37 protein-coding genes and 1 rRNA gene (2 of these 38 only partly in view) are annotated in these 49012 nt (G+C 34.3%); 26 read left to right on the forward strand and 12 right to left on the reverse strand.

Annotated features, from left to right (window positions below):
• Positions 1-571, reverse strand: the 5' portion of a protein-coding gene (locus V4D31_RS04960; protein WP_353685359.1) for a hypothetical protein. The gene continues 272 nt to the left of window position 1, outside the view; only the first 571 of its 843 coding nucleotides appear in the window; its start codon is at positions 569-571; its stop codon lies beyond the left edge, outside the window.
• A gap of 15 nt (positions 572-586) precedes the next feature.
• Positions 587-3307, reverse strand: a complete 2721-nt coding sequence (ppdK, locus tag V4D31_RS04965) for a pyruvate, phosphate dikinase (protein ID WP_353685360.1) — start codon at positions 3305-3307, stop codon at positions 587-589.
• Between the two features lie 119 nt (positions 3308-3426).
• Between ppdK and V4D31_RS04970 the strand changes: the two genes are divergently transcribed.
• The 6 genes from V4D31_RS04970 to argS all read left to right on the forward strand — a co-directional run bounded on the left by V4D31_RS04970 (position 3427) and on the right by argS (position 14524).
• A complete protein-coding gene (locus V4D31_RS04970; protein ID WP_353685361.1) occupies positions 3427-4599 on the forward strand; it encodes a class I SAM-dependent rRNA methyltransferase in 1173 nt (390 codons plus the stop codon).
• A gap of 192 nt (positions 4600-4791) precedes the next feature.
• Positions 4792-7209: a phosphoenolpyruvate synthase gene (gene ppsA / locus V4D31_RS04975; protein ID WP_353685362.1), complete on the forward strand. Its 2418-nt coding sequence runs from the start codon at positions 4792-4794 to the stop codon at positions 7207-7209.
• 134 nt (positions 7210-7343) lie between these two features.
• Positions 7344-8594, forward strand: a complete 1251-nt coding sequence (gene rho / locus V4D31_RS04980) for a transcription termination factor Rho (RefSeq protein ID WP_353687089.1) — start codon at positions 7344-7346, stop codon at positions 8592-8594.
• Complete coding sequence (locus tag V4D31_RS04985; RefSeq protein WP_353685363.1) at positions 8591-8989, forward strand: PaaI family thioesterase; 399 nt, start codon at positions 8591-8593, stop codon at positions 8987-8989. The genes rho and V4D31_RS04985 overlap by 4 nt, the downstream gene beginning before the upstream one ends.
• Positions 8986-12915, forward strand: a complete 3930-nt coding sequence (gene purL, locus V4D31_RS04990) for a phosphoribosylformylglycinamidine synthase (RefSeq protein WP_353685364.1) — start codon at positions 8986-8988, stop codon at positions 12913-12915. The genes V4D31_RS04985 and purL overlap by 4 nt, the downstream gene beginning before the upstream one ends.
• Positions 12908-14524: an arginine--tRNA ligase gene (gene argS, locus V4D31_RS04995; protein ID WP_353685365.1), complete on the forward strand. Its 1617-nt coding sequence runs from the start codon at positions 12908-12910 to the stop codon at positions 14522-14524. Before purL ends, argS begins: the two co-directional genes overlap by 8 nt.
• Positions 14525-14526: 2 nt before the next feature.
• Here the strand turns inward: argS and folP are convergent, their stop codons facing one another.
• Positions 14527-15363, reverse strand: coding sequence for a dihydropteroate synthase (folP, locus tag V4D31_RS05000; RefSeq protein ID WP_353685366.1), 837 nt, complete (start codon positions 15361-15363; stop codon positions 14527-14529).
• Positions 15344-17158 carry an ATP-dependent zinc metalloprotease FtsH gene (gene ftsH, locus V4D31_RS05005; RefSeq protein WP_353685367.1) on the reverse strand — a complete coding sequence of 605 codons (1815 nt, stop codon included), beginning with the start codon at positions 17156-17158 and terminating at the stop codon, positions 15344-15346. The genes folP and ftsH overlap by 20 nt, the downstream gene beginning before the upstream one ends.
• A gap of 92 nt (positions 17159-17250) precedes the next feature.
• Between ftsH and aroC the strand changes: the two genes are divergently transcribed.
• From aroC to V4D31_RS05025, 4 genes are read left to right on the forward strand one after another with little or no spacing between them, the layout of a single operon-like run.
• The gene (gene aroC, locus V4D31_RS05010; RefSeq protein WP_353685368.1) at positions 17251-18426 is read left to right on the forward strand and encodes a chorismate synthase; all 1176 of its coding nucleotides are present in this window, start codon (positions 17251-17253) and stop codon (positions 18424-18426) included.
• On the forward strand, positions 18423-20330 hold the full coding sequence (locus V4D31_RS05015; RefSeq protein ID WP_353685369.1) for a transglycosylase SLT domain-containing protein: 1908 nt from the start codon (positions 18423-18425) through the stop codon (positions 20328-20330). Before aroC ends, V4D31_RS05015 begins: the two co-directional genes overlap by 4 nt.
• Positions 20327-20533: a cell division protein ZapB gene (zapB, locus tag V4D31_RS05020; protein ID WP_353685370.1), complete on the forward strand. Its 207-nt coding sequence runs from the start codon at positions 20327-20329 to the stop codon at positions 20531-20533. The genes V4D31_RS05015 and zapB overlap by 4 nt, the downstream gene beginning before the upstream one ends.
• A complete protein-coding gene (locus tag V4D31_RS05025; protein WP_353685371.1) occupies positions 20526-20801 on the forward strand; it encodes a cell division protein ZapA in 276 nt (91 codons plus the stop codon). The genes zapB and V4D31_RS05025 overlap by 8 nt, the downstream gene beginning before the upstream one ends.
• Here the strand turns inward: V4D31_RS05025 and V4D31_RS05030 are convergent.
• Genes V4D31_RS05030 through aspS form a run of 4 tightly spaced genes read right to left on the reverse strand, consistent with a single transcriptional unit; the run spans position 20798 to position 24641 of the window.
• Positions 20798-21724, reverse strand: a complete 927-nt coding sequence (locus tag V4D31_RS05030; protein WP_353685372.1) for a GGDEF domain-containing protein — start codon at positions 21722-21724, stop codon at positions 20798-20800. The genes V4D31_RS05025 and V4D31_RS05030 overlap by 4 nt on opposite strands.
• Positions 21717-22553, reverse strand: a complete 837-nt coding sequence (locus V4D31_RS05035) for an HDOD domain-containing protein (RefSeq protein WP_353685373.1) — start codon at positions 22551-22553, stop codon at positions 21717-21719. Before V4D31_RS05035 ends, V4D31_RS05030 begins: the two co-directional genes overlap by 8 nt.
• Positions 22550-22840, reverse strand: a complete 291-nt coding sequence (locus tag V4D31_RS05040) for a hypothetical protein (RefSeq protein ID WP_353685374.1) — start codon at positions 22838-22840, stop codon at positions 22550-22552. Before V4D31_RS05040 ends, V4D31_RS05035 begins: the two co-directional genes overlap by 4 nt.
• Positions 22841-22856: 16 nt before the next feature.
• Complete coding sequence (gene aspS / locus V4D31_RS05045) at positions 22857-24641, reverse strand: aspartate--tRNA ligase (protein ID WP_353685375.1); 1785 nt, start codon at positions 24639-24641, stop codon at positions 22857-22859.
• Between the two features lie 375 nt (positions 24642-25016).
• On the opposite strand from aspS, the gene tpiA reads away from it, so the two are divergent.
• From tpiA to V4D31_RS05090, 9 genes are read left to right on the forward strand one after another with little or no spacing between them, the layout of a single operon-like run.
• Entirely contained in the window at positions 25017-25778 is a 762-nt protein-coding gene (tpiA, locus tag V4D31_RS05050; RefSeq protein ID WP_353685376.1) for a triose-phosphate isomerase, read from the forward strand.
• Positions 25775-26089, forward strand: coding sequence for a preprotein translocase subunit SecG (gene secG / locus V4D31_RS05055; RefSeq protein WP_353685377.1), 315 nt, complete (start codon positions 25775-25777; stop codon positions 26087-26089). Before tpiA ends, secG begins: the two co-directional genes overlap by 4 nt.
• A gap of 39 nt (positions 26090-26128) precedes the next feature.
• Positions 26129-27679 (forward strand): peptide-binding protein, encoded by a 1551-nt coding sequence (locus tag V4D31_RS05060; protein ID WP_353685378.1) that lies wholly within the window; start codon positions 26129-26131, stop codon positions 27677-27679.
• Between the two features lie 4 nt (positions 27680-27683).
• Positions 27684-28310 (forward strand): outer membrane lipoprotein carrier protein LolA, encoded by a 627-nt coding sequence (locus tag V4D31_RS05065; protein WP_353685379.1) that lies wholly within the window; start codon positions 27684-27686, stop codon positions 28308-28310.
• 27 nt (positions 28311-28337) lie between these two features.
• Complete coding sequence (pdxA, locus tag V4D31_RS05070; protein ID WP_353685380.1) at positions 28338-29291, forward strand: 4-hydroxythreonine-4-phosphate dehydrogenase PdxA; 954 nt, start codon at positions 28338-28340, stop codon at positions 29289-29291.
• On the forward strand, positions 29288-30388 hold the full coding sequence (locus V4D31_RS05075) for an NADH:flavin oxidoreductase (protein WP_353685381.1): 1101 nt from the start codon (positions 29288-29290) through the stop codon (positions 30386-30388). Before pdxA ends, V4D31_RS05075 begins: the two co-directional genes overlap by 4 nt.
• Positions 30389-30435: 47 nt before the next feature.
• Positions 30436-31890 carry an Asp-tRNA(Asn)/Glu-tRNA(Gln) amidotransferase subunit GatA gene (gene gatA / locus V4D31_RS05080; RefSeq protein WP_353685382.1) on the forward strand — a complete coding sequence of 485 codons (1455 nt, stop codon included), beginning with the start codon at positions 30436-30438 and terminating at the stop codon, positions 31888-31890.
• A 10-nt stretch (positions 31891-31900) separates the two neighbouring features.
• The gene (gene gatB, locus V4D31_RS05085; RefSeq protein WP_353685383.1) at positions 31901-33331 is read left to right on the forward strand and encodes an Asp-tRNA(Asn)/Glu-tRNA(Gln) amidotransferase subunit GatB; all 1431 of its coding nucleotides are present in this window, start codon (positions 31901-31903) and stop codon (positions 33329-33331) included.
• Between the two features lie 40 nt (positions 33332-33371).
• On the forward strand, positions 33372-33572 hold the full coding sequence (locus tag V4D31_RS05090; RefSeq protein ID WP_353685384.1) for a hypothetical protein: 201 nt from the start codon (positions 33372-33374) through the stop codon (positions 33570-33572).
• A 2-nt stretch (positions 33573-33574) separates the two neighbouring features.
• Here V4D31_RS05090 and V4D31_RS05095 read toward each other — a convergent pair whose 3' ends face one another.
• The gene (locus tag V4D31_RS05095) at positions 33575-34489 is read right to left on the reverse strand and encodes a branched-chain amino acid transaminase (protein ID WP_353685385.1); all 915 of its coding nucleotides are present in this window, start codon (positions 34487-34489) and stop codon (positions 33575-33577) included.
• Between the two features lie 414 nt (positions 34490-34903).
• Between V4D31_RS05095 and mfd the strand changes: the two genes are divergently transcribed.
• Genes mfd through V4D31_RS05130 form a run of 7 tightly spaced genes read left to right on the forward strand, consistent with a single transcriptional unit; the run spans position 34904 to position 45467 of the window.
• Positions 34904-38023, forward strand: a complete 3120-nt coding sequence (gene mfd / locus V4D31_RS05100) for a transcription-repair coupling factor (protein WP_353685386.1) — start codon at positions 34904-34906, stop codon at positions 38021-38023.
• A gap of 14 nt (positions 38024-38037) precedes the next feature.
• On the forward strand, positions 38038-38745 hold the full coding sequence (locus V4D31_RS05105; protein WP_353685387.1) for a tetratricopeptide repeat protein: 708 nt from the start codon (positions 38038-38040) through the stop codon (positions 38743-38745).
• A 1-nt stretch (position 38746) separates the two neighbouring features.
• On the forward strand, positions 38747-40303 hold the full coding sequence (murJ, locus tag V4D31_RS05110) for a murein biosynthesis integral membrane protein MurJ (RefSeq protein WP_353685388.1): 1557 nt from the start codon (positions 38747-38749) through the stop codon (positions 40301-40303).
• The gene (locus V4D31_RS05115; protein WP_353685389.1) at positions 40300-40929 is read left to right on the forward strand and encodes an MBL fold metallo-hydrolase; all 630 of its coding nucleotides are present in this window, start codon (positions 40300-40302) and stop codon (positions 40927-40929) included. The genes murJ and V4D31_RS05115 overlap by 4 nt, the downstream gene beginning before the upstream one ends.
• Positions 40916-42550: a phosphate/phosphite/phosphonate ABC transporter substrate-binding protein gene (gene phnD, locus V4D31_RS05120; protein WP_353685390.1), complete on the forward strand. Its 1635-nt coding sequence runs from the start codon at positions 40916-40918 to the stop codon at positions 42548-42550. The genes V4D31_RS05115 and phnD overlap by 14 nt, the downstream gene beginning before the upstream one ends.
• On the forward strand, positions 42510-44117 hold the full coding sequence (locus V4D31_RS05125; RefSeq protein WP_353685391.1) for an ATP-binding protein: 1608 nt from the start codon (positions 42510-42512) through the stop codon (positions 44115-44117). The genes phnD and V4D31_RS05125 overlap by 41 nt, the downstream gene beginning before the upstream one ends.
• A gap of 3 nt (positions 44118-44120) precedes the next feature.
• Positions 44121-45467 carry a sigma-54 dependent transcriptional regulator gene (locus tag V4D31_RS05130; RefSeq protein WP_353685392.1) on the forward strand — a complete coding sequence of 449 codons (1347 nt, stop codon included), beginning with the start codon at positions 44121-44123 and terminating at the stop codon, positions 45465-45467.
• Between the two features lie 19 nt (positions 45468-45486).
• Here the strand turns inward: V4D31_RS05130 and V4D31_RS05135 are convergent, their stop codons facing one another.
• The 3 genes from V4D31_RS05135 to V4D31_RS05145 all read right to left on the reverse strand — a co-directional run.
• Positions 45487-47325: a transketolase gene (locus V4D31_RS05135; protein WP_353685393.1), complete on the reverse strand. Its 1839-nt coding sequence runs from the start codon at positions 47323-47325 to the stop codon at positions 45487-45489.
• The gene (locus V4D31_RS05140; RefSeq protein WP_353685394.1) at positions 47322-48761 is read right to left on the reverse strand and encodes a sigma-70 family RNA polymerase sigma factor; all 1440 of its coding nucleotides are present in this window, start codon (positions 48759-48761) and stop codon (positions 47322-47324) included. Before V4D31_RS05140 ends, V4D31_RS05135 begins: the two co-directional genes overlap by 4 nt.
• A 146-nt stretch (positions 48762-48907) precedes the next feature.
• Positions 48908-49012: ribosomal RNA gene (locus V4D31_RS05145) — 23S ribosomal RNA — on the reverse strand (it continues 2850 nt past the right edge of the window).

A 49012-nucleotide genomic window follows, 5' to 3' on the forward strand; every position in this document is an offset into this window, starting at 1 on the left:
TTTCTGCCCTTATGAGTTTCTCTTTAATTTCAATTCCATAATTTTCCTTTAAAAATTTTGGTAACATTCTATAAGATTCATTTTCAAAGGCATAACTCATTGTAAGACTAAGTCCACCAACTTCTTTCCTTAATTGTGTTAAGCCTTTTGCCAAGATTGCAACTTCCTCTTCTGTTCTTTTCTGTGCCTCTGCAAGCTCTTCTACTCTTTGCTCTGTCCTCTTCTGTGCTTCTGCAAGCTCCTCTAATCTTTGCTCTGTCCTTTTCTGCGCCTCTGCAAGCTCTTCTACTCTTTGCTCTGTCCTCTTCTGCGCCTCTGCAAGCTCTTCTACTCTTTGCTCTGTCCTCTTCTGCGCCTCTGCAAGCTCTTCTACTCTTTGCTCTGTCCTCTTCTGCGCCTCTGCAAGCTCCTTTTGAGTGTGTGCAAGCTCTCTTACTATCTCTTTGAGTTCATTAAAATCACTTACTTTTACTGTTTCATTTACAATATCAACCACTTCAAAAAGAACAGAAGCTTGCTTGACTGGAAAGACCTTTTTTATTTTATCCTTTATGTTAGAGATAGTAGCCATAGTTTATTATACGTTTTATACTGTAGCTCTTATCAACTCTCCTCCTTTTTCTTTTAGTTTTGCATGAGCAGCAGCAAGCTTTGCTATTGGAACCCTATATGGAGAGCAGCTCACATAATCAAGTCCAATTTTATGGCAAAACTCTATTGATTTTGGATCTCCACCGTGCTCACCACATATTCCAAGTTTAAGATTTTTATTTACTTTTCTTCCTTTTTTAACTGCTATTTCCATGATCTGCCCTACCCCTTCAGTATCAATTGATATAAATGGATCCTCTTCAATTATTTTGTGGTCAATGTAAAATGGTAAAAACTTTCCTGCATCATCTCTTGAGAGTCCATACACAGATTGAGTTAAATCATTTGTTCCAAATGAGAAAAATTCTGCTTCCTGAGCAATCTGATCTGCTGTTATTGCAGCACGTGCAAGCTCTATCATTGTGCCAACTTTGTAATCAATTTTCACTTTATACTGTTTCGTGATATCTTCAGCTGTTTTAACAGTTAAATCTTTCATTATTTTTAATTCATTTACATGGGCAACAAGAGGAATCATTATCTCTGGAATAACCTTAATCTTTTTCTTTGCCAGTTCACAGGCTGCTTCCATAATGGCTCTTACCTGCATCTCATAAACCTCTGGATAGGTTATTCCAAGACGACAGCCTCTATGACCGAGCATTGGATTAAACTCTTCAAGAGCTTTAATTTTACTCTTAATTTTCTTGACCGAGACTTCCATTTCTTTTGAGAGAATCTCTATTTCTTCATCTGTTTTTGGTAAAAATTCATGAAGTGGAGGATCAAGCAGCCTTATGGTAACTGGCAATCCTTTCATTTCTTTAAATATACCAATAAAATCTTCTTTCTGATATGGTTTAATTTTTTCAAGAGCTTTTCGTCTTTGTTCAACTGAATCTGAAAGAATCATCTCTCTGAATGCCTTAATTCTTTCTTGATCAAAGAACATATGCTCAGTTCTGCAAAGACCAATTCCTGCTGCACCAAAATCTCTTGCAACACGAGCATCCTTTGGAGTATCAGCATTTGCTCTTACCTGAAGTTTGCTGAATTCTTCAGCCCACTGCATTATTGTATAAAACTCCTCTGGAAGTGCAGGCATAACAAGAGGAGCCTCACCGAGAATAACTTCTCCTGTAGTTCCATTTAATGTAATAGAGTCTCCTTGTCTTACTGTAATGTCACCAACAGTAAAATATTTATCCTCTTCATGAATATTTATTGCGCCACATCCCACAACACAGCATTTACCCATTCCTCTTCCAACAACTGCAGCATGAGAAGTCATTCCTCCTCGAGCTGTAAGAATTCCTTGAGCAACTGCCATTCCACCAATGTCCTCAGGAGATGTTTCATTTCTTACAAGAATAACTTTTTGTCCTTTTGCTGCCCATTCTTCAGCATCCTGAGCAGAAAATACAACTTTACCAACAGCTGCACCTGGACTTGCGGGAAGCCCTTTTGCAATTACTTTAACTTTTGCCTTAGGATCAATAGTGGGATGAAGAAGTTGATTGAGCTGTTCTGGTTCTATTCTTAAAAGAGCAGTTTTTTTATCAATCAATTTTTCCTTTACCATGTCAACAGCAATCTTTATTGCAGCTCTGGCTGTTCTTTTGCCTACTCTTGTTTGAAGCATATAAAGTTTGCCTTCTTGAATTGTAAATTCTATATCAAGCATGTCTTTGTAATGTCTTTCAAGTTTATTACATATTTTTTCAAGTTGAGAATATATCTTGGGCATCCTTTTCTTCAATTCTTCAATCTTTAAAGGTGTTCTGATTCCTGCTACAACATCCTCGCCCTGCGCATTTGGTAAAAACTCTGCAAAAAATCTTTTCTCTCCAGTTGATGGATCTCTTGTAAATCCCACACCTGTTCCAGAGTTTTCACCCATATTTCCAAATACCATCGCAACAATGTTACATGCAGTACCAAGATCATCGGGTATTCCATGAAGCCTTCTGTATGTTACTGCTCGGTCTCCATACCAGGAGTCAAACACTGCTTTGATTGCCATTTTAAGCTGTTCATAGGGATCTTGAGGAAAATCATGTCCTGTTTCTTTTTTATAAAGCTCTTTATATTTTTTAACGAGGAGTTTAAAGTCTTTTGCATCAAGTTCTGTATCTAAGTTTACTCCTTTTTTCTTCTTTACTTCATCCAATAAATCTTCAAATTTTTTTCTATCTATATCAGTAACAATGCTTCCAAACATTGTAATAAATCTTCTGTATGTATCATAGGCAAATCTCTCATTTTTTGTTTTATCTATTAATCCTTGTAAGGTGTCATCATTTAATCCAAGATTTAAAACAGTGTCCATCATTCCAGGCATAGAAAACTTTGCACCTGACCTTACTGAAACAAGCAAAGGATTTTTTGAGTCTCCAAACTTACAACCCATTGATCTTTCAACTTTTTTAAGATTGTTTAAAACTTCATCCCACATTCCTTTCGGAAAATTTTTGCCCAGTTTAAAATACTCTCTACAAGCCTCCGTAGTAATAGTAAATCCTGAAGGAACAGGAATTCCAAGATTGGTCATTTCAGCAAGTCCTGCACCTTTTCCTCCAAGAAGATCTTTCATCTGTCCTGTGCCTTCTGCTTTTCCATCACCAAAGTAGTAAACATACTTTTTCTTAAGTGGTGCTTTTTTAGTGTTTGATGCTACCTTAACAGCTTTCTTTTGATTTTTAGATTTAGATGCCATATTACAGGCTCCTCCTGACGATAAAATTATTTAATTGCTGTTTATATTAATATGAGACAGTAGTTTTTTTCAAGAAATTGACTTGACTTTTCAACTTAACTGCCTTCAAACTAAGCTTCATGGAGAAGATTTATGTTAAACCATCTAAAAGATATGGACGACTTTGGATTTACAAAAATGAAATAGTCTCTGATGTATCTGAGCTTTCTCCTGGAACTTTAGTGAGAGTGTATGAATTAAAAACAAATAAAATTATTGGAACAGGATATATAAATCCAGAATCTACAATTTCTGTAAGACTTCTCAGTTTTAAAGAAGAAACAATTGATAATGAATTTTTCAAACTTAGAATTCTACAAAGCAAACGATATAGGGAAGAATTTTTGGGATTTGGAGAAACCTACAGAGTGATTTTCAGTGAATCAGATTTTCTTCCGGGATTGATTGTTGATAAATATAACAAATGCCTGGTAATTCAGATATTGACTGCAGGAATGGAAAAGTTTAAAGAAATTATAATTAAAATACTCGATGAAGTTTTTTGTCCAGAAATAATAATTCTAAAAAATGATTCCCCATCAAGATTGAAGGAAGGACTCCCGATTGAAAAACAAATAATTAAAGGAGAATTAAAAAAACTTCCCATGATCACCGAGGATAATGTTAATTTTTTATTTGATCCTCTTCATGGACAGAAAACAGGTTTTTTCCTTGACCAGAGAGAAAACAGAATTTTTCTAAAAAAACTGATTACATCCGGCACAGGACTTGACCTTTTCTGTTATGTTGGCGCATGGAGTATACATATTGCTCAGAATGGAGCAATGGTTATAGGAGTTGACAACTCTCAAAATGCAATAGATTTAGCTAAAGAAAACGCAAAGATAAATAATGTTACTGAAAAATGCAAATTTGTTAAAGCTGATGTATTTGACTACCTAAAATGGGAGATAAAGAAAAATAAAAAATACGATTTTATAGTGGTTGATCCTCCAGCCTTTGTAAAATCAAGGGCTGAGAAAACAGATGCTATTGAAGGCTATATAAATCTAAACACATTAGCATTAAAACTATTAAAAAAAGATGGTGTAATCGCTACATCTTCATGTTCTCATCACATTTCTGAATACGAATTCTATGAAATCATTAAAGAAGCTTTTTTAAAAAATAAAAAATCAGGAAAAATAATTTACAAGGGGACACAAAGCAAAGACCATCCAATTCTGCTTAGTATGCCAGAAACAGCATATTTAAAGTGCTTCATCATTAAAGTACCTTATTGCCTCACATAAAAATCTATTCAAAAGGAGTTTTTACCTTTTTCTTGACACCGTGTTGTCCTTGCATCCCTTGTGGGTGCGAAAAGGAATCGGCAACGAATGGTATTTCAAGTAGATTTTAAATGAGGCAATTCGAGCTATTGTCATAAATAAAAAATTTTGATATACTTATTAAAAAATTTCAAAACAAAAGGAGGTAAAAAAATGTTATTAATTTTATGGTTCAACCAGATAGGAATAAAGGATATTCCAATTGTAGGCGGTAAAAATGCATCTTTAGGAGAAATGTTAAGAAATCTTACACCAAAAGGCATTAATATTCCAGATGGATTCGCAGTCACTGCAGAAGCCTATAAATACTTTATAAAATCAAATAATCTTGAAGAACCTTTGAAAGAAATTCTTTCTACTTTGGACAAATCAAATCTTGAAGAACTTAAAAATAAAGGTAAAAAAATAAGAAAACTCATTCTTCAGGGTAAAATGCCTGAAGATTTGAAGCAGGCAATTATTAAAGCTTACAAGGAAATGGAGGAAAAATATGGAAAAGATGTTGATGTGGCAGTTCGTTCAAGCGCAACAGCTGAAGACCTTCCTGATGCATCCTTTGCAGGACAACAGGAGACCTATTTAAACATTAGAGGTGCTCAAAATGTGGTAGAAGCAGTGCAAAAATGTTTCGCTTCACTTTTTACAGACAGAGCAATTTCATACAGAATTGACAAGGGTTTTGATCATTTTTCAGTATACCTTTCAGCAGCTGTTCAAAAAATGGTTCGTTCTGACAAAGCCTCCTCTGGAGTAATGTTTACTCTTGATACAGAAACAGGATTTAAGGATGTGGTATATATTACAGGCTCATGGGGATTAGGTGAGTACGTTGTTCAGGGTATAGTAAACCCAGATGAATTTTATGTTTTTAAACCCACATTAAAAGAAGGATACAGAGCAATAATATCGAAAAAAATTGGAGCAAAGCAGCAAAAACTAATATATGGAGAAAATTCTAAAAAACCTACAAAAGGTGTAAAAACAACTCTTGAAGAAAGACAAAATTTTGTATTAAACGATGATGAAATTTTAACCCTTGCTAAATGGGCAGTAATGATAGAAGAACACTATGGAAAACCAATGGATATAGAATGGGCAAAAGACGGAGATGGAATCTCAGCGGGAACTGGACAGCTTTTTATTGTTCAGGCAAGACCAGAAACAGTTCATTCTTTAAAGAGAGAAAACTTTTACGAAGTTTATGAACTTAAAGGACAAGGAACTGTGCTTTGCACAGGACTCGCTATAGGAAACAAGATAGGTCAGGGTAACGCCTGTATAATAAAAGAACCTTCCCAGATTCATCTCTTTAAACAAGGTCAGGTTCTTGTTACAGATATGACAGATCCGGACTGGGAACCAATAATGAAGGCTGCTGGCGCAATTGTTACAAATCGTGGAGGAAGAACATGTCATGCTGCCATAGTATCCCGTGAACTTGGCATTCCATGCGTTGTAGGTACAGGAAATGCTACAGAAGTGATAAAGAATAATGAACCAATAACCATTGATTGTTCCAAGGGCGAGGAAGGAAAGGTCCTTCAGGGGATTATTCCCTATAAAGTAAAAAGAATTGACCTTACAATTTTACCAAACACTAAAACGAAGATCATGATGAATGTAGGAATTCCTGAGCAGGCTTTTACTCAAGGTCAAATTCCCTGTGATGGTGTAGGACTCGCAAGAATTGAATTTATAATAAGCTCTCATATAGGAGTCCATCCCTTGGCATTAATTGAGTATCCAAAACTAAAAGAATCCACAGATGCTAAAATTTTAAAAGTTGTTAAAGAAATAGAAAAAAGAACACCAATGTATGAAAACAAGCCAGATTTTTATGTTGACAAACTTGCCCAGGGAATTGCAATGATTGGCGCAGCATTTTATCCAAAGGACGTTATTGTTAGATTTTCAGATTTTAAAACAAATGAATACGCTGGTCTTATTGGTGGTTGGCTTTATGAACCTGTTGAATCAAATCCTATGATTGGATGGCGCGGAGCAAGTAGATACTATGATCCAAAATTTGAACCTGCCTTTGCTCTTGAATGCCTTGCAATCAAAAAAGTTAGAGAGGAAATGGGATTAAAAAATGTAAAGGTAATGATTCCTTTTTGTAGAACTGTTGAGGAAGGCAAAAAAGTTATTGAAGTAATGAGAAAACACGGACTTACTCAGGGACAAGAGGGGCTGGAAGTATATGTAATGTGTGAGATTCCAAGTAATGTAATTCTTGCAGAGGAGTTTGCAAAAATATTTGATGGATTTTCAATTGGTTCAAATGATTTGACCCAGCTCACACTTGGACTTGACAGAGACAGTGCATTAGTTTCTCATATTTATGATGAAAGAAATGAAGCTGTAAAAAGACTTGTAAAACAGGTAATTGAAACAGCGAAAAAATACGGTAGAAAAATTGGAATATGTGGACAGGCACCAAGCGATTTTCCAGAGTTTGCCGAGTTTTTAGTTGAATGTGGAATAGACTCTATAAGTCTAATTCCAGACACGGTTCTTAAAACAAAGCTTCTTGTAGCAGAAAAAGAAAAACAGTTAAAAAATAAATATTGACAAAATTTTTCAGATTTTGTATGCTTAATTTATCAATAGTTACCCTCCTGAAGGGTTGAGTATTTTATAAAAGTGAAAAAAATCCTTAAAAAATCCATAATTGAGGTAATGTAATGGAAAACAATAATATTCCGATTTCTATTTCTGAACTAAAACAGAAAAAAATTTCTGAACTTATGGAGATGGCAACTGCTCTTCACATTGAAAATGCCACCTCTATGAAAAAACAGGACCTTATTTTCGCAATACTTCAGAGTCAGATTGAAAAAATTGGAACTGTTTATGGTTCAGGGGTGCTTGAAATTCTTCCTGATGGATTTGGTTTTTTAAGAAGTCCTGATTACAGTTATCTGCCAAGTCCTGATGACATTTATGTATCTCCATCACAGATTAGAAAATTTGGCTTAAGAACAGGAGACCTCATTACAGGCCAGATAAGACCTCCAAAGGAAAATGAAAGATACTTTGCTCTCCTTAAGGTTGAAACAATTAATGGTAAGCAGGTTGAAGAAATCATTAACAGACCTCTTTTTGATAACCTAACTCCATATTATCCCACTAAAAAAATTAATCTTGAATATGATCCAGCGGATTATTCTACAAGAGTTATGGATTTACTCACCCCTGTTGGAAAAGGTCAGCGCGGATTAATTGTTGCTGCTCCAAGAACAGGTAAAACAATGCTACTTCAGTCAATTGCAAAGGCAATAAAGAAGAATCATCCTGAGATATATTTAATTATCTTGCTTATTGATGAAAGACCAGAAGAAGTTACTGACTGGCGCAGACAGGTTACAGGCGCAGAAATAATAAGCTCTACTTTTGATGAGCCTGCTCAGAGACACTGTCAGGTTTCAGAAATGGTTATAGAAAGAGCAAAAAGACTTGTAGAAGAAGGGATTGATGTTGTAATATTACTTGATAGTTTGACAAGACTTGCAAGGGCATACAATGCTATTACCCCAGCTTCTGGAAAAGTTCTCTCTGGAGGGCTGGAGGCAACCGCTCTTCAGAAGCCAAAAAGATTTTTTGGTACAGCAAGAAATATTGAAGAAGGCGGTTCTTTAACAGTAATTGCCACAGCACTTGTTGAAACCGGAAGCAGAATGGATGATGTTATTTTCGAAGAATTTAAAGGCACTGGCAATATGGAAGTTCACCTTGACAGAAAACTTGCTGATAAAAGAATTTTCCCGAGCATTGATATTGGTGCTTCTGGTACAAGAAAGGAAGAACTTCTTGTGCCTCCTGATGTTTTAAATAAAGTGTGGATTTTAAGAAAGGTATTAAGTACGTTAAGTCCTATTGAAGCAATGGAGTTTTTACTGAGCAAACTCAAAGGAACAAAATCCAATAAAGAATTTCTTGAGATGATGAACAAATGATGAAAACAGAAAACTACTGTTTTGTCTGTGGAAAGCAAAATCCGAAAGGTTTGAAAGCGGTTTTTAACCATGTTAATGGAAAATCTTACACAGAAATTATTCTTGAACAAGAGTATCAGGGTTACAGTGGAATAATTCATGGTGGGATTATTGCAGCGCTTCTTGATGAAGCCTGTGTTTATGCTGCAAATTCTTTAGGATTTAATACAGTTACAGCAGAGTTAAAAATAAGATTTAAAAATCCTGCAGCACCAAAAGAAAAATTGATTGTACAGGCAGAGGCAAATCATGTAAAATCAAAACTAATTGAAGCAAAAGCATGGATAAAAGATAAGCAAAATAAAATTATAGCAGAAGCAGAAGGAAAGTTAATAATAAAGGAAAAGACAAAGTGATTATAAGATTTTACAGAAAAAGTGCTTTATCAACCTATCAAACAATCCAACTTCTTAATCGTATACACTCAGAAATCTCTACTGAGATTAAAAATATTGAAACAGAATTTTGTTATAATCTTCTGATAACTGAAGAGCTTTCGAAGGATGAATTAGCTATCCTTAGATGGCTTTTATCTGAGACCTTTGAGCCAGAGAATTTTTCAGAAAAAAGCTTCCTCAGTCCAGACAATGGGATGATATTTGAAGTAGGACCCAGACTTAATTTTTCAACTGCCTGGTCAACATGTGCTGTTTCTGTGTGTCACAGCATCGGAATAAAAAAAATTCAGAGAATAGAGCGTTCACGAAGATATAAACTTACTCCTACAGTTCCGAATTTTTCTGAAGAGGCTTTTTTAAACATGATTCATGATAGAATGGTTGAATGTCCATATCCAGAACCCTTGAAAGACTTCTGTCACGGAATAACTACAAAACCTGTAAGAGAAGTGCCTGTCTTAGAAAAGGGAAGAAAAGCACTTGAAGAAATAAATAACGAACTTGGTTTTGGCTGGGATGAATGGGATATAGAGTTTTATTTAAAACTTTTTAGAGATAAATTAAAAAGAAATCCAACTGATGTAGAATGTTTTGATCTTGCCCAATCAAATAGTGAACATTCAAGACACTGGTTTTTTAGAGGAATTTTAATTATTGATGGTAAACCCGTAGAACGCTCACTTTTTGATATAGTTAAAGAGCCCTTACAGAGAAATCCAAAAAATTCTGTAATAGCCTTTAAAGACAACTCAAGCGCTATATATGGAGCAAAAATAAGTTATCTAAAGCCTGAAAAACCTATAAAACCTTCAAAATTCAAAATAGAAAAAAATCTTTATCATTTAATTTTTACTGCAGAAACCCACAATTTTCCAACTGGAGTGGCTCCATTTCCAGGTGCTGAAACAGGAACTGGTGGCAGAATCCGTGATGTTCATGCAACTGGTAAAGGTGCTTTGCCGATTGCAGGAACTGCTGCTTATTGTGTAGGAAATCTTCAAATTCCAGGATATGAGCTTCCCTGGGAGGATAAAACTTTTCAGTATCCCGTAAATCTTGCAAAACCTCTTCAGATTGAAATTGAAGCAAGTAATGGTGCTTCTGACTACGGGAATAAATTTGGTGAACCTGTGATTGCTGGATTTACTCGTTCTTTTGGGATGAGAATGCCTCATGGAGAAAGAATTGAATGGATAAAACCAATAATGTTCACTGGTGGAATTGGTCAGATAATGGATATACATAAAGAAAAGGACCCACCTCAAAAGGGAATGTATGTTGTAAAAATTGGTGGTCCTGCATACAGAATTGGGATAGGTGGTGGAGCTGCTTCTTCTGTTTTATCAGGACAACTTAGTGAAGATCTTGACTTCAATGCTGTTCAGCGTGGGGATGCTGAAATGGAAAATAAACTCAACAGAGTTGTCCGTGCCTGTGTTGAACTTGGAAGCAAAAATCCTATTGTAAGCATTCATGATCAGGGTGCTGGTGGAAACTGTAATGTTGTAAAGGAACTCGTTTATCCTGAAGGAGCAAAGATTGATATAAGAAAAGTTATTCTTGGAGATGAAACTCTTTCAGTTCTTGAAATATGGGGAGCTGAATATCAGGAAAATGATGCATTGTTAATAAAAAAAGAAAATGCTAACCTTTTTAAAACTCTTTGTGAAAGGGAAAGGCTTCCCTGGTCAATTATTGGAGAAGTAACAGGAGATGGGAAACTTATTGTTTATGACAGCAAGGATGGTCAGATTGCTGTAAACTTTGACCTTAAAGATGTTCTTGGAGAAATTCCAAAAAAAGAATTTAAACTTACCCGAGTTGAAAGAAAACTTGAACCCTTAATACTCCCTGAAAATTTAACAATTCATGAAGCTCTGGATAGGGTTTTGAGAGTTCTTTCTGTTGGTTCAAAAAGATTTTTAACAAATAAAGTGGACCGCTCAGTTACAGGCCTTATTGTGAGACAGCAGTGTGCTGGTCCTGTTCAGCTCACTGTTTCTGATGTATGCGTAGTTGCTCAAAGTTATTTTGATAAAACAGGGATAGCCCATGCAATTGGAGAGCAACCTATAAAAGGACTTATAAATCCAGAGGCAATGGCAAGACTTTCAGTAACTGAGGCACTTACAAATATTGTATGGGCAAAAATTACAAGCCTTGAAGACATAAAATGTTCAGCTAACTGGATGTGGGCAGCAAAACTTCCTGGTGAAGGGGTGCGTCTCTACAGAGCTGCTCAGGCAATGGCAGAACTAATGATAAAACTCGGCATTGCTATTGATGGAGGCAAAGATTCTCTTTCAATGGCTGCAAAGATAAAAACAAATGAGACAGTTGAAGTCGTCAAATCTCCTGGATCTCTTGTAATTTCAGCATATGCTCCCTGTCCTGATATAAACAAGGTAATAACTCCTGATATAAAACATCCAGGGGAAAGCGTAATTCTTTTTATTGACCTGAGTCCTGGCAAAAAAAGACTGGGTGGTAGTGCTTTAGCTCAATGTTTTAACCAGATTGGCAGTGAATGTCCTGATCTTGAAGATCCTGCGCTTTTAAAAAGAGCTTTTCAAGTAGTCCAGAATTTAATTGATAAAAACCTGATACTTTCAGGCCACGACCGCTCAGATGGAGGTCTGATTGTAACTTTGCTTGAGATGGCTTTTTCAGGCAGTGCAGGTTTATTAATAGAAGTAAATTCTTCTGAGCTTGAAATTGAAAAAAATCTGTTTCTTATTTCAGAACTTTTCAATGAAGAACCAGGGGTTGCTATAGAAGTTGATCTTAAAAAACTCAAAAAAGTAAAAGAAATACTTGCTGAACAAAATCTTCCCCATTATGAGATTGCAAAAACCATAAAAGAAGACAGAATCATTATCAAGCAAGAAAACAAAATTGTCTTTGATAAGCCCATGACCAAACTAAGAGATCTCTGGGAAGAAACAAGTCATAGAATTGATATGCTCCAGGCAAATCCTGAATGTGTAAAAGAAGAAAAAAGAGTAATTTATTCAAGAACTGCACCAAGATATACAATAAGCTTCAAACCAGAAAGCACTCCAGTACTGCTGCTTAAAAAAAAGGTAAAGCCTCCTGTTGCTATAATTCGTGAAGAAGGAAGCAATGGAGACAGAGAAATGGCAGCAGCTTTTTATATGGCAGGATTTGAACCATGGGATGTGTGTATGCAGGATTTGATAGATAGAAAGATTTCACTTAGGCAATTTAAGGGAGTTGCTTTTGTTGGAGGATTTAGCTTTGCTGATGTTCTTGACTCTGCTAAAGGATGGGCAGGCTGTATCAAGTTCTCTCATCTTAGAAAAGAGTTTGAAGAATTTTATATGCGTCCTGATACATTTAGCCTGGGAGTTTGCAATGGATGTCAGCTTATGGCACTTCTTGGATGGGTTCCATGGTATGGAATTGAACAAAATCAACAACCCCGTTTTATATGGAATAAATCTGGAAGATTTGAATCCAGATGGGTGAGCATTAAAATCCTGCCTTCTCCATCAATTATGCTCAGTGGCATGGAAGACTCAGTGCTTGGAGTATGGATAGCTCATGGAGAAGGAAGAGCCTATTTCCCTGATGAAAAAATTCTGAATAAAGTAATTGAGAAAAATCTTGCCCCTCTTCGTTATGTTGATGATGATGGAAATATTACAGAAACCTATCCATTTAATCCAAATGGTTCCCCTTTAGGAATAACCGCATTATGCACTGAAGATGGTAGGCATCTTGCGATGATGCCTCATCCAGAGAGAGCTTTTTTACTGTGGCAATGGCCATGGATACCGGAGAAATGGAAAAAATCTATAAAAGCATCTCCGTGGTTAAAAATTTTCCAGAATGCAAGAAGGTGGTGTGATGGGAATGCATAAATTGTTAAAAAACAAAATTACTGAAGCAATTAAAAAACTTGGCTTGTCAGAAATTGATCCTGAAATAGAAATTCCTAAAAATGAAGAATTTGGTGATTTAAGCAGTCCTGTAGCGATGGAGCTTGCAAAACAGTTGAAAAGACCTCCAAAAGAAATTGCTGAAAAATTAATCTCTTTAATAGATAAAGCTTTATTTGAAAACATTGAAATTGCAGGAGCTGGGTTTATAAATTTCAGATTTAAAAAGGATTTTATTTTTTCTGAGCTTGAAAGTCTCTTGAATGAAGGTGAAAGATTTTTAACTCAGGATATAGGAAAAGGGAAAAAAGTTCAAATAGAATTTGTCAGCGCAAATCCCACAGGACCTCTTCATCTTGGACATGGAAGAGGAGCAGCACTGGGCAGTGCTCTGGCAAATATTCTCAGAGAAGCTGGATATAATGTTTCCACTGAATACTACATTAATGACGCTGGCAGACAGGTAGAACTTCTTGGTTTGAGTGTTTATGTTGCTTTGCAAAAATTTTTTGGAAAACAAATGCCCATGCCTGAAGAATGTTATAAAGGCGATTACATAAATGAGATTGCAAAAGAAATCTACGAACTTTACGGTAATAGCTTAAAAAATAAAAGCTTTGAAGAAGTTGGTGATTTTTTAATTGATTTTTCCTATAAAAAAATACTCAATGAAATCAAAAAAGACCTTGAAGACTTTGGAATAAATTTTAACAACTGGGTTAGTGAAAGAAAACTTTATCATACAGGTGAGGTTCAAAGAGCAATCCTCAAGCTTAAAGAACTTGGATTTATTTATGAAAAAGATGGAGCTCTGTGGTTTCGCTCAACAGCTTTTGGTGATGACAAAGACAGAGTTGTTGTAAAAAGTGATGGAACATATACATATTTTGCCTCTGACATTGCCTATCATAAAAACAAAATTGAAAGAGGATTTGATGAGCTTATAAACATCTGGGGTGCTGACCATCATGGATATATATCAAGAGTAAAGGCTGCTGTGCAGGCATTGGGAATGAGTGCCTCTCAAATTAAAATACTTCTTGTTCAGATGGTAAACTTGCTCAGGCAAGGAAAGCCTGTTCAGATGTCAAAAAGAGCAGGAACATTTGTTACTTTAAGAGAAGTTATGGATGAAATTGGAGCTGATACCACACGCTTCATATTTCTTACACGTAAATCTGACAGTCACCTGGAGTTTGATATAGAAGTTGCAAAAAAACAATCACAGGAAAATCCTGTTTACTATGTTCAATATGCTCATGCAAGAATTAACAGCATTTTTGAAAAAGCTCAACTCAACCCTCAAAAGTTTTATCCAGAATTGTTCAATGAAGATGAGCTTAGAATCATAAAAAAATTGCTTCTTTATCCGATGATTTTTGAACTATCTGTTCAAATGAGAGAGCCTCATAGAATAACCTTTTATTTACAGGAGCTTGCTGCACTGTTTCACAGTTATTATCATAAATACAGAGTTATTTCTGAAGATGCAAAACTAACAGAAACAAGGCTTAGTCTTTGTAAAGCTGTAATGCTTGTTTTAAAACACGGATTGAGAATGCTTGGAGTGAAAGCTCCTCAGAAGATGTAAAATTAGCTGAATTTAATAGCATCAGCCAGTTTTACAATCTTAGCCATAAATCCAACATCGTGAACTCTCACAATATTCGCTCCATTTATAACTGATACTGCCACAGCTGAGGCTGTTCCTTCAAGTCTTTTTTCAGGGGAGCTTTCATTTAAAACATACCCAATAAAACTTTTTCTTGATACTCCTATAAGTATTGGTTTGCCTAATTTAGAAAATTCTTTGAGATTTTTTAATATTTGAAGATTGTGCTGAGGTAATTTGCCAAATCCAATACCAGGATCAATAATTATCATATTTTCATCAACTCCTGCCTGTTTTGCGATTACTATGGAGTTTCTCAGATATTCTATAATTTCTGGTATTAAAGCCTCATAATGAGGATTCTTTTGCATATCTCTTGGAGTTCCTTTTATATGCATAATGACCACTGGAACTTTGTATCTGCTGACAACTTTTGCCATTTCTGGATCAAATCTTAAACCACTTATATCATTCACAATTGTTGCTCCTGCCTCGATTGCTTTCTCTGCAACCTTAGCTTTGTATGTATCAATTGAAATAGGGATAGAGATTTTCTTTGAAAGAGCCTCTATTATTGGAATAACTCTTTTTAATTCTTCATCAATACTTACAGGTTCTGCTCCAGGACGGGTTGATTCTCCGCCAATATCAATTATATCAGCACCTTCTTCAACCATTCTTAGAGCATGATCAATAGCATTTTGAAAGCTCAGATATCTACCCCCATCAAAAAAAGAATCAGGAGTAACATTGAGAATTCCCATTATGTAAGTTTTTTTGAGGAAATCAAACTCAAAATTATGAAACTTGAGCTTCATTGAGCTTTATAATTTCGTCTATTTCTGAAGCTTCCAGAGTTTCTCTTTCAAGCAAAGCTTGAGCAATTGCATCAAGAAGTTTTCTGTTTTTTTCAATTAATTGTTTGGTTTCACTATAAGCCTCTGTTACAATTCTTTTGGTTTCCTCATCTATCTCCTCAGCAGTTTTGTCAGAGTAGTCTCTGTGTTTTGCAATTTCTCTTCCAAGAAATACATGTTCTTCTCTTTTACCAAAGGTAAGAGGTCCCATTCTATCACTCATTCCCCACTCTGTAACCATCTTTCGAGCAAGTTCTGTAGCTCTTTCAAGGTCATTCCCAGCTCCTGTTGTCATTGTTTGAAGAGCTATCTCTTCTGCAACTCTTCCTCCAAGAAGAACCTTAAGCGTGCCATAAAGATATTCTTTTGAATAGGTATAGCGGTCATCAAGTGGAAGCTGTTGAGTGACTCCCAGTGCTCTTCCTCTTGGAATTATACTAACCTTATGAATTGGATCAGTCTGAGGAGTAAGTTTTGCTACAAGAGCATGTCCTGCTTCATGATAGGCTGTAATTTTTCGCTCCTGTTCACTTAAAACCATACTCTTTCTTTCCACACCCATTAAAACTTTGTCCTTAGCTGACTCAAAATCATTCATGCTGACAGCGTCACTATTTTTTCTTGCTGCTAATAAAGCCGCTTCATTCACTAAATTTGCAAGGTCTGCACCAGAGAATCCTGGAGTTCCTCTTGCAATTTTTTCAAGATCCACATCCTGTGCAAGTGGAATTTTTTTTGTGTGAACTTTCAGTATCTCAAGCCTTCCCTTTACATCTGGAAGAGGCACAACAATTTGACGGTCAAATCTTCCTGGCCGCAAAAGTGCTGGATCTAAAACATCAGGTCTGTTTGTTGCTGCAAGCACAATTATTCCTTCATTGCTCTCAAATCCATCCATCTCTACAAGAAGTTGATTGAGTGTTTGTTCTCTTTCGTCATGCCCACCGCCAAGACCTGCTCCTCTCTGTCTTCCAACTGCATCAATTTCATCAATAAATACAATGCATGGAGAATTTTTCTTTGCCTGATCAAAAAGATCACGAACTCTACTTGCTCCAACTCCAACAAACATCTCTACAAAATCTGAGCCTGAAATTGAGAAAAAGGGAACTCCAGCTTCTCCTGCAATTGCCTTTGCAAGAAGAGTTTTTCCTGTTCCTGGAGAACCAACAAGAAGAATACCCTTGGGAATTTTTGCTCCAAGTTTAATATATTTTTGAGGATTGGTAAGAAAATCAACAATTTCTTTTACCTCTTCTTTTACTTCTTCAATTCCTGCAACATCTGAAAAGGTCACCTTAACTGATTTATTGGAGATCATTTTTGCTCTTGCCTTACCAAAGGACATGGCACGAGAGCTTCCAGCCTGCATCTGCTTCATAAACATAATCCATAAAAATACGAGGAAAATTACAGGACCCCATGAAAGCAAAAAATTAATATACCAGGGGGTTTGTTCTGGTGGCTTTACAGAAATTTTTACACTGTGAGAAGAAAGTTCTTTTATAAGATCAGGATAATTTATGTAATAAGTTTTAAACTGAGAGCCATCTTTAAGTTTTCCTGTTATAGTATTGTCCTTGATTAAAACTTCATCTACTTCAGAATTCTGCAGTTTCATAAGAAACTCAGAAAATATTATTTCTTTTTCATTTTTTTGAGGGACATTGAAAAAATTAAAAAGCGCAATAATAGAAATACCTATTATCAACCAAATCAGAAAAGTTTTTAGTGATCCCTTTGTCTGTCCATTCATAAATTAATTTTAACTTAAAATAAATACAAAAGTAAAAACTTAAGTTAAAAATGAAGATGAAAAAATAGGCTGATATTTTTTAAAATATGCTTATGCTTAGATTTCTCACAGCTGGAGAATCACACGGTAAAGGACTTATAGGCATTGTTGAGGGAATGCCTGCAGGAGTATACATTTCAAAAGAAGAAATTGATATGGAACTTAAGCGAAGACAAATGGGCTACGGTAGAGGTGGAAGAATGAAAATAGAATCTGATGAAGTTGAAATCTTGTCTGGAATAAGATGGGGGAAAACACTTGGTTCACCAATTGCATTTTTCATTAAAAATCGTGATTGGGAAAACTGGAAAGAAGCAATGAATCCTGATAAAGCTTTTGAAAACTCTCATCCTTGTGTTACAAAACCAAGACCAGGTCATGCTGATCTGGCAGGTTTTATTAAGTATCAACATAGTGATATCAGAAATGTTCTGGAACGCTCCTCTGCAAGAGAAACTGCTATGAGAGTTGCTGTTGGCGCGTTAGCAAAACAGTTTCTGAAAATTTTCGATATAAAAATAGGTAGTTTTGTTACAGGAATTGGACCAGTTTGTCAAGAACTACAAACAGCTTATTTAAATGAAAAGCAATTGTTAGAGCTTTCAGTCTTATCAGAGGACTCTCCAGTTAGATGTCCCTGGAAAGACACAGAAGAAAAATTTATAAATGTCATTGATCAGGCAATAAAAAATGGAGACAGTGTTGGTGGTTGTTTTGTTGTATTTGCTACAGGTGTTCCAGTAGGACTTGGAAGTTATGTGCACTGGGATAGGAAACTTGACTCAAGAATAGCTATGGGAATTATGAGTATTCAGGCTATAAAAGCAGTTGAGATTGGCGATGGAGTAATAGTGGGTAAAAAATTTGGCTCAGAAGTTATGGACGAAATTTTTTTTGATGATTTTTTTTACAGAAAAACAAATCACATGGGTGGGATTGAAGGAGGAGTTTCAAATGGAATGCCTGTAATTGTAAAGGCTACTATGAAACCGATCCCTACTTTAAGAAAACCTTTAAAATCTGTTGATGTCTTTACTAAGGAGGTTTCTTTAGCATCATATGAAAGAAGTGACATATGTGCTGTGCCTGCTGCAGCTGTTATTGGAGAGGCTGTTTTAGCATGGCACATTGCAGAAGCTTTCCTGGAAAAATTTGGTGGTGACAGTCTTCAGGAAATAGAAAGCAATTTTTATTACTATCAAAAACAAATAAAGGAAATTAAAAGATGAAGCTGATAGGGTTATTAATAGGTTTGATATTATTTATTTTTCTTCCAAGTGACAGTCTCTCTCAGCTTTCCTCCTTAGAGTATCTCATTGAAGGTAAGAAATCTCTTAATTCAGGACAGTTTCAAAAAGCAGAGCAGTATCTGACAAAAGCCATTCCTGAATTTAAAGAAATAGGCGATTATATATTGCTGTGGCGTGCAAAGGCTTATAAAAATATGAATAAATATGAAGAAGCATTGAAAGATCTGGAAGAATTAAAGAAAAATTATCCCCAATCACCTCTTATTAAAGAAACGATGAAAGAGGAGATTGAAATTGCAAAAATTCTTAATTTACCAGAACTTGAAAAACTCTATCAGTCCTTTATCAATGAATATCCTGAGGAAATAAAAATTAAATTTGAATATGGAATTTATCTTAAAAATCATAAAAAAGTTGAACAGGCAAAAAGGATATTTAAAGAAATTTTCACAACTGCTTCAGCTTTTGCTGATCAGGCAGAGAGAGAGCTTTCTGATGAAGATATAACTGTAGATGATTTGATAAAGAAAGCTAAGGCTTTAAATAACGCATATCAATTTAAAAATGCAGAAAAATATCTTAAAAAAGCTCTTTTTAAAGCAAATTATCAAAAATCAGAGATTCTTTCATTGTTTGGATACTGTCTTTTTATGCAGAAAAGATATTCTGAAGCAGCAGATATCTTTAAAAACTCTGGCGAGCTTTACTGGAGAGCAAGAGCACTGCTCAGAGCAAGAGATTATAATACTTTTGAAAGAGAGCTGGCAAATTACATAAAATCAGCAGATCAGAGATTTGTAGATGTTCTTATAAATTATGCAAACATTAAAAGAAGAGCTGGTGAATATGATAAAGCAATAAAAATTCTCAATATGGCTATTAACAAATATCCTGCTCAAAAAGAAAATGCCATGTGGTTTTTAGCCTGGAATTACTATCTTATGGAAGAATATGATAAAGCAAAAAAAATTCTTCAGCAACTTTGCTCTTCTTATGGTAAGCTCAAGTATATTTACTGGCTTGAAAAAATAAATGAAATAAATGGGACTGTACCTGTAAAACATTATGTTGTGCCCTTTCAGCCTGGAGATATTTATTCATATTTTTTTTATATGAAAGGGAAAGTATCCTCCATCTCTGAATCCAAATCAGTTAATTATCAATTAATCCTTCCAAAAAGAGTTGACCTATTGCTTAAAGCAGGATTTAAAGATGAAGCCTTAAAAGAAGTTAAAGCGCTATTAAAGAACAACAGAGATATTGAAAACATTCCTTTGTTCTGTAAAATTCTTTATGAATTAGGAGATTATTCCACATCAGTAAGGCTTATCTCAAAGATTTCAGACAAATTTAATTTTCCTGAACTTTTATATCCGCAGGCTTACAAAGATATTGTTTTAAAAGTTACAGAGAGATTGGATATTAATCCTTATTTGATATTTGCAATAATGAGAGAAGAATCACGTTTTGACAGTTTTGCTCACTCGCCTGCTGGAGCTCTTGGATTGATGCAACTTATGCCAGAGACTGCAAAAAAACATGGTAAAAAAATAGGTATCATGCTAAAAAAAGATTCTGAACTATTTGAACCTGAAAAAAACATATTAATCGGTAGCTTTTATTTTAAAAATCTAATTGAAGAATTTAAAAATCCAGTGCTGGCTATTGCTGCATACAATGCAGGAGAGAATGCTGTGCAGGCATGGCTAAAAGATAACTCTTATAAGGATATTGATGAATTCTTAGAAGATATCCCATATGCTGAAACAAAAGCTTATGTTCAGAGAGTTGTTGTTTCATATTTTGAATATCTTAGAATTAACAAGGCTTTGACACAAGAAAGTGTTTTAAAAATAATAAAAATAAAAGGAGGCACTCCATGATTGAAGAAAAGATTGTATCAGCCCTTGAAAAAATTAGAATTCTTAAACAGGAAAAAGAAGATTTGCAGAAAAAAGTAAACACATTGGAAGAAGTTTTAAAAACAAAAAATCAGGAAATTGAAAATTTACTTTCAGAAAGAGAAGCAATAAAAAAACAAATAGAAGAGCTTCTTAAAGAGCTTGACTTAGAAGCAGATGCATAAAACAGAAGTTTATATACTGGGACAGAAATATACAATAAAAGGAGAAAAACCGCCTGAATATATTCAAACACTGGCTAAGTATGTTGATGAAAAATTGAGAAAAGTTTATGAGCAAAACTCTAACATGCCTCCTTTGAGGGCAGCCATCCTTGCCTGTCTTTATATTGCTGATGAACTTTATGAAACAAAAAAACAATGTGAGGAAACAAAACAACAGCTAAAAAAACTTGAGGAAAAAACCAATGAATTACTTCTTCTTCTTGGCTAAATGCTTCTTCTTCGATCAATTGCATATCTTTTTTCTTTTTGTTTTTTTGCAATAGATTTCATTGTGGAGGCAACTTCAGCCATCTCACTGAAATGCCTGAAGTTTCTGTATTTATTAGAAGTTATCCCAACAGAAATTGTCATAATAGGATAAAATCGTGTTTTCCCTTCTCTGTCAACTGATTCAATATAACCTTTTTTAAGGTCTTCTTCATCATAAAAGTTTTTAACAACGCTGTCAAAGATTTCTATTATTTTTTGTGTTGTTTCTTCAATTTTTTCAGGATCCATTATATAAATAAAATCATCACCTCCTATATGTCCAACAAAACTTCCATTTGGTTGTTCAGCTCTAACAATATTAAGAATAAGTCTTCCAAGAAGTTTTATTACTTCATCACCCCTTGAGAAACCGTATTTATCATTGAAAGGCTTGAAATTGTCTAAATCTGCATAGGCGAGAGCAAAAACATCTCCTCTATTAAGCCTCTTTTGAATCTCCTTTTGTATAACAAGATTACCTGGAAGCTTTGTCAGAGGATTTGTAGCTATAACTTTTTCTATTCTTTCAAAACAAAGTTTAATTCTCATGATTAAATCTATTTTTAGGTTGTCAACTCTTATATAGTCATCTACAAGAAAATTTTGCCAGTCTTCAATGTAAAAATCAGGTGGAACTATTGCTATCACATTCATTGATACAAAAATAGGATCATCCTTTAAATTATTTATTATTGAAATTTCTATTTTTGGGTCATTAACTGCTTCTATAACAACCAGATCAGGAATTTCATCATATATTATCTGAAGAGCCTCGTTTATATCTTGAAAGTAATAAATTTCATCTGGTAAAGGAAAAAAGATTTTTTCTACAACTTTTTTGATTTCCTTATTTTTTAAAATAACAATGATTTTTCTACTCATCAGAAAGGAAAATTTCTCCTGAAGTAGTAATAGGCTCCTCAGCTTCTTTAAATATTTCTAAAATTTCATCTGATTTAAAATTTAAAATTTCCCATGCAAAAGGATGAACAGAAGGCACAAAAATTTCTCCTGAATATCCCACTCCTCTTGCCAGAGCAAGTATGTTTGATATATGAACAATAGCAGTTTCCACCTGAAACTTTTCAGCCAGTTGAGGTCTGTGATGATACATTATTGGTTCTATCAATTTTTGGGGAAATTTCCATTTTTTAGCAATAATTCCTCCAACTTCTGCATGAGTTAAGCCAAAGTATTGTCTTTCAATTTCGTATAAAAAACTCGCTTTTTCCTGAGCAGAATTAATTATTTTCATGTATTCATCTTTAAATGCCATTATAAATATAACCTTGCCAATGTCGTGCAAAAGTGCTCCTATTGAGATTTCCTCTGGAGCTTGTAATTGTCTTTTCATTGCGATAATTCTTGCAAATATGGCTGTTGAAAGGGAGTGTTCCCATAGTCCTATCATGTTTTTTTGCATTATCTCAAAGACTGAAACTCCAAGAAGAAGCCCTTTTACAGCATTCAATCCAAGAATTACCATTGCATGACTTACGGAAGATATTCTTCCAGGAAACCCATAAACTGGAGAATTAACCATCTTAAGAACTCTTGCAGTTAGAGTTGGATCAGAAGAAACAAAATCAGTTATTTTTTGCAGTGATACTCTTGGGTCTTCTATAACTGATAAAATCTTTTTCAAAATTGGAGGGATTGTGGGAAGGCTTTCTATTTTTTCAATTTTTGCAATTACATCTTGAGTATTCATTTATAAAGTTCCTCAATGTGACTCTTCAGAATTGTTTTTATCAACAGAGTATACGAATCAGTCGCCTTTTTAAATCTTTCTTCAATTTCTTTAAAAACTTCTTCTTTAGGTGGCATTTCTTTTTTGCCTTCAACATATAAAAAATCTATATTCATCATAAAGAGCCTATCTATGAGAGCCTCAGTTAACTCTTTACCAGCAGGCACTACAACCATACCTGCTTCATTAACTATGTCTTTTAAAATTTTCATCCCTGGCTTTGCTTTATTAATAGAAATTTTTATCATTGTGTTTAATTATAACTTAAATATCCAGCTTTATGTGTAATTCCTTCAATTGCCTTATATCAACCTCTGAAGGTGCTTCACTCAGTGGACAGAAAGCTTTCTGAGTTTTTGGAAAAGCTATAACATCTCTCAAAGAACTCGCTCCTGTCATAAGCATAACAAGTCTATCAAGCCCTAAAGCTATTCCTCCGTGTGGAGGTGCTCCATATCGTAAAGCTTCTACAAAAAATCCAAATCTCTTTTTAACTTCTTCATCTGAGATACCAAGTATCTTGAATATGTGCTGCTGAAGCTCTGATTTATGAATTCTAATACTTCCACCACCAAGCTCATAGCCATTAAGAACAATATCATAGGCTTTTGCTTTTATATCTTTTACAGAACTCCGGGGGTCACAAAAAGCCTCATAAGACATTTTTAAAAGTTTTTCAATATCTTCATCCTTAGGAGATGTAAAGGGATGATGCATGCTTACAAATCTTTTTTCCTCCTCACTCCATTCAAACAAAGGAAAATCAACTATCCACGCAAAGCAAAATCCTTCTCTTTTTATTTGAGCTTTATCAGCAATTTCAAGCCTGAGTCTTCCTAAGACCTCATTAGCTACTGAATTTGTATCAGCGACAAAAAGCATCAGGTCTCCCTGGTCTGCACCTACTTTTTTAGCAATTTCTTTAAGAGTTTCCTCGGAGAAAAATTTGACAATTGGAGATTCAAATCCCTGTTTAACCTTAATCCATGCAAGTCCTTTTGCACCAAAAGACTGAGCCAAAGCTACGAGTTTATCTATTTCACTACGAGAGGCTGACGCAAATCCCTTTGCACATATCGCCTTTACAGCTCCACCTTTTAAAGCTGCATCAAGAAAGACTTTAAATTGACAGTCTTTTACAAGCTCCTTTACATCGTAAATTTCCATACCAAATCTTAAGTCCGGTTTATCTGTGCCATATCTATTCATTGCTTCTTCATAAGTAAGTCTTCTGAAAGGTATTTCAATTTCAACAGATAGAACTTCTTTAAAACATTTAAAAAGCATTTCTTCAACGATATTTAAAATATCCTCGATCTCAACAAAAGACATCTCAAGGTCAATCTGAGTAAATTCTGGCTGACGGTCTGCTCTCAAGTCTTCATCTCTAAAGCAACGGACAATTTGAAAGTATCTGTCAAATCCTGACATCATAAGAATCTGTTTAAAAAGCTGAGGTGATTGAGGAAGAGCATAAAATGTTCCTGGATTAAGTCTGCTTGGAACAAGAAAATCTCTTGCCCCCTCTGGTGTAGACTTTGTAAGCATTGGTGTTTCTATCTCAAGAAATCCCTGAGCATCAAGAAAATTTCTTATTGACATTGTTACTTTGTGTCTTATAAAAAAGTTTCTCTGCATTTCTGCTCTGCGAAGGTCAAGATAACGATATTTTAATCTTAGAAGTTCTGTTGTCTCCGATGCCTCATCAAGCTGAAATGGTAAAGGCTTTGAAGTAGATAAAATCTCAAACTCTGAAGCCCAGAGCTCCACATTGCCTGTAATAAGATCTGGATTTTCAGTTCCTTCTGGTCTTCTTCTCAGAATACCTTTTACAGAGATAACATACTCAGTTCTTAAATTATGAGCTTTTTTATGTGTTTGCGGGGAAATTTCAGGACTGAACACTACTTGGATGATTCCTGTTCTATCACGAAGATCAATAAAAATTAATCCACCGTGATCTCTTCTCCGAAAAACCCATCCGCATAGTCTCAATTCACTGCCAATTTCTTCTTCTTTAACTTCAGCACAGTATTTATCGCGAAACATTTCTCCTCCTCGGAATTGATTTCATAAATTTTTATTATAGCAAAACAAATATATCCAATAAAAATCGGATACTGCTATTTAAAATTGCCATTTGAAAATTACTGTCTTGAGCGACTGCAGCGTTTTTTAGTAACAGTTCTTAACGAAGCTAAGTGTGCACATCCGCCTTTCGTTCAAGAACTCTCTCAAAAGGAGTTTTTACCTTTTTCTTGACACCGTGTTGTCCTTGCATCCCTTGTGGGTGCGAAAAGGAATCTGTTTAGGAGAAAGCACGCATATGAGCGGTTACTAAGATATCCCATTTTGAATAGATTTTTATATGAGGCAATTCGAGTATTTGACTAAAATGAACTAATTTAATTATACTTTTAAATTATGCGAACGAAATTTTGCGTTGCCAACTGGAAAATGCATAAAACTGTTAAGGAAGCATTAGCATTTCTTCAAGATTTTATTCCATTAGTTGATGAAATAAATGATAGAGAAATCGGCATTGCTCCTACATTTGTATGCCTTGAAAGTATTGGAAATGCATTAAAAGATACAAATATAAAGCTCTGTGCACAAAATGTCTTTTATGAAAAAAAAGGAGCTTATACAGGCGAGATTTCTCCAATTATGCTTAAGGATTTAAATGTTGAATATGTTATTATTGGTCACTCTGAAAGAAGAAAGTATTTTTATGAAACAGATGAAATAATAAATCGTAAAATTAAAGCTTGCATTGATGAAAAATTAAATGTAATTTTCTGTATTGGTGAAACAATTGAAGAAAGACAATCAAATAAAACCTTTGATGTTTTAAAAAGACAGATAGAAAAAGGTCTTGAAAATATTAACAATCCTGATGCTCTGGTTTTAGCCTATGAGCCTGTATGGGCAATTGGCACAGGTATGGTAGCTTCTCAGGCTCAGATTGAAGAAGCCCATGCATTTATTCGCTCTCAATTAAAGGAACTTTATTATGAAAAGGCTGATATGATTAGAATACTTTATGGTGGAAGTGTGACTCCTGAGAATATTTACTCTATAATGAATACAGAAAATGTTGATGGTGTTTTAGTTGGTGGAGCAAGCCTTGATCCTGTAAAATTTGCCAGAATTGTAAGATATGAAGAACAAAGGAGGAATGAATGAAAACACTACTTTTAACTTTTCATATAATATTGTGTATTGTTATGATTGCTGTTGTATTGCTTCACAGAGGCAAAGGGGCAGAACTAGGACCTGCTTTTGGAGGAGGTTCATCTCAAACGCTTTTTGGACCAAGAGGTGCAACTACATTTCTCAATAAAATAGCAACAATTGTAGCTGTGTTGTTTATGCTTTCATCATTCTTTCTGACTTATATTACTACAAAATCAAAGTCTATTGTGTCGGATGTAAAGGTTCCAGTTCAAACTCAGCCAGCACAACCGCCTTCAGGAGAACAACCTCAACAAAAATAAATGATAAAAAAATATTGTAACGTTGTTGTCTTTATAATATTGCTTTTTATTTTTTCTTGTGAAAAAGCTCCTAATATAAAAGAACCCTTTTCATTAACCTCTGCTTCATCAGCAGATGCAAAAAGACTTCTTCCTCTTTTTGCCTCAGATTCTGCAAGCGCTGACATAAGTGGAAAGATTTTTAATGGACTTACAAAGTATGATAAAAATTTAAACATAGTTGGAGACCTTGCTGAAAGCTGGACAATATCAAAGGATGGTAAAGAAATAATTTTCCATTTACGAAAAGGAATTAAATGGCATGATGGAGTAGAATTTTCAGCAGATGATGTTGTTTTTACATACAAAGCTATCACTGACCCCAAAAATCCTACACCTTACAGCAGCACTTACGGTCCTGTAAAAGAAGTTAAAGCTCTTGATAAATATACTGTAAAAGTAGTTTATGAAAAACCATTTGCACCTGCACTGGAATCCTGGGGAATGGGAATACTGCCAAAACATTTACTTGAAGGCAAAAACTTATTTAATTCACCATTAAACAGAATGCCTATTGGAACAGGACCATACAAAATGAAAGAATGGATAACAGGACAAATAGTAGTTCTTGAAAGAAACAACAGTTATTATGAAGGCAAACCTTTCTTTGAAAAATTTATCACAAGAATAATCCCAGATCCTTCCACAATGTTTCTTGAATTAAGATTTGGTGGCATAGATTTTATGGGACTTAATCCTGCTCAGTATAAATATTATGGAGAAACCTCCTATTTTAAAAAATATTTCAATGTATACAGATATCCATCTTTTGGGTATACTTACATAGGCTACAATCTAAAAGATCCTTTATTTTCAAATAAAGGAGTGCGACAGGCAATTGCCTATGCAATAAATAAAAAAGAAATAATTGAAGGAGTTCTGCTGGGATTTGGCACGCCTTGTACAGGACCTTTTCCACCCTCATCCTGGGCATTCAATCCAAATGTAAAGGATTTTGAATACAATCCTGAAAAAGCAAGAAAAATTCTTTATGAAATTGGCTGGCGAACAGGCAGTGATGGAATTTTAATAAAAGATGGAAAAAGGTTCTCCTTTGTTTTACTCGTAAATCAGGGCAATGAAGCCAGGCTTAAGACTGCTCAAATACTAAAGGAACAACTTAAAAAAATAGGAATTGAGCTAAACATAAGAGTGCTTGAATGGCAAAGTTTTCTTGAACTTGTTACAAAAAGACAGTTTCAGGCAGTTCTGCTTGGCTGGTCTCTTTCCCGAGACCCTGATTTATATGATATTTTTCACTCCTCCAAAACAAAACCAGGAGAATTTAATTTCGTAAGTTATAGCAATAAAGAAGTAGATCACCTTATTGAGAAAGCAAGAGAAACTCTGGACAGACAAGAAAGAAAAAAACTTTACTGGAGAATTCATGAATTAATCACAGATGATCAACCTTATACATTTCTCTATGTACCTGATACGATAATTGCAGTAAACAAAAGAATAAAAGGAATTGAGCCAGCTCCTGCAGGAATATGGCATAATTATATTTTCTGGTATGTGCCAAAAAATCGCATGGATTGGTATAATTAAAATTATGAAACTTTTTAAAATGACAGTTTCAGTTATAATTTTTTTAGCTTTACTCTTAATTCCCTATATATCAAATGCTCAAAATGCTCTAACAAAGCTTGAAAATGCCTATAAAAATATAAATGATGCAAGAGGAAATTTCACTCAAACAAGCCATATCAAAGAACTGAATAAAACCCAGCAATTCAGAGGCAAATTTTTTATAAAGGGAGATAAAGTAAGATGGCAATATACTGGAGATTTCTCACAAACTATCTATCTCAATAACAAAACTCTCATTATCTATGACAAAAAAAGAAAACAGGCAATAATGAGTGAGTTTAGCGAAGAAAAATATGGTCAACTTCCACTGGCACTTCTTAGCAGAATGGCAAACTTAAAGAAAGATTTTGAAGTTAACGAAAAATCAGAAACCACTGTGATACTCATCCCAAAAAGCAAAATGGGCAATATAAAAAGCATTGAGATAACAATTGCAGAGGGCGATTTTCCGATAAAATCAATGAAACTAATAGATATGCTGTCTAATACAGTAAAAATTGATTTCAGCGATGTTAAAATAAATACCTCTCTCAAAAACTCTCTATTCAAATTTAGACCAAATAAAGATGATACAGTTTTAAAATATTAAAAAGTCCTATTCATCAGGAGGCATAAAATGGCAAAAAAAAGAGTTGCTATAACAATGGGAGATCCAGCTGGAGTGGGTCCAGAGATTATTGTAAAAGCATTTGCTCAAGAAGACATTTATAAAATTTGTAATCCTCTTGTTATAGGAGACAGAAGCATTATAAAAGAGGTAATCAAAGTCATTGGCATGGATTTCGATCCTGACAATATAGAAATATTAAATCTCAATGAAATACAAAATCCAAAAAAACTTATAAAAGGAGCACCTTCTCAGGAATCTGGCAGAGCCTCATTCTCTTACATACGGAAAGCTGTTGAGCTTTACAGGCTCGGAATAATTGATGCAATTGTTACATGCCCGATTACAAAGATAGCCCTGCGAATGGCTGGGCTGCCATGGCTTGGACACACAGACATGCTTGCAGAGCTTACTGAAACAGAAGATTATGCAATGGCTTTTTACAGTGAATCCCTGAAAGTAATCCTTACAACAATACATGTTCCGCTGAAAGATGTTCCACACTTAATAAAAAAAGAAAGAGTAATAAAAACAATATTTTTTGCAAAAAAAGCCTGCAATATGCTTCAAATAGAGAATCCTCGTATTGCAGTATGTGGACTTAATCCTCATGCAGGAGAAGAAGGAATTATGGGAAGAGAAGAAATTGATGAAATTACTCCTGCAATAAAAGAAGCAAAAGCTCTGGAAATAAATGTTTTTGGTCCTTATCCAGCAGACTCTGTTTTCTGGCGGGCATACAATGGCGAATTTGACATAGTTGTTGCCATGTATCATGATCAGGCATTAGCACCATTTAAACTCATTGCTTTTGACAAAGGAGTGAACTTTACAGTAGGGCTTCCATTTATAAGAACCTCTCCTGACCATGGAACAGCCTATGATATAGCATGGCAGGGAAAAGCTACGCCTACAAGCCTCATTGAGGCTATTAAATTGGCTACAAGGATGGTGATAAAGTGAAACTCTTCAGTCCATTTGAAATTAAAACAATTAAAATGCCCAACAGGATTGTTCGTTCTGCAACATATGAAAAAATGGCAGATGAGGACGGGTTTGTTACAGAACAATTGATAAATTTATACGTAACGCTTGCTAAAGGTGGTGCTGGGCTAATAATTACTGGAAATGCTCTGGTCCATTTCTCTGGAAGAAGTGCTCCGAAAATGCTTTGTATTCACAATGACTTTTACATTGACGGATTAAAAAAGTTAACCACAGCTGTTCATGAAGCAGGCGGAAGAGTTGTAATTCAACTTAATCATGGAGGAAGGCAGTGTGCTCCGCTTTTTCTTGGAGGAGCTCAGCCAGTAGCACCATCAGAAGTTTATGAGCCAGTTTATAAAGTAATGCCAAGACAGCTTACTCAGGAAGAAATATGGGAAATAATAGACTCCTTTGGTAAAGCAGCTTGCAGAGCCAAGGAAGCAGGATTTGATGGTGTGCAGATTCATGGTGCTCATGGATATCTTGTAAATCAGTTCCTCTCTCCCTATACAAATAGAAGAACTGACTACTGGGGTGGAGATGAAGAAAGAAGATTTCATTTTCTTGAAGAAGTTTACCTGAGTATAAGAGACAATGTAGGATATGATTGGCCAGTGCTGATAAAACTCAATGCCTGCGATTTTGTAGAAGGAGGACTAACCGTAGAGGAAAGTCTCAGAGTAGCAAAAAAACTTGAAAATATTGGAATTGATGCAATAGAAATTAGTGGTGGAATTGTACAGTCAAAACCCGAGGAAAGACCTGTTAGAACAGGAATTGACTCCCCTCAGAAAGAAGCCTATTTCAGAGAATTCTCAAGAGAATTCAAAAAAGAGCTCAAAGTTCCAATAATGCTTGTGGGCGGAATTCGCTCTCGCTCAGTAGCAGAAGAAATTTTACAGAAAAAAGAAGCAGACCTTATCAGTCTTTCAAGGCCTTTGATCCGAGAGCCTGATCTACCTAAAAAATGGATGGAAGGAAAAGAAACATCTGATTGTATCTCCTGTAACGGATGCATGAGATTTATAAAACTTGATTATGTTAAATGCACTCAACTTGAAAAAAAGAGGTAATTTGCTTTAATTTAATTGATAAAAATTTTTTTAAAAGGAGGTTTGGTTTGGAGCTTCATAAATTAACAGTTGCTGAGCTTGCAGAAATGATTAATCGTGGAGAAGTAAGGCCCCACGAGATTTTAATAGATGTTTTTAAACGAATTCAGGAGGTTGAAGGAAAAGTTAAGGCATTTATTACATTAACTGTTGAGAAAGCCTATAACATGGCAAAAGATGCTGAAGATGCTATATTTTCAGGAAAAAGGAACATTTTAACAGGCATTCCCATAGCAGTCAAAGACAACATCTGCACAAAGGGAATTCTTACAACCTGTGCTTCAAAAATTCTTTATAACTTTCATCCACCCTATGAAAGTACAGTAACCTCAAGACTTCTTCAGCAAAGATATATACTTGTTGGTAAAACTAATATGGATGAGTTTGCAATGGGCTCATCTACTGAAAACTCAGGCTTTCACATAACAAAAAATCCATGGGATCTGGAAAGAGTTCCTGGTGGAAGCTCTGGTGGAAGTGCTGCAGCAGTTGCTGCTGATGAATGTATTGCAGCACTGGGTTCTGACACAGGTGGAAGTATCAGACAACCAGCCTCATTCTGCGGAGTTGTTGGATTAAAACCTACTTATGGAAGAGTGTCTCGTTTTGGACTCGTTGCCTTTGCTTCTTCATTAGATCAAATAGGTCCCATTACAAAATGTGTTGCCGATGCTGCAATACTTATGAATGTTATATCAGGATATGATGCTATGGATTCCACCTCTGTTCCAATTGAAACACCAAATTTCACAGAATACCTCAATAAGGACATTAAAGGATTTAAAATAGGCATTCCTAAGGAATATTTCATAGAAGGAATGGACAAAGAAGTTGAAGAAAGAGTAATGGATGCAATAAAACATCTTGAATCTCTTGGTTGTATTCCTGTTGAGATTTCTCTTCCCAATACTGAATACACTGTTGCCACCTATTATTTGATTGCTACTTCAGAGGCTTCTTCAAATCTTGCAAGATATGATGGTGTAAAATACGGCTTGAGAGTGGAAGGCAGTGATTTACTTGACATGTACATGAAGACAAGATCAAGAGGATTTGGTTCTGAAGTAAAAAGAAGAATAATGCTTGGAACATACTCTCTTTCAGCTGGATACTATGAAGCATATTATAAAAAAGCCTTGCAGGTAAGAACCCTTATAAAACAAGACTTTGAAAAAGCCTTTGAAAAAGTTGATTTTATTATCACACCCACTGCACCAACGCCTGCGTTTAAAATCGGAGAGAAAATAGATGATCCTCTTCAGATGTATCTGTCTGATATTTTTACAATTTCTGTTAATCTTGCAGGACTTCCTGCAATTTCAATACCCTGTGGATTCAGCATAAACGGACTTCCTGTAGGACTTCAGATTATTGGTAAACCTTTTGATGAAGCAGGAATACTTCAACTTGCCTATGCATATGAACAATCAACTCCATGGCATAAAATGAAACCAATTTTATAAAGGAGTGAAAATGCAATACGAAGCAGTAATAGGGTTAGAAGTTCATGCTCAGCTTTTAACTGAAAGTAAAATATTCTGTGGTTGCTCCACTAAGTTTGGAGCAGAACCTAATACACAAGTCTGTCCTGTTTGTCTTGGAATGCCTGGTGTGCTTCCTGTACTTAATAAGAAAGCTGTTGAATATACAATTAAAACAGGGCTTGCCATGAACTGCAGGATTGCTTCATACAGTAGATTTGCAAGAAAAAATTACTTCTATCCAGACCTTCCAAAGGGATATCAAATAAGTCAATATGAGCTTCCTTTATGTGAAGATGGATATCTTGAGATAATAGTTGATGGTGAAAAAAGAAAAATCCGAATAAAAAGAATTCATCTTGAAGAAGATGCAGGTAAAAACATCCATGACCCTTCAGGATACAGCTTTGTTGACTTTAATAGAACTGGAGTTCCTCTTATGGAGATTGTTTCAGAACCTGACATAAGATCACCAAAAGAGGCTGCTTTGTATATGAAAAAATTAAGAGCAATTCTAAGATATCTTGGTGTCTGCGATGGCAACCTTGAACAGGGCTCACTTCGCTGTGATGCCAATGTTTCTGTAAGACCCTCAGGCTCTTCTGAATTTGGAGTGAAGACAGAGATAAAAAATATAAATTCATTTAAATTTGTTGAAAAAGCTCTTGAGTATGAAATAAAAAGACAGATAAAACTGCTGTCAATGGGTGAAAAAATTATTCAAGAGACAAGACTCTGGGATGCACAAACCGGGACAACCCAGTCAATGCGTTCAAAAGAAGAAGCCCATGACTACAGATATTTTCCTGAGCCAGACCTTGTTCCTTTAATTGTTTCAGAAGAATGGATTGAAGCTATTAAAAAACAGATGCCTGAACTACCAGATCAAAAATTTGAAAGATTTGTAAAAGAATATGGTTTACCTCAGTATGATGCAGAAATCTTAACAGAAGAGAAAGCTCTGGCAGAATGGTTTGAAGAAGCTGTAAACTCAGGAGGAAACCCAAAGGAAGTAGCAAACTGGATTATGGTAGAACTTTTAAGATTGTTAAATGAAGACGGGAAAGATATTACAGAATGCAGTTTAACTCCTTCTAAACTGGTAGAACTTCTCGCATTAATTGAAAAAGGAATAATAAACAGAAACACAGCCAAAGATGTATTTGAAGAAATTTATAAAACTGGAAAATCAGCAGAAACAATAGTTAAGGAAAAGGGACTTACACAGATTTCTGACAGTTCTGTTATAATTGAAACAATTCGTGAAGTTATGGCAAAAAATCCAAAAGAAGTGGAAAGATTTCGTGCTGGAGAAGAAAAACTTATTGGATTCTTCGTGGGTCAGGTAATGAAGCTTACCAAAGGTAAAGCTAATCCAAAGTTAGTAAATGAACTTATTTTAAAAATCTTGAAAGAAGAATAATATGCGTATCATAACTGTAATTTTAATATCTTTTTTCATTATGTCTGGTAATGTCTTTGCATTAAAATGTGATAAATGCCATAAAGATGATAAATCTCTTAATAAAATATTTCAAGAACGACAAGTAAAAACTAAACAGGAACTCTTTGACAAATTAAGAAAAGGACAAAAAGCAAAATTGCATCAACATTTAACTGACAAAGATATTAATGAAGCAGCAGAGCAGATGAAATTAAGATAAAATCAAACAAAGTCAAGCCAGTGTTGATATTTTGGAACTCTTCCATTAACTATATCAAAAAACAGTTCCTGTATCTTCTCAGTAACCGGACCACGACTACCTGTGCCAATTGTTCTGCCATCAACTTCTCTTATGGGAGTTATCTCAGCTGCTGTGCCTGTAAAGAAAGCCTCATCAGAAATATAAAGCTCATCACGGGTAAATCTCTCTTCTTTTACCTCAATCCCCAGATCCTTTGCAATGGTGATAACAGTATCTCTTGTTATTCCTTCAAGAATTGAAGTCAAAGGTGTTGTTTTAAGAACTCCTTTGCGGACTATAAAAATATTTTCTCCGCTTCCTTCAGAAACATATCCTTCTGTATCAAGCAAAACAGCTTCATCATATCCGCAGGAAATTGCTTCAATTTTTGCCAGTTGACTGTTAACATAGTATCCGGCAACTTTTCCTCTTGACATATTGGAATTAACATGATTTCTAATAAAAGATGATGTTTTAACTCTTATCCCTTTATGAAGTCCTTCTTCTCCAAGATAGGCACCCCAACTCCAAACTGCAATTGCAACCTGAATTGGATTGTTTTTAGGATAAACACCCATATTGCCATAACCTACAAAAACTATTGGTCTTATGTAGCAAGAACTAATTTTATTAACTCTTATAGTTTCTTTTATTGCTTCAAAAATTTGTTCTTCTGTAAAGGGAATTCTTAAAGTAAATATATGAGCAGACTTAAAAAGTCTTTCCACATGATCTTTTAATCTAAATACTGCCGATCCTTTCTCAGTATTGTAACACCTTATTCCTTCAAATACTGCTAAGCCATAATGAAGGGAATGAGTGAGAACATGAACCTTCGCATCATCCCAATCTACAAATTTACCATCCATCCATATCTTTTCTGTCTTAGGAACCATGACATATATTAAACACTATTTATAATTTCTAAGTCAAGTAGCTTTAAAAAGGAGTTTAGAGGAAAATTTTTTAAAGAGAGGTAATTTCAGAAGCTTTTTTCTTAGAAGAAAGCAAGCATATGAGCGGTTGTAAAGATATCCCATTTTGAGTAGATTTTTATATGAGGCAACGAATAGAATTTCGTATAGATTTTTAATGAGGCAATTCGTGGTCTTGACATAAAAAATTTTTTTAGATAAAATTTATATATCCAACAGAAGTTGGATTCACAAAATTAAAGCCATGAAGGTAAAGGGATGAACCCTTTGAACTTCATGGCTTTTCTTTTTTAGGCTCCCATACATGCCCCGCACCCCTTAGCCTGCCCCCTAAGGGGTGCCCCCTCCTTTAAAAAGTATATGATAAAATAATTAATGAACCATACTGAATCCATTCACAAAGCTTTAACAAAAGAGATAGAACAAATATCTTCGATAATTCAAAAAAACAATGAAATTTACAATCTTTCAATAACCTCTTTTGCACTTTTTCTTTGTTTTTATGAAAACTACATAGTTTTTGAAGAAAATGAAGAGCAGGCTTATAAACTTTATTCAACTATAAAAACTTTCTCTGAATTTTTTAATAATCATAATGAAGTTGTTTTCTTGCCATCTCAGGGCAGTGAAAGATTGGTAGCAATATTTAAAATTCTCTACGAAAAAAATAAAAAAATAATCACAACAGTTGAATCTGGAAAAATTCCATCTCAGATTGAAACTATTCACCTGAAAAAAGGAATCAGTATTGAAAGAGAAGTGTTAAGACAAAATCTTATTGCATCAGGATATACTCAAGCTGAATTAGTGACGCAAGAGAGAGAATTCTCACAACATGGATGGGTTTTTGATATATGGGGAATTGGAGAAGAATATCCAGTTAGAGTTGAATTTTTTGGTGATGAAATAGAGGAAATAAAAATTTTTAATCCTGATACACAACTCACATTTAAAGATAAAAACGAAATATGGATAATACCAGCAACAGAGAATAATGTTACAACGGAATTACTTGATTTATTTGAATTTGATAAGATTTTTACAGTTTTTAACAAAGTTGAAGATTTAAACATTGAGGCTGAGGATAGAATAATTAAAATCTCCCATTTACCTTTTAAATTTTCTTCTCAGTCAATTGATGGAGAAGACAAAACATTTTATGGACTTGGTATTTTACCAAATGATAGAAAATCTCTTTTTGATTTTCCGAAAAATCTAAAGCAACTTGGAATTCCTATAATTTTTTCTTTAAGCTCTCGCGGAAAAGCTGAAACAGTAAAAGAAATTCTCTTTAATCATGGTATTATTGCACCATTGATTAACAAAGCTGAGATTGGGAATTATTCTGGTAAATTTGCCATTACCATCTCTGATCTTCAGGAAGGATTTTATAGAGAAAACTTGATGATTATTACAGATTTTGAACTGTTTAGAGAAAAAGCAATCAAAAAGAAAAAGCTGAGTTTACAGAAAATTCCTGTTGATGGAGAGGAAATAAATGAAGGTGACTATGTAGTTCATAAAGATCATGGAATTGGAATATTTCGTGGTATAAAAAGGCAAAAATATGAAGGTACTGAAGAAGATGTGCTTGTAATTGAATACAAAGACGGAGACATTCTTTATGTGCCCACATGGAACATAGGAAAAATTTATAGATATTCTGCTCGAGAGGGCTTTATTCCACCTCTTGATAAACTTGGAAGTAATCGCTGGCAGAAAGCAAAAGAAATAGAGAGAAAAAAAATACAGGAGATTGCCGATAAACTTTTAAAACTTTATGCTCAAAGAAAAACTCCGCGAGGCTTTATTTACTCTGAGGATACAGAAATTCATAAAAATTTTGATGAATTTTTTCCTTATGAAGAAACCGAAGACCAGCAAGCAGCCATAGATGCTATTTTAAGAAAAATGAGAGAAACTCTGCCAATGGAAGTCCTTCTATGTGGAGATGCAGGATATGGAAAAACAGAAGTAGCAATGAGAGCAGCTTTCAGGGCAGTTTATGATGGTAAACAGGTTGCAGTTCTTGTTCCAACAACTCTTCTTTGTGAACAACATTATAGAACTTTCAGAAAAAGATTTGAAGCCTTTCCTGTAACCATTGAATATCTAAGTAGATTTCGTTCAGCAAAAGAAATTAAAGAAGTTATTGAAAATGTAAAATCCGGAAAGGTTGATATTTTAATCGGAACTCATATGCTTATTTTGAAAGAAGTAGAATTTTTTGATCTCGGTCTTTTGATCATTGACGAAGAGCAAAAATTTGGTGTAATTCATAAAGAGAAAATAAAGGAAAAATATCCAAAAGTTGACCTTCTCACTATAACAGCTACTCCCATACCCCGAACTTTACAGATAGGACTGAGCGGATTGTGGGATATATTTATAATACAAACTCCTCCAAAGGAAAGACTTGCAGTTAAAACATTTATTATCCATGAAAATGATTCAATAATTAAAGAAGCAATTGAAAAAGAAATTCAGAGAGGGGGACAAATTTATTTTCTTCATAATAGAATTCATGATATTGAACTGGTTAAATCAAAGCTTCAAACACTTGTTCCTTTTGCAAAAATAGCAGTTGCTCATGGAAGAATGAAAGAAAAAATGTTTGATAAAGTCATGATTGATTTTCTTGATGGAAAAATAGATATTTTACTCTGTACTTCCATTATAGCCTCAGGACTTGATATCCCAAATGTAAACACAATAATAATTGACCAGGCTCACACCTTTGGATTAAGTGATCTTTATCAAATAAGGGGAAGAGTTGGTAGAGCATCCATGCAAGCCAGTGCTTATTTAATAGTTCCTTCAGACGGTCTCAGTGAAAATGCTAAAAAAAGAATAAAGGCTATTCAGGAAATGAGTTATCTTGGAGCAGGCTTTCACGTTGCCCTGAAAGATCTTGAAATAAGAGGTGCTGGAGAGCTTCTTGGAGTTGAGCAATCAGGTATAAATAGATTGGGATTTGATTTATATATAGAAATGCTTAATGATGCAGTGAAAGAATTAAAAGGTGAAGTTTTACCAAGTTTAAAGTTACCTGAAATTAAATTGTCTTTACCTGCCTTTATCCCGGAGGAATACATAAAAGAAACTTCTATGAGAATAAGAATTTATAGAAAACTGAGCCAAATTCTGGAAGAAGATGAAATACAGAAACTCAAAAATGAACTTTACGACAGATTTGGAAAACTGCCTCAAGAGGTAGAAAATCTTTTTAAAACAGCACAAATAAGAATTATTGCATCAAAAATTAAAATTTCTCAGATGAAACAAAATAAAGATAAATTTAGATTTACAATGGAAGAAAATCTTGAAACAGATTTTGTAACGAAACTTATAGATGTATTAACAGGATTTAAAAATAAGGGCATAGTAAAACATTTAAAATTTTTTCCGGATGGTTTTGAAGCACAAATGAAAGGACTGGATGAGCTGATTTTCTTTCTTAAACGATTAATTGGAAAGCTTGTTGTGAAAAAATGATATACTATAAAACTATGAGGATAATTTTAAGCTTATTGATTTTTCTTCTTATTATTGCTTGCGCATCAGAAGAAAGAATAAGGCAAACAAATGAGTCATATTTTTATACTGCAATGGGATATGTCTATTATATTGAAAAAAATTATCAACTTGCCTTTGTGGAATTTCATAAGGCTCTGCAAATTGACCCTAATAATGAAAACGCACTTCATGGATTAGCCCTTGTTCATATGGAATTTCAGGAATATGAAACAGCAAAGGACTTATTTCTAAAAATTCTCTCAATGGCTCCTGATTATGCCGATGCTTGGTTTAATTTTGGAATTTGTTATCAAAGATTAAACATGCATAAGCAGGCAATAGAAGCTTTCCAGAAAGCCTTAGATAATCCTTTATTTATAACTCAGGATAAAGCCTTTTTTGGACAGGGACTATCCTATTATAGAACTGGACAGTATAAAGAAGCCAGGGATGCTTTCGATAAAGCAATAAAAAGAAATTTTCTTCTTATTCCAGCACATTTTTACATGGCGCTTACCTATCAAAAACTTAATCAGTACTCAGAAGCAGTTAAAACTTTAAAAAATGCTATAAGATTAGATTCGTCTTTTAAGGGTGATGTAGATAAGTTTGCCAAAACTCTTGAAGAGGAATTAAAAACAGGCCATTCAAATATGTCAAAAGAAGACATCCTTGATCTTCTTGAAATATTAAAATACTAAAATGGCAAAAGGTAAAATAGTTAAAGCAGCAGGAGCTATTTCCTTAGCAACTTCCTTTAGTAGAGTTCTTGGATACATAAAAGACATGATTCTTGCTAAGTATTTTGGTGCAACAGGACTGAGCGATGTTTTTTTTGTAGCCTTTAGAATACCTAATTTACTTAGAGAACTCTTTGCTGAAGGCTCCATGTCATCTGCAGTAATTCCTGTTTTAAAAGAATCTCAGATAAAAAATGGAGAAGAAGAAACAAAAAAAATTGTAAAGAGTCTTTTTACTTTTATACTCATTGTTGTAGGCATAATAGTCCTTACAGGCATTGTATTTAGCCCATTTATTGTAAAAATCATTGCTCCAGGATTTACCACCAATCCGGAAAAATTCAACTTAACTGTTTTACTTACAAGAATAATGTTTCCCTTTTTACTTTTTATAAGTCTTGCCGCACTCACAATGGGAACTCTTAATACGAATAATGTATTTTTTATTCCAGCCCTTGCTCCTTGTTTTTTAAATATTATGATTATCATAGTTGTAGTAGGCTTTAGCTCATTTTTCTTTAATCCAATAATCTCTGTTGCAGTAGGCGTTACTCTTGGAGGAATTGTCCAGTGGCTCATTCAGATTCCTTCTTTTTACAAAAATGGCTTTAGATTTGGTATAGCTCCCTATCATCCTGCTTTAAAAAAAATCGCTATTCTTGTAATTCCTACCACCTTATCAATGACAGTAAATCAAATAAATATCTTTGTAAGCACCATAATAGCAAGTTTTCTTCCAGAAGGAAGCGTTACATATCTTTATTACTCCATGAGACTTATACAGCTACCTATTGGAATTTTTGGAGTTGCTGTAGGTATGGCAGTTTTACCAACACTTTCAGGACATATTGCAGAGGGCAGAAGAGATCTACTTACGAAGGATTTTATTTTTGCTTTAAAATTTCTTTTTTTTCTAACTATACCGTCAACAATCGGACTTATTATACTTAAAAAACCTATTGTAAACACTCTCTTTCAAAGAGGTGCCTTTGATTTAAATGCCACAATTAATACTGCCAGTGCCTTATTCTTTTACAGTCTTGGAATTCTTGGAACAGTTGGTTCAAGAACAATAACAGCTACATTTTATTCTCTTCAGGATACAAAGACTCCTGTGATATGTGCAATCACAGGAATGTTAACAAATATTGGCATTTCTCTTATCCTGATGAAAACCATGAAACACAATGGATTAGCTCTTGCTTATTCTGTGGCTGCAATTGTGCAATTTTTAATGCTTGCAAGCTTCATAAAAAGAAAAATACCGGAGATTGCCTTTTCATCTATTGTTAAATCTTTTATAAAAAGCACTATTGCTTCTTTCCTTAGCATAGGAATTGCTAAATTAATTTGTGACATTAATCCCCACTTCTGGCTTTATAGTGGAAAAATGCTTTTAAAATTCCTCTGGCTTGGGTCTGCAATTGCTGTAGCCATAGTTCTATATTTTGTCTTTTGCTATTTGATGAAACATGAAGAACTAAGTTATATTTTAAAAAAGCTTAGGAGGCAGCAATGAAAATAAAAAAATTTGAGATTGGCCCACTTTTTGTAAATTGCTATATTTTATACGATGAAGATACAAAAGAGGCAGTTATTATAGACCCTGGAGATGAACCAGATTTAATTCTTGATTTCATTAAAGAAGAAGGATTAACTGTAAAATACATTATCTGTACTCATGGACATTTTGATCACATTGGAGCAGTAAAAGAAATCAAAGATGACACAGGTGCAAAAGTGCTTCTCCATGAAAAAGATACCGAAATTTATAGAAATTCACCTCAGGTGGCAGAGCAATTTTTTGGTATAGAAATAGAACCTCAGCCTGAACCTGATGAACTGATTGAGGATGGAAAAACTATAACAATAGGCAAAAGTCAATTAAAATTTATTCACACTCCAGGACATTCACCTGGAAGTATGTCCATATACATTGATGGTTATATTTTTACTGGAGACACTCTCTTTGCAGGTTCAGTTGGAAGAACAGACCTGGCTGGAGGAAGTATGAAGGATTTATTAAATTCTCTTAAAAAATTAGCTTCTCTGCCTGAAGAAACTGTTGTAATGCCTGGTCATGGTCCGAAAACAAAAATTGGCTACGAAATAAAAACAAATCCCTTTTATCATGAAATTGTTTAAACTATTAATTTTACTACTTATTCTAATCATTTCCTGCAGCAACACGAATAAAGAAAAAACTGAGCAGGAAAAACTTCAAGGGCAACCAATCACTATTGGAATTCTCTCTGAAGAGTCCCCTAAAACCATATATGAAAAGTTTTATTCTCTTAAAAAATTCATAGAAACCATCCTAAAAAAACCTGCATCAATCGACATTGCAAAAGACTACGCAGATCTTGAAAATAAAATAAAACAGAATAAACTTAACCTTCTCATAGTTGACCCTACCATATATTGTGAGCTTAAATGGTCCATGAAAAATAAAATCTATCCTCTTGTAAAACCTGAAGGAGGAACTGCTGAAACAAGAAGTGTTTTTGTAACAAAATATGGGAAAAACATAGATAAAATTTTTGATTCTCTTGGTAAAAAACTTGCTCTTGGAGATGAAAAATCATCATTCAGCTACTTAATACCGCTTTCAATGTTAAAGGATGTTGATATTTCACTCAAGGATTTTAAATCAGTGGATATGCTACAAAAGGAACAAAGAATTGCACTTTCAGTTCTTATTGGCGATCATGATATTGGAGCGATGAGTGAACTGACTGCTAAAAAATATTTGCATGATGGACTTAAAATTGTGAGATACTCTGAATCAACTCCAAGATTTTTAATTGCCTATGTTAACAATTTCCCACCTGAAGAGCTGAAAAAAATTAAAAACTCTATCCTTACTCAATCAAATATAGAAATACTTAGATCCCTGAGCATTGAAAAATTCTCTCATGCTGAAGACAGAGATTTTGATTATATAAGAGTATTAATAAGAAACATAAAAGGGAAAAATTATATTGAATATACTCCTAAAACAATAAAAGTTGCAATTCTGCCTCTTTATAGCCCTTTAACTATTTATAAAAGATATGACCCTTTAATGAGATATTTATCTGAAAAAACAGGTTATGAATTTAAGCTTGTAATTCCTAAAAATTTTGAAGAATTTATTCAACTTGTCAGCGAAGGGAAAGTGGATTTTTCTTATCAAAATCCCTATGTTTTTTCCATTGTATCAAAAAAATATCCAGTTAAAGCTCTTGCTATCACAATCGGAGAAGACTGTACCCAGGATGATGGTATTTGCGGAGACGAACGGTTTAGGGGAATAATTATTACCAAAAAAGATAGCAATATAAATAAAATAGAGGACCTCAAAGGTAAAAGAATAATGATTGTTTCTCCAACTTCTGCAGGAGGATTTTTATCGCAAAAGCTGTATCTTGAGAAAAAGGGATTTAATCTAACAAGAGATTTTAAACTTATTGATGCTAAAAGGCAAGAAAAAGTTATCATAGGCGTTTATAAAGGTGAGGCAGATGGAGGCTTTATAAGAGAGGCAGCATTAAGTGTATGGGCAGAGGAAGTGGATATTTCTAAAATAAAAATTCTTGATTACGGAGAATACCTTCCAAACTGGCCCTTTGCAGTGGTTAAAAACAAAAACCACGAACTAATAGAAAAAGTTAAAAACTCTCTTCTGAATTTAGATTCTACAATATTAAAAAAAGCCAGAATTAAAGGTTTTAAAGAGGCTACTGATGCAGATATCGCAACACTTGAAAAACTTAGCAATAAATAAAGTTTTAGATAAATTTCAAAGAATGAGTATTGTCAAAAAAATTTTTGTCTCATTTTTAATTCTTTTTATAATACTCATCCTTGCTGTTAATCTGCTTATTCTTAATTACCAAAAGAATTCTCTCAAAAGCCAGATTAATAAAAACATCACACTACTGCTGGAAAATCTGTCAAAGGATGCTATAGACCATATTGTTTTTTTTGATCCCCTGGCAATTGATGAACAAATCACACTTATTATGAATACTCCAGGCATTGATTACATAATGATTGCCGATAAAAATGGTAGAATTATCGGTCATAGCAACAAAAAGGAACTTGGAAATTTTATAGATATTGAGAAAGAAACTTTAAAAAAATGGCAGTATGTTGACAATGAAGAAATAAGACATTTAAATATTCCAATTATGGCTGGAGACACATTTATTGGAATTTTAAGGGCGGGAATTTCAGAAAATAAAATAAATCAATATGTCAGTGATGGTACAAAAGACTTGAAAAACTATATTTTTATTCTCAACTTTTTAGCCCTTGGAGTGACTATTCTTATGTCCTTTATGCTATCAAAAACTCTTATAAAACCCCTTCAAAGGCTTAAAGAAAAAATGTTCCATATCCAGGCAGACAAGCTTGAACTCTGTCAAAATCCATATATTGTCCTTTGCAAAGACATACTTTCATGCACAAAAACTGACTGCCCAGCCTATGGGAAAGAAAGATGCTGGTTAATTAAAGAGGCAAAGGAAAACTGTAAAGTCTGCCACAATATTGATTGTCAGGACTGTTATGTTTATAAAGTCTCCTGCGGTGATGAAATTGGATATTTGATTGAAACATTTAATGAAATGATAATAAAACTCAAACACTCCTTTGAAGAGCTTGACAAAGCTACAAAAGAAAAATTAAAGCTTGAAAAATCATCTGCAATGGCAGAAATGGCAATGACAGTTGCCCATGAGATTAAAAATCCTTTAAATGCTATAAAAGCATCCACCTCTTATATAAAATCTAACTTTGAAGGCGAAGTATTAAGAGAGTTTCTATCTATAATTGATAGAGAGACAGAAAGACTCAATGAATTAATAACAGGTTTTCTTTCCTATGCCAGACCACTTCCTTTAAAATATGAAAAAGCTGATCTAAACAAAGCAATTGCAGATGTGATAAAACTTATTGAAACAGAAGTTAAAGAAGAAGGTAAAATATTAAATATAGAATTTGACAATTCCATACCTGAATTTTACTTTGACAATCACCAGTTAAAACAGGCAATACTGAATCTGCTGGTTAATGCTATGGATGCAACAAAGAAGGGAGACAGTATTACAGTGAAAACATTAAAAAAAGACAGCAAAGTATTAATAACAATATCTGACACTGGTATGGGAATCCCTGAAGAGCTTTTAAATAAAATATTTGAACCTTTTTTTACTACAAAAACAACAGGTTCAGGACTTGGACTTGCTTGCGTTGAAAGAATTATAAAGAACCATGATGGAAGTATAACTGTTAACAGTAAAAAAAATGGTGGAACAGAATTTATAATAGAATTACCATTAAAATTATAAAAAATGGCAAAGATACTTTATATAGACGATGAAATCAGTGCCTTAAAAGCAATATCAGCTATCTTAAAAAAAGCAGATTTCAATGTTCTTACCGCAACTACAGCTGAAGAAGGAATTGCCATACTTAAAGAAAATCCTGTTGACTGCCTTTTGCTTGACTATCGTCTTCCTCAGATGGACGGAATAGAACTGCTTAAATGGCTTAAACTGAATGGAATCAATATACCAACAGTAATGCTTACTGCCTATGGTACCATAGAAAAGGCAGTTGAAGCCATGAAATTGGGTGCCTATCATTATTTAATTAAACCTGTTGATACAGAACTTTTAATAAATATCCTGAAGGAAGCAGTTGAAAAAACATCTATGTATTTTAAAGAAACTGAAAAATCAGTCAGTCCCTTCCCTGAAATTATAGGAAAAAGCAAAGCAATGCAGGAAGTTTTCTATATAATGCAAATGGTATCGGAAAGCAATGCAAATGTATTGATTACAGGCGAATCAGGCACAGGTAAAGAGCTTGTGGCAAGAGCAATTCATAAAAAATCACCAAGAAATACAAAACCTTTTATTATCATAGATTGCACAACAATACCTGAGGCTCTTCTTGAAAGTGAGCTTTTTGGACACGAAAAAGGAGCATTCACAGGTGCTTTAGATAGAAAAATCGGACTATTTGAAATTGCCAATGAAGGCACAGTATTTCTTGATGAAATTGGAGAATTATCCATGTCTTTACAGAAAAAACTTTTAAGGTTTTTACAGGAAAAGGAAATTCAAAGAATCGGCAGTAACACAAGAATAAAAGTTGATGTAAGAATAATATCTGCTACAAATCGGAATCTTGAAAAACTGGTAAAAGAAGGCACATTTAGAGAAGACCTTTATTGGAGGCTCAATGTTGTAAGAATTAACCTTCCTCCATTGAGGGAACGAAAAGAAGACATACCCCTGCTTGTTAATCATTTTTTAAATAAGTACTCAAGAGAAAACAATAAGCCCATTCCTCAGCTTGATCCTGAAATTATGAATGCCCTGATAAACTATGACTGGCACGGAAATGTTCGAGAGCTTGCAAATGTCATAGAAAGAGCTGTTGTACTTTCACCTTCCGGAATAATTTCAATGAAACATTTACCCAGAAGAATTCAGGAACAATCAGGATGGACATCTTTAAAAGAAAACAGTTTAAATCTCTTAGAAGTTGAAAAATCATTAATTCTTAAAGCGTTAAACTCAACTGGATGGAATCAAACAAAAACTGCCCAGATTTTAGGGATTTCAAGGAAACAACTTCGCACTAAAATGAAAAATCACGGTCTTTTACCAGACTCCGAAGAAGAAGAATAAAAAATTGTCATAGTCAACATTAAATCTTATATTTCCTGAATAACTTATTTAATTTATTAACACAGTCAACTATTGCTTTTGCAGAAATCTCCTCATAATCTAAAAGTTCTTCAGGTGCACCACTTTTTGGAGTTTTTCTGCAGGCAAGACTATAAACTCTTTCAGCCCCCACTTCAGATTTCACTGCCTCTGCAATGCCTCCAGCCGGATAATGGTCTTCAACTGTAATAATTGCTTCTGTCTCTGAAAGAGCCTCCTTTAGAGTTTCTACATCAAGGGGCTTTAAACTGTATAAATCTATAACTCTGATAAAGATTCCTCTGTTTTTAAGTTCTTCATATGCTTTCAGTGCTTCATGGAGAGTTATTCCTGCTCCAATAACTGTGAATAAATCTTTATCAGACTTTCTGATTACCTTTGAACCACCAATCGGAAACTCCTCATCATAGCTATAAATAACAGGGGTAGTAGAGCGAGTTGTTCTTATATAAACAATTCCTTTGTATTTTGCTGCCTCTCTTACAAGCTTTTCTGTAGAGACCGCATCACTGGGATAAAGTATCACACTGTTTAAAATACTTCGCATCATTGCAATGTCTTCAAGTCCCATCTGACTTGGACCATCCTGCCCAATAGAAACCCCAGCATGAGAGCCAACCAATTTTATGTTTACTTCACTGTATTGAGCCATTCTTATATGGTCAAAAGCACGTGTTAAAAAAGCTGCAAAGGTTGATACAAAAGGAATTTTTCCTCTAAGTGAAAGTCCTACAGCCATTCCAACCATATTTTGTTCTGCAACAAAGCATTCAAAAAATCTTTCTGGATAATGCTTTTTAAATATCTCTGCGTATGTAGAGTTAGAAACCTCTGCGTCAAGCACAACAATATCTGGAAATTCTGGAAATATTTTTACCAATGCCTCACCATAGGCACGCCTTGTGGCAACCATCTCACCAATGTTATATCTGTTTGTAAACTCTTTTATCTCCAAAGCTTGCTGTTTAGGCTTAAGACTATCAGGCTTTTTTATTGAAATCGTAAGTCTTTTTATCTCTCCAAGTTCTTTCAAAGCCTCTTTAAATTCAGCCTCTGAGAGAGCTACTCCATGTCTACCTTCTCTGTCTTCAAGAAAAGAGACTCCTTTACCTTTCACTGTTTTTGCAATTATCATTGTTGGTAACTTGCTTTTTAAAGCTTCATCATAAGCTTTAAAAATCTCATCAAAGTTGTGACCATCAATGCATATAGTTTTCCATCCAAAAGAAGAAATTCTTTTTTCATAGGCAGACAAATCCCATCCATACATTGTCTCACCACGTTGACCAAGTCTATTAACATCAAGTATTCCGATGAGATTGTCAAGTTTGTAATATGAAGCAAGTTGTATAGCTTCCCATACTGAGCCTTCAGCCATTTCACTGTCGCCAAGCAAAACAAAAACACGATAAGGGAGTATATCAATATATTTTCCATTTATTGCTATTCCAGCTCCTATTGAAAGACCCTGACCAAGAGAACCTGTTGCTGCCTCAGCATATGGAAATGCTCTTACAGGATGACCTTCAAGTGGAGAACCAAATTTTCTTAATGTTAAAAGCTCTTGTTCTGTTAATTTTCCTGCTACTGTCCATAAGGAATAAAGAAGTGGAGCTGCATGACCTTTTGAAAATATTAATCTATCGTTGTTTGGATTATCAGGATTATCTGCATCAAAATGAAAAAAGCCTCCAAAAAGGAGGCTTGCCATTAATTCCACTGAAGAAAGGCATGATGTAGGATGACCTGATCCTGCATTAGTTGTTGAAAGAAGAATGTAATATCTTAAAAGCTTTGATAATTCTGCTAATTCCTTCACTTTTTATTTTCTGAAGTTTCACTTATAAGCATTTTTAAAAGTTTCATCCTGCTTGGATGTTTAAGCTTTCTTAAAGCTTTAGTCTCAATCTGACGCACTCTTTCCCTTGTGATCGAAAGATATCTTCCAACTTCTTCCAGGGTATGGTCTCTATCTTCCCCTATTCCGAATCTCATTTTGATAACTTTTTCTTCCTTTGGTGTAAGAGTTTTTAAAATTCTCTGAATATGTTCACTCAGTTCTGTTCTTTCAGCTTCTGCAACAGGAGAAGGAGAAGTCTTATCTCCAATAAAGTCTTCAAGCTCTGTATCTTCATCTCCAATTGGCGTTTGGAGTCCTATTGGATCCTGTATAGCTCTGAAAACTTCCTCAACTTTCCTTACAGGAACGCCGAGTTTTTCAGCAATTTCTTCATTACTTGGTTCTCTTCCAAGTTGCTGTGTAAGTTCACGAGATGCTTTTGTAACCCTATTATAAAACTCCATCATATGAACCGGGACTCTTATTGTTTTTGTTTGATCAATTAAAGCCCTTGTGATCGCCTGCCTGATCCACCATGTTGCATAAGTTGAAAATTTGAATCCTTTTTCATATTTAAATTTATCAACGGCTTTCATTAAACCAATATTGCCTTCTTCTATTAAATCAAGAAGAGGAAGCCCTCTGCCTACATAGTTTTTTGCAATGTTAACCACAAGTCTTAAATTTCTGGTAATTAATTCATTTTTTGTTTCTTCAACAAGACATTTTGCTTTATATATCTTTTGCCAGATATTTTTCAATTCATCTATCTTAAGCCCTGATTCGTTTTCAATCTTTTTAATTTCTGTATGAACTTCTTTATAAAGATTCTCCAATTGTTTTGTATTTTCACCGGATTTCTTTTTTTCATTTATAAGTTTCCGTAATTCTTTGATAGAACCATATTCTTTAATTTTTTCTTCAATTTTTTCAATGTCATTAATTAAATTTTCCATGCGAATAATAGTTCTACTTAGTGCCTCTTCTGCTTTGTCTTCTTCAGTTAAAGTTTCAACATCTTCTTCTTTATTTATCTCATCTAAAATTTTTTGATAAAGAGTTAATCCCATTACTGTCTCTTTAATTATGCTCTTTCCTTCCTGAAGTTTTTTAGCAAGTTCAACTTCCTCTTCCTTGGTAAGTATTGGAATATCACCCATTGAATTAAAATAAGCCTGAACGAGGTCCTCTACATGCTCCTCTTCTTCAAGTTCTTCCTCTTCTTCTAAAAATACTTCCTCCTCATCTTCATCAACAACTCTCACTCCCATATCACTCAAAACATCAATAAGATCCTCTAGTTCTTCCGGAGAATAATATTCTGATGGAAGAGCTTCATTGATTTCATCATATGTAAGTTTTCCTCTTTTTTTCCCGAGATTTACAATTTCTTCAAAAATATCTCTTTCCTTCATATTAATCCTCTACAAAGTAGTTTATATTTAAATCTTATCAATTTTTAAAAAATTTTCAACTCTAAAAAAATAAAATAAAAAAGAGAAAGGGATTAACCCTTCCTCTTTTTTATAAAAATATTTTTTGACAAGAAGAAATAAAAGAGTAAGTCAAGACGCACGACCTATTAGTACTGGTAGGCTAAACACCTCACGGTGCTTACACCTCCAGCCTATCAACCTGGTAGTCTACCAGGGGTCTTTAGGTCCTG

This window comes from Thermodesulfovibrio sp. 3462-1, assembly GCF_040451425.1.
GTDB classification, from domain to species: Bacteria; Nitrospirota; Thermodesulfovibrionia; order Thermodesulfovibrionales; family Thermodesulfovibrionaceae; genus Thermodesulfovibrio; species Thermodesulfovibrio obliviosus.

Coding starts and splice junctions, on each gene's coding strand:
- V4D31_RS04985 (WP_353685363.1), top strand. CDS start 8,591: ATGATGAAAACAGAAAACTACTGTTTTGTCTGTGGAAAGCAAAATCCG.
- zapB (WP_353685370.1), top strand. CDS start 20,327: ATGATTGAAGAAAAGATTGTATCAGCCCTTGAAAAAATTAGAATTCTT.
- folP (WP_353685366.1), bottom strand. CDS start 15,363: ATGAAGCTCAAGTTTCATAATTTTGAGTTTGATTTCCTCAAAAAAACT.
- V4D31_RS05035 (WP_353685373.1), bottom strand. CDS start 22,553: ATGAATACTCAAGATGTAATTGCAAAAATTGAAAAAATAGAAAGCCTT.
- V4D31_RS05115 (WP_353685389.1), top strand. CDS start 40,300: ATGAAAATAAAAAAATTTGAGATTGGCCCACTTTTTGTAAATTGCTAT.
- argS (WP_353685365.1), top strand. CDS start 12,908: ATGCATAAATTGTTAAAAAACAAAATTACTGAAGCAATTAAAAAACTT.
- phnD (WP_353685390.1), top strand. CDS start 40,916: ATGAAATTGTTTAAACTATTAATTTTACTACTTATTCTAATCATTTCC.
- tpiA (WP_353685376.1), top strand. CDS start 25,017: ATGCGAACGAAATTTTGCGTTGCCAACTGGAAAATGCATAAAACTGTT.
- V4D31_RS05090 (WP_353685384.1), top strand. CDS start 33,372: ATGTCTGGTAATGTCTTTGCATTAAAATGTGATAAATGCCATAAAGAT.
- V4D31_RS04970 (WP_353685361.1), top strand. CDS start 3,427: ATGGAGAAGATTTATGTTAAACCATCTAAAAGATATGGACGACTTTGG.
- V4D31_RS05025 (WP_353685371.1), top strand. CDS start 20,526: ATGCATAAAACAGAAGTTTATATACTGGGACAGAAATATACAATAAAA.
- V4D31_RS05125 (WP_353685391.1), top strand. CDS start 42,510: ATGCAGATATCGCAACACTTGAAAAACTTAGCAATAAATAAAGTTTTA.
- mfd (WP_353685386.1), top strand. CDS start 34,904: ATGAACCATACTGAATCCATTCACAAAGCTTTAACAAAAGAGATAGAA.
- V4D31_RS05030 (WP_353685372.1), bottom strand. CDS start 21,724: ATGAGTAGAAAAATCATTGTTATTTTAAAAAATAAGGAAATCAAAAAA.
- ppdK (WP_353685360.1), bottom strand. CDS start 3,307: ATGGCATCTAAATCTAAAAATCAAAAGAAAGCTGTTAAGGTAGCATCA.
- V4D31_RS05065 (WP_353685379.1), top strand. CDS start 27,684: ATGAAACTTTTTAAAATGACAGTTTCAGTTATAATTTTTTTAGCTTTA.
- V4D31_RS05130 (WP_353685392.1), top strand. CDS start 44,121: ATGGCAAAGATACTTTATATAGACGATGAAATCAGTGCCTTAAAAGCA.
- aroC (WP_353685368.1), top strand. CDS start 17,251: ATGCTTAGATTTCTCACAGCTGGAGAATCACACGGTAAAGGACTTATA.
- pdxA (WP_353685380.1), top strand. CDS start 28,338: ATGGCAAAAAAAAGAGTTGCTATAACAATGGGAGATCCAGCTGGAGTG.
- V4D31_RS05015 (WP_353685369.1), top strand. CDS start 18,423: ATGAAGCTGATAGGGTTATTAATAGGTTTGATATTATTTATTTTTCTT.
- murJ (WP_353685388.1), top strand. CDS start 38,747: ATGGCAAAAGGTAAAATAGTTAAAGCAGCAGGAGCTATTTCCTTAGCA.
- secG (WP_353685377.1), top strand. CDS start 25,775: ATGAAAACACTACTTTTAACTTTTCATATAATATTGTGTATTGTTATG.
- ftsH (WP_353685367.1), bottom strand. CDS start 17,158: ATGAATGGACAGACAAAGGGATCACTAAAAACTTTTCTGATTTGGTTG.
- V4D31_RS05040 (WP_353685374.1), bottom strand. CDS start 22,840: ATGATAAAAATTTCTATTAATAAAGCAAAGCCAGGGATGAAAATTTTA.
- V4D31_RS05140 (WP_353685394.1), bottom strand. CDS start 48,761: ATGAAGGAAAGAGATATTTTTGAAGAAATTGTAAATCTCGGGAAAAAA.
- ppsA (WP_353685362.1), top strand. CDS start 4,792: ATGTTATTAATTTTATGGTTCAACCAGATAGGAATAAAGGATATTCCA.
- gatB (WP_353685383.1), top strand. CDS start 31,901: ATGCAATACGAAGCAGTAATAGGGTTAGAAGTTCATGCTCAGCTTTTA.
- aspS (WP_353685375.1), bottom strand. CDS start 24,641: ATGTTTCGCGATAAATACTGTGCTGAAGTTAAAGAAGAAGAAATTGGC.
- V4D31_RS05095 (WP_353685385.1), bottom strand. CDS start 34,489: ATGGTTCCTAAGACAGAAAAGATATGGATGGATGGTAAATTTGTAGAT.
- V4D31_RS05105 (WP_353685387.1), top strand. CDS start 38,038: ATGAGGATAATTTTAAGCTTATTGATTTTTCTTCTTATTATTGCTTGC.